Origin of the sequence: Nocardiopsis chromatogenes YIM 90109 (assembly GCF_000341185.1) — a bacterium.
GTDB classification, from domain to species: domain Bacteria; phylum Actinomycetota; class Actinomycetes; order Streptosporangiales; family Streptosporangiaceae; genus Nocardiopsis_A; species Nocardiopsis_A chromatogenes.
In genome coordinates this window covers 1-42,022 of sequence record NZ_ANBH01000267.1, presented here as the reverse complement: position 1 = coordinate 42,022, position 42,022 = coordinate 1, and the positions used below count along the sequence as shown (strand labels likewise).

The 42,022-nt window shown below is 74.7% G+C and carries 43 protein-coding genes and 2 pseudogenes; 26 read left to right on the top strand and 19 right to left on the bottom strand.

The window, feature by feature from the left end; all coding sequences use genetic code 11:
* Positions 1-599, top strand: a 599-nt coding sequence (locus tag D476_RS0124680; protein ID WP_017626596.1) for a molybdopterin cofactor-binding domain-containing protein, incomplete at its 5' end; no start/stop codon positions are given.
* Positions 599-1,564 (top strand): FAD binding domain-containing protein, encoded by a 966-nt coding sequence (locus tag D476_RS0124675; protein ID WP_017626595.1) that lies wholly within the window; start codon positions 599-601, stop codon positions 1,562-1,564. The genes D476_RS0124680 and D476_RS0124675, both read left to right, overlap by 1 nt.
* Positions 1,565-1,867: 303 nt before the next feature.
* Here D476_RS0124675 and D476_RS0124670 read toward each other — a convergent pair whose 3' ends face one another.
* Positions 1,868-2,818, bottom strand: coding sequence for a D-alanine--D-alanine ligase family protein (locus D476_RS0124670; RefSeq protein ID WP_026123827.1), 951 nt, complete (start codon positions 2,816-2,818; stop codon positions 1,868-1,870).
* Positions 2,819-2,853: 35 nt separating this feature from the next.
* Positions 2,854-4,086: an aminotransferase-like domain-containing protein gene (locus D476_RS0124665; RefSeq protein WP_040726977.1), complete on the bottom strand. Its 1,233-nt coding sequence runs from the start codon at positions 4,084-4,086 to the stop codon at positions 2,854-2,856.
* Positions 4,087-4,803: 717 nt separating this feature from the next.
* On the opposite strand from D476_RS0124665, the gene D476_RS0124660 reads away from it, so the two are divergent.
* Genes D476_RS0124660 through D476_RS38060 form a run of 3 tightly spaced genes read left to right on the top strand, consistent with a single transcriptional unit; the run spans position 4,804 to position 6,473 of the window.
* A complete protein-coding gene (locus D476_RS0124660; protein WP_017626592.1) occupies positions 4,804-5,253 on the top strand; it encodes a hypothetical protein in 450 nt (149 codons plus the stop codon).
* Entirely contained in the window at positions 5,250-5,522 is a 273-nt protein-coding gene (locus tag D476_RS0124655) for a hypothetical protein (RefSeq protein WP_017626591.1), read from the top strand. Before D476_RS0124660 ends, D476_RS0124655 begins: the two co-directional genes overlap by 4 nt.
* A gap of 21 nt (positions 5,523-5,543) precedes the next feature.
* Positions 5,544-6,473 carry a hypothetical protein gene (locus D476_RS38060; RefSeq protein ID WP_017626590.1) on the top strand — a complete coding sequence of 310 codons (930 nt, stop codon included), beginning with the start codon at positions 5,544-5,546 and terminating at the stop codon, positions 6,471-6,473.
* A gap of 371 nt (positions 6,474-6,844) precedes the next feature.
* Here D476_RS38060 and D476_RS34410 read toward each other — a convergent pair whose 3' ends face one another.
* A complete protein-coding gene (locus D476_RS34410; RefSeq protein WP_017626589.1) occupies positions 6,845-8,155 on the bottom strand; it encodes a GAF domain-containing protein in 1,311 nt (436 codons plus the stop codon).
* Between the two features lie 370 nt (positions 8,156-8,525).
* On the opposite strand from D476_RS34410, the gene D476_RS34405 reads away from it, so the two are divergent.
* From D476_RS34405 to D476_RS0124620, 5 genes and pseudogenes are all read left to right on the top strand, one after another.
* On the top strand, positions 8,526-9,149 hold the full coding sequence (locus D476_RS34405; RefSeq protein ID WP_051061836.1) for a hypothetical protein: 624 nt from the start codon (positions 8,526-8,528) through the stop codon (positions 9,147-9,149).
* A 241-nt stretch (positions 9,150-9,390) separates the two neighbouring features.
* Positions 9,391-10,080 carry an HAD family hydrolase gene (locus D476_RS0124635; protein WP_017626587.1) on the top strand — a complete coding sequence of 230 codons (690 nt, stop codon included), beginning with the start codon at positions 9,391-9,393 and terminating at the stop codon, positions 10,078-10,080.
* A 98-nt stretch (positions 10,081-10,178) separates the two neighbouring features.
* A pseudogene (locus tag D476_RS34400) lies at positions 10,179-10,370 on the top strand (integrase core domain-containing protein); the annotation flags it as partial.
* Positions 10,371-11,031: 661 nt separating this feature from the next.
* A complete protein-coding gene (locus D476_RS37095) occupies positions 11,032-11,484 on the top strand; it encodes a hypothetical protein (protein WP_017626585.1) in 453 nt (150 codons plus the stop codon).
* The gene (locus D476_RS0124620; RefSeq protein WP_017626584.1) at positions 11,481-11,810 is read left to right on the top strand and encodes a winged helix-turn-helix domain-containing protein; all 330 of its coding nucleotides are present in this window, start codon (positions 11,481-11,483) and stop codon (positions 11,808-11,810) included. The genes D476_RS37095 and D476_RS0124620 overlap by 4 nt, the downstream gene beginning before the upstream one ends.
* 264 nt (positions 11,811-12,074) lie before the next feature.
* Here D476_RS0124620 and ligD read toward each other — a convergent pair whose 3' ends face one another.
* The 4 genes from ligD to D476_RS0124600 all read right to left on the bottom strand — a co-directional run bounded on the left by ligD (position 12,075) and on the right by D476_RS0124600 (position 15,290).
* Positions 12,075-12,983 carry a non-homologous end-joining DNA ligase gene (gene ligD / locus D476_RS0124615; RefSeq protein ID WP_017626583.1) on the bottom strand — a complete coding sequence of 303 codons (909 nt, stop codon included), beginning with the start codon at positions 12,981-12,983 and terminating at the stop codon, positions 12,075-12,077.
* A gap of 30 nt (positions 12,984-13,013) precedes the next feature.
* On the bottom strand, positions 13,014-13,526 hold the full coding sequence (locus D476_RS0124610; RefSeq protein ID WP_017626582.1) for a hypothetical protein: 513 nt from the start codon (positions 13,524-13,526) through the stop codon (positions 13,014-13,016).
* 38 nt (positions 13,527-13,564) lie between these two features.
* Positions 13,565-14,422 carry a hypothetical protein gene (locus D476_RS0124605; protein WP_017626581.1) on the bottom strand — a complete coding sequence of 286 codons (858 nt, stop codon included), beginning with the start codon at positions 14,420-14,422 and terminating at the stop codon, positions 13,565-13,567.
* A 157-nt stretch (positions 14,423-14,579) separates the two neighbouring features.
* Positions 14,580-15,290, bottom strand: a complete 711-nt coding sequence (locus D476_RS0124600; protein ID WP_338036258.1) for a Crp/Fnr family transcriptional regulator — start codon at positions 15,288-15,290, stop codon at positions 14,580-14,582.
* Positions 15,291-15,694: 404 nt separating this feature from the next.
* Between D476_RS0124600 and D476_RS0124595 the strand changes: the two genes are divergently transcribed.
* Positions 15,695-16,210: a lytic polysaccharide monooxygenase auxiliary activity family 9 protein gene (locus tag D476_RS0124595; RefSeq protein WP_017626579.1), complete on the top strand. Its 516-nt coding sequence runs from the start codon at positions 15,695-15,697 to the stop codon at positions 16,208-16,210.
* A 158-nt stretch (positions 16,211-16,368) separates the two neighbouring features.
* Here D476_RS0124595 and D476_RS0124590 read toward each other — a convergent pair whose 3' ends face one another.
* A complete protein-coding gene (locus D476_RS0124590; protein WP_017626578.1) occupies positions 16,369-17,370 on the bottom strand; it encodes an alpha/beta hydrolase in 1,002 nt (333 codons plus the stop codon).
* Positions 17,371-17,598: 228 nt separating this feature from the next.
* On the opposite strand from D476_RS0124590, the gene D476_RS0124585 reads away from it, so the two are divergent.
* The 5 genes from D476_RS0124585 (at position 17,599) to D476_RS0124565 (ending at position 22,586) form a co-directional block, all read left to right on the top strand.
* Positions 17,599-18,132 (top strand): NUDIX hydrolase family protein, encoded by a 534-nt coding sequence (locus D476_RS0124585; RefSeq protein WP_017626577.1) that lies wholly within the window; start codon positions 17,599-17,601, stop codon positions 18,130-18,132.
* Positions 18,133-18,274: 142 nt separating this feature from the next.
* Positions 18,275-19,762, top strand: a complete 1,488-nt coding sequence (locus D476_RS0124580; RefSeq protein ID WP_017626576.1) for a catalase — start codon at positions 18,275-18,277, stop codon at positions 19,760-19,762.
* A gap of 749 nt (positions 19,763-20,511) precedes the next feature.
* Complete coding sequence (locus tag D476_RS0124575; RefSeq protein WP_017626575.1) at positions 20,512-21,279, top strand: hypothetical protein; 768 nt, start codon at positions 20,512-20,514, stop codon at positions 21,277-21,279.
* Positions 21,276-21,956: a DUF4166 domain-containing protein gene (locus D476_RS0124570; RefSeq protein WP_017626574.1), complete on the top strand. Its 681-nt coding sequence runs from the start codon at positions 21,276-21,278 to the stop codon at positions 21,954-21,956. Before D476_RS0124575 ends, D476_RS0124570 begins: the two co-directional genes overlap by 4 nt.
* Before the next feature lie 9 nt (positions 21,957-21,965).
* Complete coding sequence (locus D476_RS0124565) at positions 21,966-22,586, top strand: TetR/AcrR family transcriptional regulator (RefSeq protein WP_017626573.1); 621 nt, start codon at positions 21,966-21,968, stop codon at positions 22,584-22,586.
* A gap of 173 nt (positions 22,587-22,759) precedes the next feature.
* On the opposite strand, the gene D476_RS0124560 is transcribed toward D476_RS0124565, so the two are convergent.
* Both D476_RS0124560 and D476_RS0124555 read right to left on the bottom strand, forming a co-directional pair.
* The gene (locus tag D476_RS0124560; RefSeq protein ID WP_017626572.1) at positions 22,760-23,143 is read right to left on the bottom strand and encodes a VOC family protein; all 384 of its coding nucleotides are present in this window, start codon (positions 23,141-23,143) and stop codon (positions 22,760-22,762) included.
* Positions 23,140-23,430: an ArsR/SmtB family transcription factor gene (locus tag D476_RS0124555; RefSeq protein ID WP_017626571.1), complete on the bottom strand. Its 291-nt coding sequence runs from the start codon at positions 23,428-23,430 to the stop codon at positions 23,140-23,142. The genes D476_RS0124560 and D476_RS0124555 overlap by 4 nt, the downstream gene beginning before the upstream one ends.
* Positions 23,431-23,565: 135 nt before the next feature.
* Between D476_RS0124555 and D476_RS34395 the strand changes: the two genes are divergently transcribed.
* Positions 23,566-24,117, top strand: coding sequence for a DUF2752 domain-containing protein (locus tag D476_RS34395; protein WP_017626570.1), 552 nt, complete (start codon positions 23,566-23,568; stop codon positions 24,115-24,117).
* A gap of 48 nt (positions 24,118-24,165) precedes the next feature.
* Positions 24,166-24,795, top strand: a complete 630-nt coding sequence (locus D476_RS0124545; protein ID WP_017626569.1) for a class I SAM-dependent methyltransferase — start codon at positions 24,166-24,168, stop codon at positions 24,793-24,795.
* A 412-nt stretch (positions 24,796-25,207) separates the two neighbouring features.
* Here the strand turns inward: D476_RS0124545 and D476_RS0124540 are convergent, their stop codons facing one another.
* The 5 genes from D476_RS0124540 to D476_RS34385 all read right to left on the bottom strand — a co-directional run bounded on the left by D476_RS0124540 (position 25,208) and on the right by D476_RS34385 (position 29,840).
* Positions 25,208-25,606 carry a carboxymuconolactone decarboxylase family protein gene (locus D476_RS0124540; RefSeq protein WP_017626568.1) on the bottom strand — a complete coding sequence of 133 codons (399 nt, stop codon included), beginning with the start codon at positions 25,604-25,606 and terminating at the stop codon, positions 25,208-25,210.
* Positions 25,607-25,822: 216 nt separating this feature from the next.
* On the bottom strand, positions 25,823-27,226 hold the full coding sequence (locus D476_RS0124535; RefSeq protein WP_017626567.1) for a dihydrolipoyl dehydrogenase family protein: 1,404 nt from the start codon (positions 27,224-27,226) through the stop codon (positions 25,823-25,825).
* A 6-nt stretch (positions 27,227-27,232) separates the two neighbouring features.
* A complete protein-coding gene (locus tag D476_RS34390) occupies positions 27,233-27,520 on the bottom strand; it encodes a hypothetical protein (protein WP_152529420.1) in 288 nt (95 codons plus the stop codon).
* Between the two features lie 45 nt (positions 27,521-27,565).
* The gene (locus D476_RS0124525) at positions 27,566-28,315 is read right to left on the bottom strand and encodes a Crp/Fnr family transcriptional regulator (RefSeq protein WP_017626565.1); all 750 of its coding nucleotides are present in this window, start codon (positions 28,313-28,315) and stop codon (positions 27,566-27,568) included.
* Positions 28,316-28,451: 136 nt separating this feature from the next.
* On the bottom strand, positions 28,452-29,840 hold the full coding sequence (locus tag D476_RS34385) for a dihydrolipoyl dehydrogenase family protein (RefSeq protein ID WP_040726961.1): 1,389 nt from the start codon (positions 29,838-29,840) through the stop codon (positions 28,452-28,454).
* A gap of 239 nt (positions 29,841-30,079) precedes the next feature.
* On the opposite strand from D476_RS34385, the gene D476_RS0124515 reads away from it, so the two are divergent.
* The 4 genes from D476_RS0124515 (at position 30,080) to D476_RS0124500 (ending at position 32,266) form a co-directional block, all read left to right on the top strand.
* Positions 30,080-30,514, top strand: a complete 435-nt coding sequence (locus D476_RS0124515; RefSeq protein WP_051061834.1) for a hypothetical protein — start codon at positions 30,080-30,082, stop codon at positions 30,512-30,514.
* 120 nt (positions 30,515-30,634) lie between these two features.
* On the top strand, positions 30,635-30,946 hold the full coding sequence (locus tag D476_RS0124510) for a DUF427 domain-containing protein (protein WP_017626563.1): 312 nt from the start codon (positions 30,635-30,637) through the stop codon (positions 30,944-30,946).
* Positions 30,943-31,353, top strand: a complete 411-nt coding sequence (locus D476_RS0124505; RefSeq protein WP_017626562.1) for a hypothetical protein — start codon at positions 30,943-30,945, stop codon at positions 31,351-31,353. The genes D476_RS0124510 and D476_RS0124505 overlap by 4 nt, the downstream gene beginning before the upstream one ends.
* A gap of 202 nt (positions 31,354-31,555) precedes the next feature.
* Positions 31,556-32,266, top strand: a complete 711-nt coding sequence (locus D476_RS0124500; RefSeq protein ID WP_017626561.1) for a Crp/Fnr family transcriptional regulator — start codon at positions 31,556-31,558, stop codon at positions 32,264-32,266.
* Positions 32,267-32,413: 147 nt separating this feature from the next.
* On the opposite strand, the gene D476_RS0124495 is transcribed toward D476_RS0124500, so the two are convergent.
* From D476_RS0124495 to D476_RS0124485, 3 genes are all read right to left on the bottom strand, one after another.
* Complete coding sequence (locus D476_RS0124495; RefSeq protein ID WP_017626560.1) at positions 32,414-33,241, bottom strand: methyltransferase domain-containing protein; 828 nt, start codon at positions 33,239-33,241, stop codon at positions 32,414-32,416.
* The gene (locus D476_RS0124490) at positions 33,234-34,799 is read right to left on the bottom strand and encodes a radical SAM protein (protein WP_026123823.1); all 1,566 of its coding nucleotides are present in this window, start codon (positions 34,797-34,799) and stop codon (positions 33,234-33,236) included. The genes D476_RS0124495 and D476_RS0124490 overlap by 8 nt, the downstream gene beginning before the upstream one ends.
* A 215-nt stretch (positions 34,800-35,014) precedes the next feature.
* Positions 35,015-35,338, bottom strand: coding sequence for a glutaredoxin family protein (locus tag D476_RS0124485; RefSeq protein WP_017626558.1), 324 nt, complete (start codon positions 35,336-35,338; stop codon positions 35,015-35,017).
* Positions 35,339-35,530: 192 nt separating this feature from the next.
* On the opposite strand from D476_RS0124485, the gene D476_RS0124480 reads away from it, so the two are divergent.
* The 3 genes from D476_RS0124480 to D476_RS0124470 all read left to right on the top strand — a co-directional run bounded on the left by D476_RS0124480 (position 35,531) and on the right by D476_RS0124470 (position 38,365).
* Complete coding sequence (locus D476_RS0124480; RefSeq protein ID WP_083939623.1) at positions 35,531-36,772, top strand: DUF3179 domain-containing protein; 1,242 nt, start codon at positions 35,531-35,533, stop codon at positions 36,770-36,772.
* Between the two features lie 82 nt (positions 36,773-36,854).
* Positions 36,855-37,463, top strand: a complete 609-nt coding sequence (locus tag D476_RS0124475) for a redoxin domain-containing protein (protein ID WP_017626556.1) — start codon at positions 36,855-36,857, stop codon at positions 37,461-37,463.
* The gene (locus tag D476_RS0124470) at positions 37,463-38,365 is read left to right on the top strand and encodes a cytochrome c biogenesis CcdA family protein (RefSeq protein ID WP_017626555.1); all 903 of its coding nucleotides are present in this window, start codon (positions 37,463-37,465) and stop codon (positions 38,363-38,365) included. Before D476_RS0124475 ends, D476_RS0124470 begins: the two co-directional genes overlap by 1 nt.
* Here the strand turns inward: D476_RS0124470 and D476_RS0124465 are convergent.
* Complete coding sequence (locus tag D476_RS0124465) at positions 38,340-39,800, bottom strand: alanine/glycine:cation symporter family protein (RefSeq protein ID WP_017626554.1); 1,461 nt, start codon at positions 39,798-39,800, stop codon at positions 38,340-38,342. The two genes, D476_RS0124470 and D476_RS0124465, sit on opposite strands and share 26 nt — an antisense overlap.
* Before the next feature lie 541 nt (positions 39,801-40,341).
* On the opposite strand from D476_RS0124465, the pseudogene nadE reads away from it, so the two are divergent.
* Positions 40,342-42,022, top strand: a pseudogene (nadE, locus tag D476_RS39835) (NAD(+) synthase); the annotation flags it as partial.

Genomic DNA, 42,022 nt, shown 5'->3' with positions numbered 1-42,022 from the left:
GGGGCGAGCGGCTGCGCGCGGCGGCCGACGGCAGGCCCGCCACCTCCAGGGAGAACCTGAAGGCGGCCGAGGGCCTGCGCACCACGGGCACGCGCGCCCGGGACCGGCGGGGGTTCCTGACTCCGCCCTTCAACAACGCGGAGATGGCTCTGGGCCGGGGCCTGGCCGGGGCGGTGCACATGATGGAGGTGGAGGTCGACACCCTGCTGGGCCGGGTGCGGCCGCTGCGCTGCTGGGCGGGGATCGCCGCCGGGCGGATCTATGCCGACCGCCAGGCCCGCAACCAGGCGCACGGCGGGGTGGTCCAGGGCATCGGGTACGCGCTGTACGAGCAGCGGGTGACCGACCCGGCCACCGGCCGCACGCTCAGCGAGAACCTGGAGGACTACCGGCTGCCGGGGATCGGCGACACCCCGGAGATCGAGGTGTACTTCCACGAGGAGGGCTGGGAGCACGTGCCCGGCGGCGGTGTGGGCCTGGGCGAGGTCTCCACCGTCGGGGTGGCCGCCTCGGTGGCCAACGCGGTACGCGACGCCGTGGGCCGCCGCCCCCTCGACCTGCCCGTGCGCCCGGACCGACTGCTGGAGGGACTGCGCTGATGAGCATCGTGAGTACCGACGAGTTCGCCCGCCTCACCGAGGAGCTGCGCTCGGGCGCCGAGGCGCGGGCCGGGGGCACCGACACCATGGCGCGGCTGCGGGCCGGGCTGGACGCCGGGCCGTTCGCCGACCTGGGCGGTCTGGACGAGATGCGCGGGGTGGCCTGGGGGCCGGGCGGGGGCGCCCGCATCGGGGCGCTGACGACGATCGCCGAGATCGCCGCCGACCCGGTGCTGGGGGCGGCGTACCCGGCGCTGACCGCCACGGCGCGGTCGCTGGCCACGCCGCAGATCCGGCACGCGGCCACGCTGGGCGGGAACCTGCTGCAGCGCAACCGGTGCTGGTACTTCCGCAACCCGGCGTTCTCCTGCCACCAGGACGGCGGCGACTCGTGCCCGGCGCGGGCGGGCGACCACCGGGGCGGGGTCGTCTTCGACACCTCGCCGTGCGCGGCGCCGCACGCGTCGTCGCTGGCGGTGGCGCTGCTCGCCTACGGCGCTCGGGCGGAGACGGCCGACGGGCGCTCCGATCCGGTGCAGCGGCCGCTGCGGGAGCTGTACGACGCCGCCGACGGCACCCGCGACCACACGCTGGGGCCGGGCGAGGTGGTGGGAATGGTCGAGTTGCCGCCGCCCGAGCCCGGGGAGACGGCCGCCTACGTCAGGGCGACGGCGCGCTCGCGCGCGGAGTGGCCGCTGGTGGAGGCGGTGGCCCGGGTGGTGCGCGAGGACGGCGGCAGCGGCCGGGTGGCCCGGGTGGCGGTCGCGGCGGGGGCGGTGGCCCGCACCCCGATCCGCCTGGGCGAGGTGGAGGCGGCCCTTGAGGGGGCACCCGCCGACCCGTCCGAGGCGGTGAAGGCGGTGGAGGGGCTGCCGGGCCAGTGCTCGCCGCTTCCGGGCACCCGGTACAAGGCCGCGCTGCTGAGGGACACCGTGCGCGACGCGCTGGAGCGGGCGCTGGCATGAGGCGCGCCCCCGGTCCTTGCCCAGGCGAGGGCCGGGGGCGCTGTTGTCAGAGCCTTCCGCCCCGGACGGCGCCCAGGAACGGCGCCCATTCGGCCCAGCGAAGGAGAGGCGCCCCTAGAGGGGTGTTCTGCGAGTCTGTGACCTGAACGGTCACGGTCTCAGGCTGGGACTCACTCCGCGTTCGCCTCCGCCCGCACCCGCGCCCGGCCGCGTTCCTCGCGCTGTGGCACGAGCATGAGAAGCCCTCGCGGCTCTGGGGCGCCGACGCGCCGAGGCGCGGCCGCGTGAGCTCAGCCGTGAACGTCAGCCCCGCAGCGCGGCCCGGTGCGCCAGTTCCCGGCAGACGATGGCGAAGTCCATCCCCGCGGCCTCCACGGCCATCGGGAACAGGGACGTCTCCATCATCCCGGGGGCGACGTTGGCCTCCAGGAACACCACCCGGCCCGACTCCTCCACGATCATGTCCGTACGGGACAGGTCCCGCAGGCCCAGCGCGCTGTGCGCGGTCAGGGCCGCGTCCTTGGCGGCCTCGGCCACCGCCTCCTCCAGTCGCGCCGGGGCGAAGAACTCGGTGCGCCCGGCGGTGTAGCGGGCGGCGTAGTCGTAGACGCCGCCGTCGGGGACGATCTCCACCGGCGGCAGGGCGGTGGGCCCGTCGCCGGTGTCCACCACCGACACGGCCACCTCGGTACCCGCGACGCGCTCCTCCACCAGGGCGGTGTCGCCGTAGGCGAAGCAGTTCACCAGGGCCGAGGACAGCGCGTCGGCGCTGTCGACCGTGGCGGCGCCGAACGCCGACCCGCCCTGGTCGGGCTTGACGAACAGCGGCAGGCCCAGGGCGGCGGCGATGCGGTCGACCAGCTCGCGCGCGCCCAGGTCGCGGAAGGCCGCCTTGGGCAGCGCCACCCCGCGCGGCACCGCGACCCCGCGCGCCTCCACCAGCGCCTTGGCGACCGGCTTGGCGTAGGCGCGGCGGCAGGCGTCGGGGCGGGCGCCCACGTAGGGCACGCCGCTGACCTCCAGGACCTCGCGCACGACCCCGTCCTCGCCGGGGGCGCCGTGCAGCACCGGGAACACCGTCTGGGGCGGGTCGGAGGACAGGCGCCCCAGCAGGGCGGAGTCCACGTCGGCGGTCTGCACCTCGATGTCCAGGCGGCGCAGTGACTCGGCCACGCGGCGCCCGGAGCGGACGCTCACCTCGTGCTCGGGCGAGAGCCCTCCGGCCAGCACCAGCACCCGGTCCAGGTCGGCCACGGTCGCGTCCTCTTTCTGCTTCTTCTGCTCGTGCACTAGGGAAGGTCGGGGGTCGGGGCCTCGCCGCCGCCGTGCGGGGCCGAGGGGGCGGAGCCGAAGGTGTCGCGCAGCGACATCTCGTTCTCGATGACGCCCACCAGCCGCCGCACCCCTTCGCGGATCTGGCCCGGGGTCGGGTAGCAGAACGACAGCCGCATGTTGCGGTGCCCCTCGTCGGAGGCGAAGAAACCGGTGCCGGGCACGTAGGCGACCCGCTCGGAGACGGCGCGGGGCAGCATCGCCTTGGAGTCCAGCCCCTCGGGCAGGGTGAGCCAGACGAAGAAGCCGCCCTCGGGGCGGGTCCAGGAGGTCCCGGCGGGCATGAGCGCCTCCAGCGCCGCGAGCATGGCGTCGCGGCGCTCCCGGTACATCTCGTTGAACTCCTTGATCTGCTCCCGCCAGGGGTGCTCGGCCAGGTAGCGGCCGACCACCATCTGGTTGAAGGTGGAGTGGCTGAGCATGGCCGACTCGGCGGCCAGCACCAGCTTGGCGCGCACCGCCGAGGGCGCCAGGGCCCAGCCGATGCGGAAGCCCGGCGACAGGGTCTTGGAGAAGGAGCCCAGGTAGATGACGTTGTCGGGGGCGTCGGCGCGCAGGGCGCGCTCGGCCTCGCCCTCGTAGCGCAGCAGGCCGTAGGGGTTGTCCTCCAGGACGAGCAGGCCGTGCCGGTGGCAGATGTCCAGGACGCGGCGGCGGCGCCCGGCGGTCAGCGTCACCCCGGCCGGGTTCTGGAAGTTGGGGACGGTGTAGAAGAACTTGGCGCGGCGCCCTTCGGCGGCCAGCGCCTCCAGGTGCTCCTCCAGGGCCTCGGGGACCACGCCGAGGTCGTCCATGGCCACGTGTCGGATGTCGGCCTGGAAGGCGGCGAAGGTGTTGATGGCGGTGACGTAGGTGGGCGCCTCGGCCAGCACCACGTCGCCGGGGTCGACGAAGACCCGGGTGACCAGGTCCAGGGCCTGCTGGGAGCCGACGGTCACGATGACGTCGTCGGGGGCGGCGTCGATGCCCTCCAGCGCCATGACCTCGCAGATGCGCTCGCGCAGGTCGGGGTCGCCCTGGGCGGAGCCGTACTGCAGGGCGGTGGCGCCCTGCTCGGTGGCGACGCGGCGGACGATGTCGCCGACCTGGTCCAGCGGCAGCGCGCTCACGTTGGGCATGCCGCCGGCGAGGGAGACCACCTCGGGGCGGGAGGCGACGGCGAACAGGGCGCGCACCTCGGAGGCGACCATCCCCTGGGCTCGGGCGGCGTAGGAGCCGACGTAGGGGTCGATGCGCGAGCCCCGCCGGGGGCCCACCTGCCGTTGGGGATCATCCGAGGACACGATCCACCTCCGCGTGAGCGATCTTCGATCGGCCCAGTGTACGTGCGGTGCGCATGTGGACGGCCCGCGGGGGCCGGGGGACGACCCGGCGGGGCCGCCGGGGACCGCGGACGCGAGACCGCACCGGATACCTGATGGACGTGCAGGTCGCCGCGGCTCCGGAAGGCACCCCGCTGTGGCTCTCCGGAAGCCCTCCCTCTCCGCTGCACGGCCTGAGAGCCGCTCGGGTGTGCGCTGCGCTGCTCCGTCCGCAGGGGGGCAGGACGACCGCTCTCACCGACAAGGGGGACGTCGGCGCAGGCGGAGGCGTGGTCGCGCCGTTCAGGGGGCGCGCGGATGCGCGGCCCCGGCGAGCGGGCCGACACCGCGCCGAGGAACCGGCACGTCGAACCGGCACGTCCTGCGGAGGCTCCGAGACCGCCCTGGACGGCGGGCCCCGCAGAGGCCGCGCCCCGGCGCTTCCCGCGCCTGAGCCGCGCGCGACGAACCCGCCCGTCCGGGGCGGGACGCCGTCTCCGCCTGGTGCCCGGCCCTGGCCCGAGCGCGGCGGCGTGTCCCTGGACACCTCGGCTGCGCGGCAGTCTAATCGGAGGTCAGAGGGCTTTTCGACTGTGGAGGTGCGCCGTGGCCACCGACCGACCGGCGACGACGTTCGCCGATGACCCGCTCCTCGCGGCCGCCACCGCGCCGTGGCGGATCGCCGCCCCGGGTGACCGTGACCTGAACGCCGTCTTCGAGAGGGTCGGCCGGTGTCTGGGCCCATGGCCCCGCTCCTCCGAGATCCTGTTCCGGATCACCGGAGGCGACCGCGAGGACCGTTGGGCGGTCCACTGCGGGCCGGAGGGCAGCCGATCCTACGACGCGGCGCGGACGGACGTGGCAGCCGACCTGGAGCTGATCGTCGACGCGACCACCTGGTGGGAGATCGCCTGTGGCGGCCTCTCCCCGCTCGACGCCTTCGGGCGCGGCCGGATGCGCGTGATCGGCAGCCTCACCCTCGGACGCCACCTGGCCGAACGCCTCGGAGGAGCCGCCTCCGGCGAGGACCTGACCAGCCCTGACGAGAGGTCGTGACCGCGATGCCGAGCAAGGTCGGTGACGTTCAGTGCGTCAACGTCGGCGACGACTACGCCTTTACCCGGATCCGCCCCGCGGGCGAGCGCCCGGAGGCCCTCATCCTGTGGCTCAACCCCCAGGTGACCTCCACCGCCACGCGGATGCAGCACAGTATGTGGATCTCACTGCTGCGCACGGCGATGGCCCATGGCATGCAGGTCAGGGTGACCCACGGCGAGAACAGTGCTTTCGTGCAGTTGGTCGAACTGCGCGGACCCAGCTTCTGACACCCCGGCCGGGAGGCCGTCATGATCTCGATCCCCGACCGAGCGCAGTGGGACCGTGCGCGTGCCGCCCACCGCGCCGCCTCCGCCGACCTGTGGTCCTATCCCGGGGTGACGGGTGTCGCCGTGGGCGTGGAGCGCACCGGGGGCGAGCCGACCGGCCGGGCGGCGGTGGTCGTCTACGTCGCCCGCAAGCTCACGGCCCAGGACCTGGCCCCCGGCGACCTCCTTCCGGACGTCGTCGGTGATGTCCCGGTCGACGTCGTGGAGGCGGTCTTCGAGGCGCAGTCCGACGAGCACCGCGAGCGCCGCGCACCGATGCCGGGCGGCGTCAGCATCGGCCACCTCGACCCTCCGATCACCGGAACCCTGGGGTCACGCGTGTTCGATGACACGGCGGGCGCGGACATGATCCTGAGCAACTGGCATGTGCTCTGCGGCTCCGGCGACTGCGGCGGCGACATCGTGGTCCAGCCGGGCCCCGCCGATGACGGTGATGCCGACGACGCGGTGGCCCGGGTGCACCGGGCCCTGATCACCGACCGGGTGGATGCGGCGCTCGCCCGGCCCACGGGGGCCCGCGACCTCGTGCCCGAATTCTTCAACCTGGGGGTCTTCGGCGGGTTCGCGACCGCCGAGTTCGGCGCACCGGTGCGCAAGTCCGGCCGCACGACCGGGGTCACCGCCGGCACGGTCACCGGCGCCGGTGACTTTCTGGTGAACTACCACCCGTTCGTCCTCCTCTTCCGCGACCAGATCGTCATCGAGGGGGACGGTGCCCCCTTCTCCGCGGGAGGGGACTCGGGCAGTCTGGTCGTCGACTCCGCCGATCGCCTCGTGGGCCTCCTCTTCGCCGGTTCACCGGCCCATACCCTGGCCAACCCGATCGATGAGGTCCTCACCGCGTTCGGGATCACCGCCGACGCCGAGCTCCTCGCCGACCAGCTCCTGTGACTCCGCCCCGAATCCGGGAACGGCCGCGCACACCCCTGGGCCACCGCCCCCGGGCGGGCCCTGAACGCAGCGCCCGGTCGGCCCGCCAGGGGCCCACCGAACGGCACCGGCACACGAAGAACGGCGGCGGCCCGGGGGCTCCCCCAAGCCCCGGACCGCCGCCGCTTTTGGGAGGTCCACCCACGTGCACACTCCCGAAACCCCCCTCAAGGCACGGGCGCGGGCGGACATGGTCCTCGTCGGCGGGCGGAGGCCGCCTTCCCGGTGCTCGCCGGTACTCCCCCTCCGGGCGCTCCGCGCGCCGACGGGTGACAGTCCATCAATCACCGCACCCACCTCGCAAACGTTGCAGCGGGTTGCAGTGATGTGACTCATTGTCGCGATGGGGCCGCGTCCCGCACCGCCTCCGCCCGGGCCGCTCGGATCGCCGGCGCCTGCGAGGCCGGCAGCGCGCACGGGTCGTCCGCCCCCCGCACCCGCACGTCCACACGCTCGCTGAACCGGTACGGACGGCTCTCCAACAGACCGCCGAGGTGGCGGCGCAGCCGGGACATCTCCGCCCGCACCGTCACCAACCGGTCCGGCGCCCCGAACAGGGCCTGCGACAGCTCCGCCGCGCTGCATCCCTGCCTGCGCCGCGCCAGGACGAACAGCACCTCGGCATGGCGCACGGTCAGCCGGTGCGACCAGCTCCCGCTGGGCCCGCTCACCGACAGCTCCGGCCCCCGCAGGTCGAGCACGGCCTGCGACGCCGGGGCCCCCTCGCCCCCGCGCGGGCGCACCAGCCACCCGCCCGGCAGCGGCTCCAGCCCGCACTCCCCCAGGCTCGGAATCCACGCCGAGGTCCCGTCCACCCGGCGGGGCAGCAGCACCCGGCGCACCGGCTCGGTCCCGGCGGCGGCCGCCGTCCACCCGTTCTCGTCGACCACCAGCGCCGGACCGGACATGCCCGCCAGCAGCGGCGCCGCCACCGCCCGCAGCCGCTCCAGGTTGGCGTCGTGGCGGCCGCGCAGGTGCGATTCGGCCAGCCGGGCCACCGCGTTGACCAGGGCGAGCGTGGAGGCGTGCGCGGTCGCGGCGGGCCCGGTGACGTCGATCGCGCCGATCACGCGCCCGTCGCGCGGGTCCCGCACCGGCGCGCACGCGCAGGTGAGCCGGTGCAGGCCGCGCACGTAGTGCTCGGCCGAGTACACCTGCACCGGGCGCCCCACCACCAGCGCGGTACCGATGGCGTTGGTACCGGTGGAGCCCTCGTCCCAGGCGGCGCCCTCCACCAGCCCGGCGCTGTCGGCCAGGCGGCGCATGTCCCGGGCCCCGTCCCGCCACAGGATGAAGCCGCGCGGGTCGGTGACGAGCATGACGTGCCCGGCCTCCTCCCGGGCGCCCAGCAGCACCGAGCTGATCAGCGGGAGCACCTCCTCCAGCGCGTTGTCGCCGCGCTCCCGGTCGACCTCTTCGCTGCGCAGGCTGGGCACGGGCCGACCGCTGTCGGGGTCGACCCCGTACCGGCGCACCCGCTCCCAGGAATCCTCGATGACCGGCCGGGGCGGCACCGGCGGCCGCCCCCCGGTCAGCGCCGCCTCGTGCACGCGCCGCAGCAGGCGGGCATGGCGCTGCGGGTCCGCGCCGGCGGGCAGTGCGATATCGAGCCGTTCCTCCCCCACGGTGGTGTCCCTCCCCATCGTTGCGGCCGCCTCCCCTGCGCCCGCTCCGGAGGACACATCCTTATCAGGCGGAAGGCGCGCGGCAACCCTGGCACCGGGCCGGAATGCGGGTCGGTACGTGAGTCGGCCCGGCGCCGCCGTTCCCGCACCTCGCGGACGCTCGCGGGGGACGGGAACGGCGGCGCCGCCGCGCCCGGGGACGGAGGCCGCTCCGAGGTGGGCCCCTGCCCCACCGACGCGGCCACGACCAGGGGCTTTGCCGGACCTTTCCGTACTTGTTGCCCTCTCTTGCGGCGGGTCGTCCGTGGCGGAAAGTGAGCACGCGTGCGGCGTACGTGATAGTGGCTGCACGCCCAGTCGCCGGAGGTAGGGAGTGGACCCTGTGCAGATGCGGCCCCGCCGACCCCGTCCCCTCACGGCCGTCTTCGCCGCCACCGTCGCCGTCCTCGGGGCGGCGGCCGGGTGCGGCGCCGATGAGGAGCTCGCCACCGCCCGCGCGGCCGCGGGCGACCTGTCGGCGTCGATGCTGCGCCCGCAGGCCGAGGACGCGTTCTCCCGCAAGGGCCACCCCATCGCCGGACGCCTGGAGTGCTCGGCCGACACCGGCTCGGACGACGCCGACACGGTACGCCTGGCCTGCACCGGCATGACGCGCGACGAGGAGCAGGCCGAGGTCTCCGGCCGGATCGGGTACGCCGCGGTGACCGGCAGGGAGGAGGGCGACGACGGCCTGCCCGGACGCTTCGTGGGGCGCGTCGGCGGCGACGAGGTCTTCGTGGTGACCTGCTTCGACTGCAAGCCCAGCCCGGTCGTCGGCAAGGACGGCGGTGAGGGCGGCGGCAAGGGCGGCGACAAGGGCGGGGACGGCGCCGCCGGGGACCGTGCGGACGAGGGGGACGGAGCGGGCGCCGACAAGGCAGGGGACTCCGGTTCCGGCAAGGGATCGAAAAAGGACGCGGGCGAGGACGCCGATTCGGGCAGCGGTCCGAACGAGTCGGGCGACGACGGATAAGGCCCCGGGGGAGGACGAGCGCGCGGCCGAGCGCCCCGGCTCGGCCCCAGGCGGTTCCGAAAGGGAGCCGACTCGGAGAGCGGCCGATAGGACCCCGGAGGGGCGACCACACGGCCGAACCCCCTGGCGCGGGCACGGTATCCGGCTCCCGCAAGGGCCCGACTCGGGCGGCGGCGGGTAGGCACTCGGGGAGGGCCGCGCCGGGGGCGGTGCGGCCGACGACCGACCCCCGAGGAGCGCCATGCCCGTCCCCCGGCCGCCCGCGTTCGTCTTCGACCTCTTCGACACCCTGGTCCCCCTGGAACCGCTGGAATGGCGCCTGCGCGAGGCGGGTGTGCCGCGCGTGCTGATGCGGCGCTGGTGGGACCACCTCCTCCGGGACGGCTTCGCGCTCGCGGCGGTGGGCCGCTCCGCGCCGTTCCGGCAGGTGGCCCGGAACGCGCTCGCCGACATCACCGGCCACCAGGTGGCCGGGGCGGCGGCCGACGCGGTGGTCGACGCCCTGGCCGAGCTGGAGCCCCGGCCGGACGCGGCCGAGGCCCTCCGCGCGGCGCGCACGGGCCGGGCGCGGGTGGTGGTGCTGGACAACGCCGACGCCGCGACGGTGCGGGCGCTGCTGGAGCGCGGCGGGTGCGCCGGGCTCGTGGACGAAGTGGTGGAGGCCGGGTCGGCCGGCGCCTGGAAACCGGCCCCGGCGCCCTACCTCGCGGCGGTGGAGGCGGGCAGGTCCCCTGCCGCCCGGACGGCGCTGGTGACCGCCCACGCCTGGGACGTCCACGGCGCCAAAGCGGCCGGACTGGTCACCTCCTGGACGTCCCACCTGGAGCGGCGGTACCCGGAGGTGTTCTCCTCCCCCGACGCGTCGGGGGCGTCCCCGCCGGAGGCGGTCGAGGCCGTGTGGCCGGGACAGGCGAACCTGTCCGCGACGTGAGGCCGCACGAGATGTACTGACCACGGAGGTTAGTGACAGCACCCCGGCCATCTCACGAAAGAGGGCCTCCGGTACCGGTGCGGATGTCTGACGTCCCAACCAACGGCAAGGTCGAACGCCTCCACCGCACCCTGGCCGACGAATGGGCCTACGCCCGGGCCCACGCCTCAGAGACCGAGCGGCGCGGGGCGTTCGACGACTGGCTGCACCACGACAATCACCACCGCTTCCACACCGCGATCGGCGGTCCTCCCGCCTCCCGCTTCACCAACCTCACGGGACAGCACACCTGGAGCGGGCCCCACGTCGGGCGGTCCGGGGGATGGCATCCGCGGAACCTCCGGCGGCCGTGATCGCCGTCGGCGGGCGGCCGGAGGGGCAACGGGGTGGTGCGGCCGCCGTCGGGCCGGGCGGGCGCGGTGGTCATGGCGTTAGGCCGCGCTCCGGCCGCCTCGGGACTCGTGATCGGCGTCCCGTGCATTGGCGGGCGACCGCAGTCGCTCCTCAAGGACGGCCATCGGCCGCTCTCAGACGGCGGGGGCACCCGGCCGACCGGGGGTTTCGCGGGTGCGTCCCCCGCGGCCCGCCGTACGACGCCCCTGAACAGGCCTCGCCGTGTGGCCACGATGGCGTTCGCGGAACTCTCGGCCGCCGTGGGCGGCCGAAGGCCGACCGCCGTTCAGGGCACCGACGCAGTGGCAGGGCCGCCCGGGGGGCCGTGGCGCCCGCCCTCCAGCCGACGGGCCCCTTCGTCACGGGTCGCCCCCTGGGGCGGCTCCCCCTGCCTGCACCGGCCACGGTGCGCCGAACCCGGCCCTGGCCCGCGCGCCGCATCCCACGGACCCCGAGGTCATACTTTCCTCTCCGGAAAGTACTTGCCAATTTGGAAAGTAGTTGCCATGGTGGAAACATCACCCCCGATGACGAGGAGGCTCCGCCATGGAAGGAGCGATGGACGGAACACCGGAGGGCGCGGACATCGGCCGGGAGCAGGCCGCCGCCTCGCTCGCCGCCGCCGAGGGCACGGCCGCCCGGATGCGCCGGAAGGCGTCCGCGTACGTGGTCTACTGCGCGGTGTTCGGCACCGCGTTCCCGCTGGGCACGGCCACCATCGGTCTGGCGTCCTCACAACCGCCGAGGGTCGCCGCCATGACCGTCATGGGCCTGACGCTGGTCTTCCTGCTCGCCTTCCTGTTCACCCGCCCGGTGACCGGCACCTGGTTCGCCCCCGTGCACACGGGCGCCATGCTGGGGTGGGGGCTGCTGTACAGCGTGACGATGCTCGTCGGCGTGCCCGTCTTCCCCGGCGAACCCGCCTGGTGGATCCCGATGTCGATCGCGACCGCGCTCCCGTTCGCGGCCGCCATCGCGTGGATCCTGCGTACTACGAGGAGGGACCGGTGACCGGGCACCCGCGCGGCCGCCTGGACGACGTGATCCACGCTCCGGTGCGGTTCTCCATCGTCGCCGCCCTGGCCGCCGTGCACCAGGCGGACTTCAAGGCGGTGCGCGACGCGGTGGAGATCACCGATTCGGCTCTGTCCAAGCAGGTCGCCACCCTGGAGAAGGCCGGGTACGTGGACGTCGGCAAGACGTGGGCCGGGCGGCGCCCCCGGACCGTGCTCCGCCTGACCTCGGGCGGGCGGACGGCCTTCGAGCAGCACGTCGCCGCACTCCGCGAAATCGCCGAGGGCGCGGTCCCGGCGGTGGGCGACGCCCCGGACGCCTGACGGCGCGTACGACGGGACGGACGGCCGCACGACCTTCAGCGGCCGCCCGTCCACCGTCGGGCGGGTTTCGGCGCCGGGGCGGGCCGGGCCCGCCCCGGCGCCGAAGCCGCCCCACCGGCCCGACCGGAGGGAAACCGCACCACTCCAGCGGACATGACCGACGGCGGAAGCCGCCGCCCCTGTCGGCCTCGGAGCGGTCAGCGAACCCGGTCGCCCCGCCCCCTCCGAGCCGACACGGCCGGGGCCCGCCCCGGCGTCCCCGGGTCAGCGCGGAGCCCCGCCCTGTTCCGCCTTCCCCAGACGGGAGATGGCCGCCTCCGGCGACCGCGCGTAGCGCCGGAAGCCCTGCCAGGGGTCCACGCCGTCCCGCTCGGCGAAGTCGCGCACCGTCCACCGGCCCGCCGACCCCAGGCCGTCCAGCTCGTCCCACCCCACCGGGGCGGCGACCGGCGCCCCCGGTCGGGCCCGGACCGAGTACGGCGCCACCGCCAGCTGCGCGTACCCGTTGCGCAGGTAGTCGATGAACACCCGCCCGCGCCGCTTCTCCTTGCGCACCGCGGTGGTCAGCTCCTTGGGCCTGCGGGCGGCCACCCGCTCGGCCACCGTGCGCGCGAACGCCTTGACCTCATCGCAGTCGGCCCGCCTGCGGATCGGGCACACCACGTGCAGCCCCCGCGACCCCGTCGTCATCACGAACGCCGCCAGCCCGAGCGCCTCCACCTCCTCGCGCACGTCCCGCGCGGCCGCGCACACCCCGGCGAAGTCCTCGGCCCGCGAGGGGTCCAGGTCGAACACGATCCGGTCGGGCGTGCGCGGCAGGTCGGCCCGGCTCATCCAGGTGTGCAGCGGGAACGCGTCCTGCCCGCACAGCCAGACCAGGGTGGCCCGGTCCTGGCAGAGGAGCATGTCGGCCCGGCCGCCGCTCTCCCGGGGCACGCTCGCCGACGGCACCCAGTCCGGGGTGCCCGCCCACCGGTTCTTGACGAAGAAGCCGCCGTCGCCCTCGATGCCCTCCGGCCACCGCTGCACCGCCAGCGGCCGGTCGCGCAGGTGCGGCAGCATCCGCGCGGCCACCCGCAGGCAGTGGTCGGCCAGTTCGCCCTTGGTGGGCCCACCGGGCCCGAACAGCTCCTTGTCGGCGTGGTGGACCTCCGGCAGCGTTCGTGTGCCCATGTCCCCACCCCTTCCCGCGCGGGGACGCGGTCAGTCACCCCGGGGGCCCTCACGCCCCGACCACGGGCGCACCAGGCGTTCGGCCAGGTCGGGGCGGTCCAGGCGGCGCATCAGCGCGGCCAGGTCCTCCAGCACGGCCGAGCGCTGCGCGGGCGCCAGGCCGTGCAGGAACTCCTCCACCGCCCCGCCGCCCGCACGGCACGGCGCCTCGCCGTCGGCGCCCACCAGCCGCACCTCGGCGGTGAAGTCGCGCACCCGCGGGTGGTCGAACAGGTCGTGGTCGAGCAGCAGGCAGGTCAGCTCCGCCTCGGCCACACCGCGCTCGGCCAGGGCGAAGGCGCGGCCCGCCTCGGCGGCGGCGCGCAGCACGTCCCGGCGGATGCGGGCGCCGATGCGGACCCGTTCGAGCGCGTCGACGCCGACGATGTCCAGCTCCACCCGGAAATAGGCGTGGAAGCACAGGTCCGCGTCGGCGCTGGGGATGCGCGCCTGGAACTCGTCGACGACGGGCCCGCCGCGGCCCAGGAACCGTCTTCGGCGCATGCGGCCCCCTTCCGGTGCGGGCGGAAGCGCCGGGGCCGTCACGGGTGCTCCCAGACGTTCACCCCGCCGCCCACGTCGCCCATCTGGTAGACGCTCCCCGAGTTGCCGTGGGCGTTGTTGGTGACCACGGTGCCGCCGGAGGCGGGGGTGGGGCCCGAGGGCTCCGCGGGCGCGGGCGCCTGCCCGCCGTCCTCGGGCCCGCCCTGCTCCACGGCCCCGCCGTCCCACCGGGAGGCGCCGGTCCCGGCGGTGGACGGGACGGGCACGTACAGGTAGCCCTCGGCCCGGTACCCCTTCCCGGCGACCTCGGCGTCGACCGGTGCCCAGCGGCTCGCGTCGACGCCGGTGAACCCGCCCAGCACCACGTCCTCGTAGACGCGGCGGCCGATGATGGCGGCCACCAGCGTGGTGTCGGGGTGGGAGCGGGCCAGGGCCCGGCGCACCGCGTCGGCGTCCAGCAGCCGGTGGGTGTCGATCATCGCGTCGCCCATCGCGTCGATGCCCGACCCGTCCCCGGTGTCGGGCAGCGGCCCCACGCCGAGGCTGACGCGCATGCGCAGGCGCAGGTCCCGGTCGACCGCGGCCAGCCAGGGCCGCTTCTCCTCCAGCACCTCCTGCAGGGTGTCCAGGAACGGGTCGATGAGCCGGGGCAGGTGGACGGGGTCGGTGCCCAGCACGTACCCGTCGCCGTCGTGGCGGGGGAAGCTGGGGGCCTTCCACACCTCGCCCAGGCCCGAGCGGGTCAGGGCCAGTTCGAGGACTTCGGGGATGAGCCGCCCCACGAGCTGCTGGTGGACGGCGCTGGTGCGGCTGAACCGCTCCATGTCCACCGCCAGCACCGCGCGGTAAGGGGGCAGGGGGACGCTGGTCCGGGGCCGGGGGGTGTCGAGTTCCATGGGCGCTCCGCTCCGGTGGGCCTCGGCGGCCGGACGGTCCGAACGCCTGCCCCCACCCTGGCGTACCCGGACGGCGCGCTGTGTCCGATCATGAACACAGCGGGAGAACCTCCCGTGCCGTCCGTGCCGTCCGCGCCCGCCGGTCCCCGCGCGGCGGTCAGTCTCCCCCCTCGGCGAGCGCCTCCAGCGCGGCCATGTCCAGGACGGCGACGTAGCTGCGCCCGGTGCGGATCAGGCCGCGCTGGCGCATGCGGGTGTAGGCGGCGGCCACCGAGGTGCGCGAGAGCCCGGCGAATTCGGCGATCTCCCGCTGGGGCAGCGGGATGCGCACCAGCACCGCGCGGCGCCCGGGGCCGGGCCCGTCGGTGATGGGCGCGGCGGTGGGCACCCCCAGGGCGCGGGCCAGGTACAGCAGGGCAACGGGGAGCCGCTGCTCGGCCGGGAGGGCGGCCTGCTCGGCGCGCAGGGCGTCGCTCTCCATCTGCCGGGCCAGGGTGCTCTCCCACAGTGCGGACTCCAGGCCGCGCTCGCCGACGATCCGGCGGAAGCGCTCGGCCGGGAAGACGGCGGTGGCGCAGGGGCCCACGGCGGTCACCGTGGCCGAGCGCTCGCCCCCGCCGGGCACCAGCATCGGCTCGCCGAGGACGTCGCCGGCGGCGCGGAAGGCCAGGGGGACGGTGGTGCCGTCGGCGCGCACCCGCACCACCCGGGCGTGCCCCTCGGCGAGCAGGTGCACGGTGCTGCCCGGGTCGCCCTGGCGCATGAGGGCCTCGCCGGGGGAGAAGCGGGCCCTGGCCCCTTCGGCCAGCAGCCGCGCCCACTGCCGGTCGTCGAGCAGCCCGCCCAAGCCGCGTCTGGGCAATCGCACGTCCCCTTCTCAGCGCCGCGTCCGGTAGGGATCTCCTTACCGTCTTGCCCACCGATTCCGGTGTCACCGCGGCGCCATATCCGTGTAACCCATTGTGCGCTGCACAAAGACCGCCGGAGGCGGGGTCCCCGCGGTCCGTGCAGACCGGTGCGCGAGCGCCGGGGCGAACGGGCCGTTCATCCGCGCCCGGCCGCGCGGGGGAGGGGGATACCGGTTCCGCATTCTCCGCGGTGCGGGCGCCGAACGCCGTAGCCACCCATTAACGCAGCGTTTTTCACCCCCTTGACCTGCGATACCCCCCTTCTTACGGTCTAGACCACTCGGCGCATTCGCCCCCACGGAACAGGAATGCCCCGATACCGCGGCGGAATTGCCTTCCGCCGCTCCCGCACGAAAGGCCGAGCATGAAACTGAGAAGAAAGGCCCTCGCCGTCGCCGCGGCGACCCCGCTGCTGTTCGCCCTGCTGCCCGCCGGGGTGGCCAGCGCCCACGGGTACGTCTCCTCCCCCGCCAGCCGCCAGGCCCAGTGCGCCGCCGGAACCGTCGAGTGCGGCCAGATCAAGTGGGAGCCGCAGTCCGTCGAGGGCCCCAAGGGTCTGATGAGCTGCAGCGGCGGCAACGGCCGCTTCGCCGAGCTGGACGACGACTCCAAGGGCTGGCAGGTGCACCCCGTCGGCACCTCGGTCGACTTCACCTGGACCCTGACGGCCCGCCACGCCACCTCCACCTGGGAGTACTTCGCCGACGGGCAGAGGGTGGCCTCCTTCGACGACGGCGGGGCCCGGCCGCCGTCCAGCGTCACCCACCGGGTGGACCTGAGCGGGCACAGCGGCCCGACCAAGCTGCTGGCCCGGTGGAACATCGCCGACACCGCCAACGCGTTCTACGCCTGCATCGACCTCGACGTCGGCGCGGCCTGACCGTCCGCCTCCCCCTTCCGCCCCCGTGCCGCGCGGGGTCCGGCCGCGCGGCACGGGCGGGCGGCCCCCACATCAGCCAGACGCCGCGCAGCAGCGTCGCCCACCCCGACGGGCGCACCCCGCCCCCGCTCCGCCCCGCAGCGGCGCGGGGGCGCCGCTCACGCCGCATTCCCGCCACCCGCCTCGGCACGGCCCAGGGCGATGCGCGCGATGGCCGACAGGGAGCGCGAGCCCGGGGCGAAGTAGTCGCTGTGCCCGCCCGGCCCGGCGTCGAACACCTCGGCGCCGAAGCCCCGCCCGACCGGGTCGGGGCCGAACCCCACCGTGGTGCCGGGCAGGTGCAGCGCCCCGTGCGGGACTCCGGCGATCCAGTCCGAGCCCCCGCGCCCGGCCCACACCCGCCGGGCGCCGATGTCGGCGGCCCCGGCCACCCCCGCCCCGGGGCTGCCGACCAGCACCGCGTCGGCCGCCCGCGACGACGCCACGTGCGCCCGCCCGCACACCACCGTCCCGTAGGAGTGGCAGACCAGCGTCAGGCGGGCGCCCGGCGCGGCCCGCAGCAGCCGCGGCACGAACGCGTCCAGCGCCCGCGCGCCCGTGTCGGCGCGCCCGGTGGTCGCCACCGCCGGGCTCACCGTCGCGGGGGCGGGGTAGCCCATCCAGGCGACGACGGCCGTGCGCGCCCCGGGGTCCACCTCGGCCATGCGCGCCCGCAGTTCGCGGGCGGCGTCGCCGACGCGCATGTACGGCTTGGCGCCGTGCCCGTCGAAGGTGTCCAGGGTCGTGTCGGCGCCGGGGACCAGGACGACCACCCGGTCGGCCTCCTCCAGGTCGCCGACCACCTCGACGGCGCGCCCCTGGCCGTGCGGGTCGAACTCCAGCAGGTCGCGGCCGGGGGCGGCGAGCGCGCCGAGGGCCTCGGCCCGGTCGGTGCCGCCCGCCCGCTCCGCCGCCTGCGACGCGCGCGCGGCGGCGCCACGGTTGGCGTCGTAGGCCTCCTGCGGCCGGTCCGGCGACCACTCGGCGGCCCGCACGCCCCGGACCCCGGAGAGGTCCGGGGCCCCGGGCGGGGCCGGGGGCGCCGTGGATGTGGCGGTGAGCGCGACCGCCGCCGCCAGTGCCGTGGCCGCGCGCACCGCGCGCACCGCCCTCCCGTACATCCGCGCCTCCCCCGACGTCCTGTGTCCGGCACAGGACGCTACGGAGCGCACGGTGTACGGCGCGTCCCCCTGTCGGGCCCACCCCCGCCTCCCTCTCAGGTGGCACCCGGGAGGCGCCCGCCCCCGCGTCGTCCGCCACACGGCCGCCGCGGACGCGTACCCTCTCCCCCGTAGCCGACCGAGGGCGCCGGGGGCGTCCGCGACGAGATTGAAGAGGCCGGTCCATTGGTGACGTCGATCGACACGGTTCCCGGGTGGTTCTCCGACGACGAGCTGGCGTGGGTGCGCTCGCGCATGCCCGTCCTCTACGTCAACGCGGTCCCGGTGCGCGTGGACAACACCGGGTCGGTGACGCGGGTGGGCCTGCTGCTGCAGGCCACCCCCGAGCAGACCATCAGCCGGGCGGTGGTCTCCGGACGGGTGCTCTACCACGAGCGGGTCCGCGACGCGCTCCTGCGCCACCTGGAGAAGGACCTGGGCCCGATGGCGCTGCCGAGCATCCCGGCCACGCCGCAGCCGTTCACGGTGGCCGAGTACTTTCCCACCCCGGGTGTGACCGCCTACCACGACCCGCGCCAGCACGCGGTCGCGCTGGCCTACGTGGTTCCGGTGACCGGCGACTGCCGCCCCCGGCAGGACGCCCTGGACCTGGTGTGGTTCACCCCTGAGGAGGCCGCCGGGCCGGAAGTGCAGTCGGAGATGGCCGACGGGCAGGGCGTGCTGGTGCGCCAGGCGCTGGCGCATGCGGGCTGCCTGCCCTAGGGCGCGGGCCCTCCGGGCGGCACGCCCTCGACACCTCCGCACAGGCCCCTAGGGTGGATGTTGGGCTGCGGGGCACCGTGGCTTGACCGAGCGACGGGTACGACCGCAGCCGACCTGTACCCGTTCTGCTTAGGGATCTGCCATGAGCGAGGGCTACACCGTGCCCAACGAAGGCAACCCGATCACCACCACCGGGGCCGGCGCGCCCGCCCCCAGCGATGAGCAGTCGCTCAGTGTCGGGCGCGACGGCCCGCTCCTTCTCCACGACGTATACCTCGTGGAGAAGATGGCGCACTTCAACCGCGAGCGCGTCCCCGAGCGCGTGGTCCACGCCAAGGGGGCGGGCGCGTACGGCACCTTCCGGGTCACCCAGGACGTGTCCGAGTACACCTGCGCCGACGTGTTCCAGCCGGGCCGCGAGACGCCGATGCTGGCCCGCTTCTCCACGGTCGCCGGGGAGCAGGGCAGCCCCGACACCTGGCGGGACCCGCGCGGCTTCGCGCTGAAGTTCTACACCCGCCAGGGCAACTACGACATGGTCGGCAACAACACGCCGGTCTTCTTCATGCGCGACCCGCAGAAGTTCCAGGACTTCATCCGTTCGCAGAAGCGCGACCCGCGCACCGGGCTGCGCGACAACACCATGCAGTGGGACTACTGGTCGCTGTCGCCCGAATCGGCCCACCAGGTGACCTGGCTGATGGGCGACCGGGGCGTGCCCCGGTCCTACCGGCACATGGACGGCTTCAGCTCGCACACCTACATGTGGGTGAACGCCGAGGGTCGGAAGGTGTGGGTGAAGTACCACTTCCTCACCGACCAGGGCAACGACTTCCTGCCGCAGGAGGAGGCCGACCGCATGGCGGGGGCCGACGCCGACCTGCACCGCCGCGACCTGTACGGGGCCATCGCCCGCGGGGAGTACCCGTCGTGGACCCTGAAGGTGCAGATCATGCCCTTCGAGGACGCGGCGGACTACCGGTTCAACCCCTTCGACCTGACCAAGGTGTGGCCGCACGGCGACTACCCGCTCATCGAGGTGGGGCGGATGGTGCTGGACCGGGTGCCCGAGGACTACTTCATCCACGTGGAGCAGGCCGCGTTCGAGCCGTCCAACCTGGTGCCGGGCATCGGCCCGTCGCCGGACAAGATGCTGCTGGCGCGGCTGTTCTCCTATTCGGACACGCACCGCTACCGCATCGGGGTGAACTACAACGAGCTGCCGCCCAACCGCCCGGAGGTGCCGGTGCGCGCCTACCAGAAGGACGGGCGGATGAGGTTCACGCCGCCGAACACCGGGGCGGTCTACCACCCGAACTCCTTCGGCGGCCCCGACGCCGTCCGGCAGGAGGGGACCGAGGAGTCGTCCTGGCCGGTCGAGGGGGCCGAGCTGGTGCGCGAGGCCTACACCCGGCACCGGGACGACGACGACTTCGTCCAGCCGAGGGCGCTGATCCGCGAGGTGATGGACGACGCGGCGCGGGACCGCCTGGTGGCCAACGTGTCGGGGCACATGGGGCAGGTGCACGACGACGGGGTGCTGGGGCGCGCCATCGACTACTGGATGAACATCGACCCGGACATCGGCCAGCGCGTGGCCGCCCGGGTGAAGGGCAACCACACCGCCTGAGGGCACGGGGCGCCGGACCGGGGACGGGCTCTTCGGACCGGCGTGTGCTCCCGTCCGACCAGGCGGGCACGGCCGCCGCGGCTCCGGTCCGGGTCCGGCCCGCCTTCGGGGCCCGACCGGCGCCCCACCCCGTCGGCGGAGACCGCGATCCCCTGGCCCCGCGCCCGGCGGGCGCGGGGCCAGGGGCGCATTCCGCCGAGCCGCGTCGCTTCGTTCGGCTCGGCGGCGGCAGGAAGACTGACCGGCCGACCGGATGGATGCGCCTACTCGAACGGTGGCGTCCGCTGGATGAGCGGCTTTCGGCGGACTCGGGCCGCCATGGCCAGGCGGCCAGTGCGGTCGCCGCGGCGCTTGGGCGGCCCCGCCCTGCGTCGGTGGCTCGACCGGCGTCCTGCCTGGAGGCGGGTCTCATTCACCCGCCCGCCCACAGCGGCCGTGGCCGCCGAGAGTCGCGCGGCTCCAGCGGAGGCCATCCCTTCTGACCAGGTCAGCGCCGTCGTCACGGCTTCAGGTCGGGCCCCTCCCGCCTTCGGCGGATCCTGACCGGCGCGGAGGCCGCCGTCGGCGGCCTCGGCCGCATCCGGCCACGATGGGGCGCCGGGGTCCGGCCGAGTCGGACGCGATGCCCTGGGCCGACCCGGATCGCCGGGGCCCGCGCCGCCCCCGGCGTGATCCGCACCCTCTTGAGCGAGTGCTCAAATCCGCCTACGCTACTTTTTGAGCGACCGCTCAAATAAGGGGAGGCGGAGTTGGGGTCCGACGGTCTGTACATCGAGGCACGCATCCGCACCGGCATCGACCTGCTGTGGGAACGCACCCGGAACCCGGGCCCGCACGCGCGCTGGGACCTGCGCTTCACCGAGATCCGCCCGCTCCCCCGGCTCATCGGCGAGCCGGAGCGCTTCACCTACCGCACCCGCCTGGTCGGCCCCCTGGAGGTCTCCGGCACCGGTGTCAGCGCCGGGGAGCGCGACCGCCCCGACGGCACCCGCACCTCGGCGCTGCGCTTCGCCTCGGACCACCCGCTGTCCCCCATCGCCGAGGGGCGCGGCTACTGGCGCTACATCCCCGACGGGGACGGCGTGCGCTTCCTCACCGGCTACGACTACCGCCCGCACCGGGGCCGCATCGGCCGCGCGGCCGACCGGCTGCTGTTCCGCCCACTCATGGGGTGGGCCACCGCCTGGTCGTTCGACCGGCTGCGGCTGTGGTGCGAGCGCGGCCTCACCCCGGAGTCCGCCCTCCGCCGCGCGGCCGCAGAGGCGGCCCTGCGGTGCGCGGCCGCCCTGGGCGCCCTGCTGGCGGCGCCCCTCCCGGCGGCGGCCGCCGTCTGCGCCGCCGCCCTCCTCCTGCCCCCGCTTCCCACGACCCCGGCGGCCCGGAGGTGCCTGCGGCGCCCGCCGAACGGGCGGACCGGCGCGCCGCCCGCCCTCCTCGACCGGCTCGGCCGACCCCACCGGGACGGCCGCGACGGCCCGCCCGCCCCGAACCGGACCGAACGATTGGACACCACGTGAAATCCGTCTTCCAGCGCGCGATGGGCGACGACTTCGACAGGCTCCACCCGCAGATGCGCCGCCGCCTCTCCCCGGGGATCGCCTCCGACGAGGCGCTCTTCGGCCGCGGCACCATGGACCGCATCTGGCACGGCGCCCGGTTCGTCAAGCCCTTCCTGGCCGTGGGGGCCGCGCGCAACATCCTGGTCCCGCGCACCGGCCGGGACATCCCCTTCACCATCGTGAACATGCCCTACACCGACGCCGCGGGGCGCGAGGCCCTGACCTTCGTGCGCACCTTCGCCTTCCCCGGGCGCTCGCACCGCTTCGACGCGGCCATGGTCTACTCCGAGGAGCGCGGCCGCCTGGTCGACTACCTGGGCACGCACCAGCACCTGGCGTGCGACCTGCACGTGGAGGCCGACGGCGAGGGCGGGGTGGTGATCCGCTCGGACCGGCTGCGCTTCCGCGAGGGGCCGGTGGACGTGGCGGTGCCGTCCCTGATCGCGGGCGAGGCGGTGGTGCGCGAGCGCTATGACCCCGAGGCCGACCGCTTCCGGGTGAGCGTGCAGGTGTCCAACCGGCGCTTCGGCCCGCTGTTCGGCTACGAGGGGTCGTTCGCGGCCGAGTACCGGCCCGCCGGGGGCGGCCCGCTGCCCGCCCGGCTGCGGCCGCGGCGCCAGGAGTCACGCGTATAGTGGCGCCCCATGGCGAGCGATGACACCCGCACCAAGCTGCTCGACGGAGCCCTCGAAACCGTGGTGCGCAACGGCATCGCCAAGACCTCGGCCCGCAGCATCGCCGCCGCCGCCGGGGTGAACCAGGGGCTGATCTTCTACCACTTCGNCCCCCCCTGCCGGCACGGCGCCGAGCAGAGCGTCCTGCGCTACCGGGACCGCTTCGCCGCCGTCCACTCCTTCGACGACCTGGCGCGCCTGGGCCGGGAGCTGCACGAGGCCGAGCGCGGCTCCGGGCACCCCGCCACCCTGGGCCAACTGCTGACCGCCGCCCCCTCGCGGGAGTGGCTGGCCGAGGCCACCACCGCCGGGCTGCGGCTGTGGACCCGGGAGCTGGAGGCGGTGCTGGCACGGCTGCTGCCCCGCACCCCGCTGGACGGGCTGGTGGACGCCCGGGGCCTGGCCACGGCGCTGGCCGCCGGATTCGTGGGGCTGGAGCTGTACGAGGGGGCGGACCGCGAGGGCGCCGAGCGGGCGTTCGCCTCGCTGGAGGAGTTGGGGCGCCTGGCCGCCGTCCTGGACGACCTGGGCCCGGTCACCCGCACCGCCGTTCGCGCGCGGCTGCGCGCGGCCGCCCGGGACCGGGGCTGAGGCGGAATCCGCGTCGGCCCCGGTCCCGGGCGGGACCGGTGGCGATGCCAGGGGCCCTGGCCACACGGGCACCGGCAGAGAACCGGGTTCCCGAGGCCGACACACCCCGGGCTCGGGCTCCCCGTGCGCGCACCCGGCCGGGGCCCGGTCGGGCCCAGGCCGGGTGCGCCGCCTCAGAGCTGGACGATCTGGATGAGGTTGCCGCAGGTGTCGTCGAACACGGCGGTGGTCACCCCGCCCATCTCGGTCGGGGGCTGAGTGAAGCGCACGCCCAGCCCGGTGAGGCGCTCGTGCTCGGCGGCGATGTCGTCGACGGCGAACGTCGTCGCCGGGATGCCGTCGTCGACGATCGCCTTCTTGTAGGGGCCGACCGCCGGGTGGTCGTCCGGCTCCAGGAACAGCTCGGTGCCGTCGGGCTCCTCGGAGGAGACCACCGTCAGCCACCGCGCTTCCCCCATGGGGATGTCGTGCTTGTTCTCAAAGCCCAGCACACGCGTGTAGAAGTCCAGGGCCTTGTCCTGGTCGTCCACGAACACGCTGGTCACGTAGATCCTCATGTCTGCCCGTCCTTTCGCCCCCGAGCGGGCCACCGCTCGGCGATCTCGCGCAGCGGCGCGGTGTCTATGGTGTGGAAGCGGTAGCGGCCCTCGCGCTCCGCCCGGACCAGCCCGGCCTCCTCCAGCACGGCGATGTGCTGGGAGACGGCCTGCCGGGAGGAGGCGACCCCGTGCTTCATGGCGAGCCGCCCGCAGAGCTCGAAGAGGGTCTGCCGGTCCCGCTCGTAGAGCTCGTCGAGCACGGCCCGCCTCGTCGGATCCGCGAGGGCACGGTAGATGTCCGCCATGCACGCGACAATACGCAAGCTTCCACTTGCATGTCAATTCCTGAACAGCAGAGACGTTCCCTCTCGCGCGAGCCGGTAAGCTCCCCGGGCGGCCCCCGGCGGCCGGGGTCAGGACGGACACGGAAGGTTCAGACGATGGGCATGCGGCTTCCGGCGGTACTGGCGCCGATCGGGTTCACCGTCGGCGACACCGACGGGATGCGGCTCCTCACCGTCGCCGCCGTGGCCGGGCTGCTACTCGGCGCCGCCATGGCGGCCTTCGGGCTCCCCCCGGTCGACCTGCACGGCCCCAACCACTACATCGGCATCATGAGCCCCACCTGCGGCGCGACCCGTTCGGTGTGGACCGCGATGAGCGGCGACTGGGCCATGTCCTGGCGCTACAACCCGCTCGGCATCGTCCTCGTACTGGGCGCCGCGGCGACGCTGGTCCGCGCGGCCGTGGGAGCCGTGACGGGGCGCTGGGTCAACGCGACGGTCCGCGCCCCGCGGACCCTGCTGGTGCTCACCGCCGTCGGCGTCGTCGCGCTGTGGATCCGCCAGCAGCTCAACGCCGACCTGGTCGGGCCGCAGCCGGGCGAGACCTTCTCCCCCGCCGGTCTCATCGTCACGCTCGCGGTCATCGGCGCCTACACGGCCTACCGCTTCGGCGCCCCGGCCGTGCAGCGCCGCTTTCGCCGCGCCTGACGAGCGCGTAGAAAGGGGCGGGACGCCACCGCGGAGAAGGGGACCGGCATGGACGACGCACGCGAGGCCGCACGCGGCTACTGGAACCAGCGGGCCGGGGGCTACGACGCCGCGATGGACAGGATCGAAGGCGTCCTCTTCGGCGACGCCCGGCGGCGGGTGTGCGAGCAGGTGCACGGGAGGACCCTGGAGGTGGGGGTGGGCACCGGGCGCGGCCTGGAGCTGTACCCGGAGGGCACCGACCTGACCGGCGTCGACCTGAGCGCGGGCATGCTGGAGCTGGCCCGCGCGCGGGCCGAGCGCCTTGGCGTCCAGGCCGACCTCCGCGAGGGCGACGCCCAGGACCTGCCCTTCCCCGACGCCTCCTTCGACACCGTGGTGTGCGCACTGTCCTTGTGCTCGGTGCAGGACGTGGAGCGCGCGGTCTCCGAGATGCGCCGCGTGCTGCGCCCCGGCGGGCGGCTGCTGCTCCTCGACCACGTGCGCCCCACCTTCCCGCCGCTGCTGTGGCTGATGATGGGGGTGCAGGCCCTGATGGACCGCTTCGAGCCGGACGCGGGCGAGCGGATGCTCGGCCGCCCGCTGCCGGTGGTCGAAGAGCAGGGGTTCGCCATCGAGCACACGTCCCGTTTCCGGGGCGGGATGGTGGAGATGGTCGCGGCACACCGACCCGGGTGAGGCGCTGAGGGGCGGGCGCCGTCCCCGACGGGCCGGGGCCACCGCCTCCGGAACGGTCACCGATGTGACACTCCGCCCTTCCCCCCACGTGTCCAGGACAGACCGGCCCCATCGGGTTCCAGGACCCGCCCTCACTGAACAAGGTCCTCAAGGAACTGGAGCGAGAGGGGGCGATCGCCCTGCGGTACTCGGCGATCGACATCCTCGACCGGCGCGCGCTGGAGCGCCGGGCCGGGGGCCGCGTCCCCGCCCCGCCGAGCGGCCCGCCCCGGCACAGGGCGAACCCGGGAACGGCGGGGGCGCCCGGCCGGACACCCGACTGACCGCACGCGGTGGCATTCCCTCCGCGCCGCAGCGCAGGCCACCGGCACGAGAAGGGCGGGCGGCCGCCCCCTGCCCCGGCTTCGGGGGCTCAGCCCAGGCCGGGCGCGGCCGGGACGTCCAGTTCGGTGTGCGTGTAGTGGTTGAAAAAGTTGGTGTACATGTTCACCAGCACGTGCGTGAACAGCTCGCCCAGCTCCTCCTCGGTCCACCCGGCCGCGCGCGCCGACAGGGTGTGGGCGGACTGGCAGTACGCGCAGTCGTTGGCCGCGCCCACCGCCAGCGCGATGGCCTCGCGGACACGCGCGTCGAAGGTGCCGTGTTCGGCGATGGCGGCCTGGATGCCCTGGTAGGCGGCCAGGACGACGGGGGCGTGCGCCATCTCCCCGTGGATGTTGAGCACCTTGCCCATCTTGGCCTGCAGGGCCTTGAGCCCGTCGCGGGCCGCCTCGGGCGCGTCGTCGACGGTGTGCACCGGAATCCTCGGCATGGCGTCCTCTTCCTCGGGTCGTTCTCCTCGGGTCGCGGCCGACCGTGCGACCGCCGCTNCCCGCCCGTGCCCCCGCCGCTGCGGCGGGTCGCGGGCCGCCCCCGTGCCAACCGGCACGGGGGCACCGCGATTTCCGGGAGTGTCGCCGTCCTGACACTCCTGCGGGCGCCGGTACAGGCGCCGGTACGGGTGCTTGGGCGGGCGCCCGCCCGGGCGTCAGTCCCCCCTGTCCCCGCTGACCAGGTCGTTCAAAGCGTCCTCGATCCCCCGGTGGAAGGTGGGGTAGGCGTAGATCATCGACCGGAGCACCTCGACCGGGGTGCGGGCGTGCACCGCGACCGACAGCGCCCCCAGGACCTCTCCCCCGTTGGGCCCGGCGGAGGTCGCGCCGACCGGCACCCCCGCGTCCCGGTCCTCGACCAGCTTGATGAACCCGTCGTTGCCCGCCTTGTGGATCCACCCGCGGGCGGTGGAGGGGATCTGCGCGGTGCCGGTGCGCACCCGGAGCCCCCGGTCGCGCGCCTGGGCCTCGGTCAGGCCGACCGCGCCCACCTCGGGGTCGGTGAAAGTGACCCGGGGCAGCGCCCGGTAGTCGGCCACGGGGCCGTCCCCGCCGGTGAGGATGTCCTGGGCGGCGATGCGCGCCTGATAGACCGACACGTGCGTGAACTCCCCCTTGCCGACGATGTCGCCCAGGGCCCAGACCCCCGGCGCCACCCGCATCCGCTCGTCCACGGGGACCGCGCGGGCGGAGGTGTCCAGCCCGATCGAGCCCAGCCCCAGCCCTTCCAGGTCCGGACGGCGCCCGGCGGCCACGAGCAGCCGCTCGGCGCCGACCTGCCCGCCGTCGGTGTCCACGGTGAAGCCGTCGGGGCCGTGCGCCACCCCGGTGATGCGCACGCCGGTGCGCACGTCCAGCCCTTCGCGGGCCAGCACGTCGGCGACCAGCGCCCCCGACTCGGGCTCCTCGGGGCCGAGCAGCCGCTCGAAGGCCTCCAGCACGGTCACGCGGGTGCCGAAGCGCGCGAAGGCCTGCGCGAACTCCAGTCCGATCGGCCCGCCGCCGATCACGCACAGCGACCCGGGGGCCTTCTCCGCGCGGACCGCGTCCCGGTTGGTCCAGTAGGGCACCCGGTCCAGGCCGGGGATCGGCGGCGCGAAGGGCACGGTCCCGGCGGCCACCACGACCCCGGTCCGGGCCCGGAGCAGCCGCTCGCCGCCGCCCTCCTCACGCACCCGCACCGTGTCGGCGCCCTGCAGCCGCCCGGTGCCGCGCACGAAGCGCCCGCCCTGGCCCAGGAAGCGGTCCACCGCGATGGTGTCGTCCCAGTCGGTGGTGGCCTCGTCGCGGATGCGGCGGGCCACGGGCGTGAAGTCGGGGAAGGCCTCGGCTCCCCCCGCCAGCTCGGGCACCCTGCGGGTCTCGGCCAGGGCGTCGGAGGCGCGCACCATCATCTTGGTGGGGATGCACCCCCAGTAGGGGCACTCACCGCCCACCAGGGCGGGCTCCACGCCCACCACCTCCAGCCCGGCCTCGGCCAGGGTCCCGGCCAGGGCCTCGCCTCCGGGACCCATGCCGACCACGACCACGTCAACGGTGTCCACTTCGGTGTCGGCCATGCCGTATCACCTTCCCATCCCCGTCGTATCGGGACGCCGCTCCCCGGCGGCGTCGAGTTCGGCGAGCAGGGCGAGCAGCCCGGCCTCCCCTCGGGCCAGGACCCGCCCGCCCCTCACGAAGCCGGGCGCGGCGACGACGCCGTCGGGCACGTCGGCGTCCGGGCGGGCCATGTCGACCACCTCCACCCGGATCTGCGGGCGCATCCAGCGCAGCCGGCGCACCAGCGCGAGTGCATGGCGGCAGTCCGGGCACCCGTCGGTGACGAACACCCGCAGCACTCGGGAACCGGACACGGCTCCTCCTCGCGGCCCCGCCGGGCACCCTCGCCCGGCCTGTGCTCACCGCAACACCGGCGCGCGACGGCGGCCTCCCCGCCTGTCGGGTCGCTGACAGTCCTCCTCCCCCGAACGCAGGCGCCGCAAGCCCTCGGGGTCCAGGACCGCGATGCGGCCGCGCCCCAGGCGCACCAGGCCCAGGTCGGCCAGCTCGCCGAGCGCGCGCGTGGTGTGCTCGCGGGTGATGCCGGTCAGGCGGGCGAGCTGCTCGTGGGTGAGGCGGATGCGTTCCGGGGAGGGGCCGCCCCCCGTCAGGCCGAGGAGGGTGGCGGCGACCCGCTGGGCGGCGGAGGCGAACGAGGCGCCGGCCAGCCGCTGCTCGCACTCGGCCAGGCGGTCGCCGAGCAGGGCGATGATGCGGGCGGAGACCCGGGCATCCGACAGCAGCAGGCGGCGCACCTCGGCCTCGCCCATCCGGCACAGTTCGGCCTCGTCGACCGCCTCGGCCCAGGTGCCGTCCATCCGCAGTCCGGCCGCGCGCATGGCGCCGAAGACCGTGCCGGGTCCGGCGGTGCCCACGGTGGCGGTGCGCCCCTCCTCGGACACGCGGAACAGCCGCACCCGGCCCTGTTTGACGATGAACAGCGCCTCCTCCGGGTCGCCGGGCGCACGGACGATGCCGCCCGCGGGCACCCGCACCGACGGCGCCTGCCTGCCGATCTCCTCCTTCTCCCAGATCGCCAGGTCCCGCAGGACCTCCGCCTCGGTGAGGCAGCCCGTCACCGGCGCCGGGGGCCGCATGGACGTGCTCACCCGATCCCCTCCCGTGTCCGTCCGAGGGATGAGCCCACCGCACACGCGGGCGGCCGGACGGGCGAGTGTCCGCGGGATGACACTCCTCGTCAGCGGGGAGATGGTGGCGCCGCAGGGCAGGAGGGACCGACCCTGCTCAGCCCCGTGCCCCCTCCTCCGTCTCCACGAAGCGGGCCGTCCGTCCGCCGTAGCCGCCGAAGAACTGGGCCACGGCCTGCTGCACCGCCATGGCGTGGGTCGGGTACGCGTGCACCGTCTGGGCCAGGCGGCCCGTGAACATCCCCGTGCGCATCGCCAGCGCGAACTCGTGGACCAGCTCGCCCGCGCGCTCCCCCGCCACCGTCGCGCCGAGGATCCGTCCCCCGCCCAGGCCGCCGAGCCACCTGCGGCGGCCCGCGACCACCTTCACGAAGCCCTCCGTGCGCCCCGCCGTGATCGCCCGGTCCACCTCCGACATCGGCAGGTACGCCACCCGGGCCCCGGGGTCCTCGCGCGCCGCCTGGCGCTCGGTCATGCCGACCCGCGCCACCTCCGGGGCGGTGAACACGGCCAGCGGCACCTGCGCGTCGTCGTACCGGCTCCGGCCCCTGCCCCGGGACAGCGCGTTGGCGGCGGCCACCCGGCCCATCGCGTAGGCCGCGTGGGTCAGCAGGGTCCGCCCGGTGACGTCCCCGGCCGCGTACAGGCCGGGCGGCGACGTCGTGGCCATCCTGTCGTCGGTGACCACCGCCCCGCGCGCGTCCACGGCCGCACCGGCGGCGCGCAGCCCCAGGCCCGCCGTGGCCGGGGTGCGCCCCACCGCGACCAGCACCCGGTCGGCCACGACCGGCCCGCCCGCGGCCAGGTCGATGCGGTCCCCCTCGGAGGTGGCGCACGCCCGGACCGCCTCGGCGCCCGTGCGCACGTCGATCCCCTCGGCCGTGAACCGGTCCTCCACGACTCGGGAGGCCTCGGGCTCCTCCCCGGGCAGCAGGCACTCGCGCGCCTCCAGCACCGTCACCCGCGCTCCCAGGCGGGCGAAGGCCTGGGCCAGCTCGCACCCGATCGCCCCGCCGCCGAGCACCGTGATGCGCTCGGGCAGGCGCTCCAGGCCGAACACGGTGTCGCTGGTCAGGTAGTCGATACCGTCCAGGCCCCGCACGGGCGGGATCGTCGGCTCGCTGCCGGTGGCCACCACCGCCCGGGCGGCCGCCAGTTCCTTCCCGGCGACGCGCACCGTGCGCGGGGAGTCGAACTCCGCGCGCCCCCGCAGGACGTCGATGCCCTCCCCGCGCAGCGCCTCCGCGTCCTCGGTGGCGGCGATGCGCGCCACGGTCCCGTGCACCCGCCCGATGGCCGCGCCGAATCCCTCGCCCTGCGCGGCGGCCTCGATCAGGGTCTTGGAGGGGACGCACCCGGTGAAGGTGCAGTCCCCGCCGGGCGGCCCGTCGGCCACCATCAGCGGGCGCGCGCCCTTGGCGGCGGCCGTCCGCGCCGCCGCCAGCCCTGCGGACCCGCCGCCGATCACCAGGAGGTCGTGCGTCACCCATGCGTCCTTTCCGAGGAACCCTTTCGGCCGATAGGGCGAGTAACCCGCATCCGGCTCGTGAAGGCGGGACACATGTCAGCCAGACGACAGGTTTTCCCGCCCCCGTCCCGTCTCCCTCGGCACTTCGTGCGTTGTGTGACCACGGGCACCGAAATCCGGAAGCACCCCCGCCAGGGTCGGACCGTCAACCCCGCCGGGGACCCCTTGTGTCCCCGCCCGATCCTGGAGGTACACCCATGTCTAATTCCGTCGAGGCGACCGCCACCCCCGACCTGGTGACACGCGTCTGGAAGGGGGCAGTGGCCGGAATCGCCGGAGGCCTGGTCTTCGGCATGATGATGGCGATGACGGGGATGCTCACCATGATCGCGTCCATGATGGGCAGCGACAGCGCCCTGGTCGGCATGCTGATCCACCTGATGATCGGCGCCGGGTTCGGCGCCGGGTTCGGCCTGGTCGCGGGCGGGATCGCGAACCGGATCGGCCCCGTGCTGGGCGCCGGGGCCGCCTACGGCGTGGCGTGGTGGATCATCGGCCCGCTGGCCGCCATGCCGATGATGATGGGCATGCCGATGTTCTCCATCGACCAGACCGCGATGATGAGCCTGGTGGGGCACGTCGTCTACGGCCTGGTGACCGCGGTCGCACTGTTCTTCCTGTCGCGTCGCTGACACTCCCCCGGCCGCCGACCCGGACCCGCGGTCCACTGGAGGCCCGGCGCCCGCCCCGGGTACCTGGGCCGGGCGGGCGCCGCCCACCCGTGCAGGAGCGACGAGAAGGCAGGAACCACCATGATCCGCGCCGTGTGGAACGGCACCGTGCTCGCCGAGGCCGAGCGCACCGTCGTGGTCGAGGGCAACCACTACTTCCCGCCCGACTCGGTGGCCCGCGAGCACTTCTCCGACTCCCGGCTGCGCACGGTGTGCCCGTGGAAGGGGATCGCCCGCTACTACGACCTCACTGTCGACGGCCAGACCTACCCGAACGCGGCCTGGTACTACCCGCGCCCGTTCATCTTCGCCCGCAGCATCAAGGGGCGCCTGGCGTTCTGGCCCGGAGTGGAGATTCAGGCCACCGAGGAGACCGCCGGGGGCCGCCGGTGAGCCTGCAGCGCCCCGGAAGGGACTTCATCGGCCCGGGAGCCCCCGGGGGCGGGGGCGGCGCATCCGGCGGCCCCCGCCTTCCCATGTGGCGGATCGGCCTGGCAGGCGGGCTCGCGGGCATGCTGTGCTGCGTGGGCCCCACCGTGCTGGCGCTGCTGGGTGTGGTCGGCGCCGGGACCGCGTTCGCGTGGGCGACCGCGCTCTACGACGGGTACGCCTGGTGGTTCCGGCTGGGCGGCCTGGCCGTGATCGCCCTGCTGGTGTGGGTCTCGCTGCGCAGGAAGAACGCCTGCACCCGCGAGGGGGTGCGCGCGGTGCGGGGGCGCCTGCTCGGGGTCGCGGCCGTGGTGGTGGCCACCTACGCGGTGCTCTACGCGGCCACCACCTGGCTGGGCACCTTCGCCTGACCCTCCTCGCCTTCCCGCCCCGCCTGGGCCGTCCGCCCCGCCCGCCCGGCCGACCCGCTCGGCCCGGCCCGTCCGGGCGGGTCCGCGGGCGCCGCCGTACACCCGCCCGCTCCCCCGGTCTCCGCGATGCGCACCCCACGCCGCCCGCGTCCCCGGTAGTTTTCGGGGTGCGGACGCGTGCGGCGGAGGCGGGAGCGGTGCGATGACCGGCATGGAGCGGGCCATGAGCCTGCTGGGCGGGCAGGCCGACCCGCGCCTCCAGCAGGCCGCCTGGGTGGCCCGCTGTGTGGGACGCGGCGCCTCGGCCCCACTGACCTCGCAGGACGTCGCAGCGCTGGCGGCGACCCTGCAGCGGCACAGCGTGCCGCGCGGCGGCGCCGCCTACGGGCAGCGCGACGACCGGCCCGGGGTGTGGATCGTGCGCTCGGGACGGCTGGAACTGACGGCCGGCTCGGGGACGGGCCGGGTGGTCGTGCAGATCCTGCGCGGCGGGGACGTGGACGGCGACATCCAGCTCCTGCTGGACATGCCCTTCCCCTACACCGCCCGCGCGCTGGAGGACGCCGAGCTGCTGCACCTGCGCCCGGAGGACTTCGAGAAGCTGGTGGCCACCCACCCGGGGATCGCCCGGCGGTGGCTGTCGAGCGTCGCCGAGCGGCTGAACACCAGCCACATGCGCATTCTGGGCCTGCTGGGCAAGTCGCTCGTATGGCAGACGTCGCGGCTGCTGCTGGACGAGGCCGAGGAGGGGGCGGTGCACCTGCCCCAGCGCACCATCGCGGCCATGCTGGGCGTGCGGCGCCCCTCCCTCAACAAGGTCCTCAAGGACCTGGAGAGGGAAGGGCTGGTCGCGCTGCGCTACTCGGCGATCGACATCCTCGACGAGCAGGCGCTCGCCAAACGCGGGGCCTGACCGGTCCGCCGACGCACCCCGGGGGAGCATGGGCCCCGGACTGCCACGGACTGCCACGCCGGGCGCGACGAACACGCCGGACACGACGAAGGGGCGCGGCCGCCTCCAGGGTCCCCTGGAAGCGGCCGCGCCCCTCTTCCCTCCTCCTTAAGCGGGCTTCTCCGCGGTGAACAGTGCGTACCCCACCCGGCCCTCCTGCACCGCGCGGCGGGCGGCCTCCAGGTAGGGGGCGACCGCCTCGCCGTCCACGCCCGCCTCCGCCAGCCGCTCGGGCGCGGCCATGGCCAGCACCCGGAGCCGCGCCTCGATCCGGTCGACCATCCGCTCCAGCGCCGCATCGTGCCGCTCCACCAGGCCGACCCGCAGCCCCGCCCCCTCCAGCAGCTCCAGGTACCCCGACGTGGGCAGGGCGTCGGCGATGCACGCGATCCACCCGGCGATCCCGGCCAGCTCGCGCGGCAGGCCGCCCTCCACCACCACGTCGGTCACCCCCACGCGGCCCCCGGGCCGCAGCACGCGCGCGAACTCGGCCGCGGCGGCCCGCTTGCCGGGGAAGGTGCACAGGGCGCACTCGCACACCAGGGCGTCGTAGGCGCCGTCGGGTACCGGCAGGTGTTCGGCGTCGCCGTGCAGGAACGCCACGCGGTCCTCCAGCTCCGCCTCTCTGGTGAGCGCCCGCGCCCGCTCCAGCGTGGGAGCGCCCAGGTCGACGCCGTCCACGCGGGCGCCGCGTTCGGCCGCCAGCAGCCGGGCGGTGGCGCCCGGCCCGCAGGCCGCGTCGAGCACGCGGTCCCCGGTCCCCACGCGCAGCGCCTGGGCCATCTCCCTGGTGAGGGCGCGCCCGCCGGGGTGGTAGGCCTCGCCCAGGAGCAGCGCCACCGCGTCGGTGCCGTAGGCGGCCGCGCAGCAGGACTTGACCTCGTCGGCGGGCGAGGAGGCGGGCGGGACCGAAGAGAACGACGAGAGGTCAGGCATCGGCGCCGCCCTCCTCCGGCCCGGCGGAGCGTGCGATCCGCGACCCGTAGGGCGACTGGACGGTGGTCGCGGACAGCTCCCGGGCGTTGGGCACGACCGGAGCGACGTCGACCCCCGACATCTGCGCCCGCACCTCCTCCCTATAGCCGACCGAGTTGTAGGCGCAGAAGGGGATGATGCGCCCGTCGGGGGTGATCTCCTCGACGCAGCACTTCATGAGCTGGCGCACGTTGAGCGTGTAGGGGTCCTGGAAGTCCTGCAGGACGATCATGAACACCTTGTCGCCCAGGTCCTTGGCGGCTTCGGGCAGGTCGATGCCGCAGGCCTCGCACTCGGCGGCCGCGGTGGCGGTGGCCGCCTGCAGGCTGTCCATGGTGCCGGGGGTGCCCATGAACGCCGACGCGCTCCACAGCCGCTCCAGGCTGGCGCGCAGCTCGGGGTCGGGCAGCACCCGGTTGCTGACGTAGTCCAAGTGCTCCTCGATGTCGACGAGGCGCGGGATGGGCACCACGTCGGTGGTGCCGTCCGGTTTGCGGTCCACCAGCAGGTAGGTGATGGACCGGCAGGTGGGGAAGCAGCACGGCACGGGGAAGAAGTCGCCGGGCTTGAACCACTCCGGGCACTGCTCGTTGATGAGCTCCATGACGTCGGAGTTGGTCAGCCGGGTGAGGGGGTCGAACTCCACGTGCCGTCCGGAGTGGGTGACCGGCTGGAAGGAGACCGACCGCACCGCCGGGTGGTCGATGCCGTACCGGATGATGTCGCCGACCTCGTGCTCGTTGAGGCCGCGCTCGACCGCGGCGACCAGGGTGACGGTCAGCCCCGCCTCGGCGCAGGCGTCCAGGGCGCGGCGCTTGCGCTCGCGCAGGTCCTTGCCACGGATGGCCTTGTGGGTGGCCTCGTCGAACCCGTCGAACTGCAGGTAGATGTTGACCGAGGTGCCGTTGCGTCCGTTGCGCTCGCCCAGGGCGGCGGCGAACCGCCGGTCGGTGGCCAGCCGGATGCCGTTGGTGTTGATGTTGACGACCTGGATCGGCCGTTCCTGGGCCATGTCGACGAAGTCCAGGATGTTCTTGTGGATGGTGGGCTCGCCGCCGGAGAACATCACCACCTCGGGCTCGCCCTCGGCTTCGACGAAGGTGTCCAGCATGAGCGCGCACTGCTCGCGGGTGATCGAGTAGCCATCGGGCTGGTGACCGGAGTCGGCGAAGCAGATCGGGCAGTCCAGGTTGCACGCAGTGTTGACCTCGATGATGCCCAGGCAGGCGTGCTGCTTGTGCTCGGGGCACAGCCCGCAGTCCTTCGGGCACCCGTCCTTGACCTCGGTCTGGAAGGTGAGCGGCAGGGTGCCGGGTTTGTTGAACCGGGCCGACTCGGTGTAGGCCTGCGCGTCCCCGTACACCAGGGCCTCGAAGGTCCCGTGCCCGGCGCAGCGCTTGCGCAGATACACCTTGCCGTCCCGGATGTTGACCTGGGCGTCCACCACCTCCTTGCAGACCGGGCAGATGCTCCTGGTGAACTCGACGAACACTTCGTCGCGGTCTCGTCTGTCCGCCACGGGCGGCCCCCGTCCTCTCCGTCGGCGGCCCCGAACGCGCGGAGGGAGCGGCGCGGGCCCGCCGCCGGGGCACGGTGGCGGCGGGACCGCCCGCTCCCTGCGGCCCGTCGGCGGGGCCTGCTCCGGGCGGGCCGCGCATCGAAGCCCACCCCACGCCGGTCCGCGCGGGCGGCCGATTGTCGCCTGGGCGACAGTATCGGTGCGCCGGTGGCGCCTCAGGTGCCCAACACGCGGGAGAGGAACCCCCGCACCCCGCCCGGGCGGTCGGCTTCCAAGTGCGGCGCGTGCTCGCGGACCGCCCGCACCACCGCGCCCACCGAGGGGTTCACCATCCTCTCGCCGCCGACCACCACCGTGGGCACGGTCTCGTCCCCGCCGGTGATGGCGCGCACGCGCGCCGCCGCATCGTCGTCGGACCAGATGTTCACCTCATGCAGCCGTACACCCGCCGCGCGCAGCCCGCCGCGCAGCGCATAGCAGAAGGGGCACCCCGGCCTCCAGTACATGACCGCCTCGGCGCCGCCCCCGTGCTCGGTCATCGCAGCTCTCCCACCTGTCTCTCACCGGTCGTCGTGTCCGGCCATGGTGGCCCCGCGCGGCCGGTGTGCCCGCATGTCTGTTCGGGCGCTGACACATCGCCGCTGCGGAACCGGTTCCGAATACCAGTCTGGAGGCCCGGCGGTCGCAAGGCCGGACGGCCGGACCGGGACGCGGCGAGGGAGGCGGGCCAGATGCGGATCGTTCGGAGCGTACGAGCCCTCGCCGCGTCCGCTGCGGTGCTCGCCCTGGCGGCGACGGCGTGCGCCGCCCCGGGCGGGGACGGCGCGCAGGGGGGATCCGCCTCCGGTTCGGGCAGGCCCGTCCTGGAGCGGGGACCACTGGAGGAGGGGGTGGTCTCCGCCCTGGACGACCCGGACGCCGAAGGACTGCCCGAGCCGCTCATCGACACCGGCCTGCTGGTCAGGGGCGGGCCGCCCGCCGACGGCATCCCCGCGCTGAGCACCCCCGGTTTCGAGGACGCTTCCGAGGTGGACTGGCTGGAGGACGCCGAGGGGGTGCTGGCGGTCGAGGTGGACGGCGACGACCGCGCCTACCCGGTGCGCATCATGGTCTGGCACGAGATCGTCGACGACGTCGTCGGCGGCGAGCCGGTGTCGGTCACCTACTGCCCGCTGTGCGACTCGGCGCTGGGCTTCCACCGCCAGGTGGGCGACCGGGTGCTCGACTTCGGCGTCTCGGGGCTGCTGTACAACTCCGACCTGGTGATGTTCGACCGGCAGACGCACTCGCTGTGGCCGCAGATCGAGGGCCGTGCGGTCGCCGGGGAGCTGGCCGGCACCGAGTTGGAACGGATCTCGGTGCAGGTCCTGCCCTGGGAGCGGTGGCGCGAGGAGCACCCCGACGGGCTGGTGCTCAGCCAGGACACCGGCTATGAGCGGTCGTACGGCTCCACCCCCTACCCCGGCTACGACGACCCCGACAGCTCGCCGCACTTCCTGGAGGGCGACGCCGACGGCCGCCTGCCCGCCAAGACCCGGGTGGTGGGCCTGGGGGCGGGCGGCGACGCGGTGGCCGTCCCCGTGGAGGGGGACGGCGCGGAGGACGGCGAGGGGCTGGAGGGCCCCGCCGCCTTCCGGCTGGAGGTCGGCGGCGAACCCGTCGTCGTCCTGGCCGAGCCCGGGGCGGCGTCCGCGCTCGACGCCGGGCGGGTGGCCGAGGGGCGGACCACGGCGCGCACCGGCGCCTTCCGGCCCGAGGCCGACGGGCGGGGGCTCACCTTCGCCGGCGGCGGGGACGGCTTCACCGACGCCGAGACCGGCAGCGAGTGGAACATCCGAGGCGAGGCCGTCGGCGGCCCGCTGGAGGGCGAGCGGCTGGAGCCGGTGGACAAGGTCGACACGTTCTGGTTCGCCTGGGCCGCTTTCGAGCCGGACACCACCGTGCACACCGACGGCCCGGCCGGACCCGGGTGAGCGAGGCGACCCCGGCCGTCGCGGGGAGCGGTCCCGCGCGGCCAGCAGACTGGATGCACGACCCGACGAAGACGAGGTGACCATGGAACGCACACCCCTCCGCCCCCTTCACGGCATCACCGCAGCGGCGGCGGCCGCCGTGCTGGCGCTGGCCGGATGCGGCGCCCCGGACGGAGGCGACGGGGGCGGCCGGGACACGGCGGGCCCCTCCTCCGGTGACGGCGGCGCGGGCGGTTCGAGCGGCGGCGACGGCGGTTCCAGCGGTTCCGGCGGCGGCACGCCCGCCGCGCTGGACTTCTCGGCGCCGCTGGTCGGCGGGGGCGAGATCGACGGCGCGGAGCTGGAGGGCGAACCGGTCGTGCTGTGGTTCTGGGCGCCCTGGTGCACCATCTGCCGGGGCGAGGCGCCCAGCGTGACCGAGGCGGCCGAGCGCTACGACGGCGAGGTGGAGTTCATCGGCGTCGCGGGCCAGGGCGAGGTCCCCGAGATGGAGGAGTTCGTCGAGTCCACCGGCACCGAGGGGCTGCGGCACATCGTCGACGAGGACGGGTCCATCTGGTCCGGCTTCGAGGTGACGATCCAGCCCTCCTTCTCCTTCCTGCGCGACTCGGGCACCTTCCTGACCTACTCGGGGACGATGACCGAGAAGGACCTGGACGAGCGGGTCACCTCCGAGGTGCTGGGCGAGTAATGGACCAGCTCCCGATCGCGATCGCACTGGCCGCCGGGATGCTGGCGGTGCTCAACCCGTGCGGGTTCGCGCTGCTGCCGGGATACGTGGCGCTGCTGGTGGCCGATGCCCCTGACGCCCCCGGCGCGCGCGGACGGCGCGGTGCGGCGCTGGGGCGCGCGCTGGCCACGACGGCCGCCATGACCTCCGGCTTCGTCGCCGTGTTCGGCCTGTTCGCGCTGGTCGCCGTGCCCTTGGCGCTGTCGCTGGAGCGCTACCTGCCGTGGGTGACGGTGGTCATCGGGGTGCTGCTGGTGGCGCTGGGGGTGTGGCTGGTCAGCGGCCGGTCGCTGGCGGTGCCCGGGGTGCGTGCGCCGTCCCCGGGCAGGCCCACCCGGTCGCTGCGCTGGGCGGCGGCCTACGGGACCGCCTACGCCACCGCGTCGCTGTCCTGCACCATCGGCCCGTTCCTGGCGGTGACGGCGAGCGCGGCGGCCGCCGGGGGCACTGCGGCGGCGGTCGGGGTTTTCGGCGCCTACGCCGCCGGGATGGCGCTGGTGGTGGCGGTGCTGACGGTGGCCGCGGCCCTGGCCCGCGAAGGGCTGGCGGCCCGGATGAAGCGCGCGCTGCCGTATGTGAACCGGGCGAGCGGGGCGCTGCTGGTGGCGGCGGGCACCTACGTGGCCTACTACGGCTGGTTCGAGGTGCGGGTGCTGTCCGGGGCGTCCGCGCAGGACCCCGTGGTCGGCGCGGCGACCGCGGTGCAGGCGGCGCTGGCACGGGCCCTGCAGGAGGCGGGTCCCGTGGTGCTGCTGGCGGCCCTGGTCGTGCTGGCCGTGGCCGCGGGCACCGTGGGCCTGGTGCGTTCGCGGGCCAGGGCCGCCGCAGAGCGCGGGGTCAGCCCGCGTGAGCACGGTCCCTGAAGGCGGCCACGTCGCTCTCCTCCCAGCATTCGACCCCGGCCAGTCCGGCCATCCGGTCCTTGGTGAACACCGGGTCGCGGCCCTCCCTGCGCTGCTGGACGTAGTCGGCGAGCAGGCGGCAGGCGGTCCCGGCCAAGGGGGCGAGGGCGGCCAGGTTGACCAGGGCCATGACCCCCATGGTGAGGTCGCCCAGGGTCCACACCAGCCCGCCCGAGCCGATCGCGCCCAGGAAGACCGCGGCCACCACCGCGATCCGGAAACCGGTCGCGGCGTGGGGATTGGGGCTGATGTAGGCGACGTTGGAGGATCCGTAGAAGGTGTTGCCCAGCACCGAGGTGAAGGCCACCAGGAGGATGACCACGGTGAGGACGTGCAGGGCCCAGGGCCCCAGGTTGGCCTCCATGGCGTTCTGGGTGAGCGTGGGCCCGGCCTCCTCGGTGTAGGTCGGGTCGCCCAGCAGGATGATGAAGGCCGTGGTGGAACAGACGAGGAGGGTGTCGAAGTAGACGCCGAGCGTCTGCACCAGCCCCTGTTTGACCGGGTGGCTGACGGTGGCGCTGGCCCCGGCGTTGGGGGCCGACCCCAGTCCCGCCTCGTTGGAGAACATGCCTCGGCGCATGCCCTGCACGATGGCGGTTCCCACGCCCCCGGCGGCGATCTCACGGAACCCGAAGGCGTGCGCGATGATCTCGGCGACCACCGCGGGCACCTGGGCGGCGTTCATCGCGATGATCACCAGTCCCATGGCGATGTAGACCGTCGCCATGACGGGCACGAGCAGGGTGGCGGCGCGGGCGATGCGGCGGGCGCCGCCGAAGACGACCACCCCGGTCAGGGCGGCGACGACGGCGCCGACGGCGTAGGGCAGCCAGGACGCCTCCGGCATGCCCGCGGTCCGGGCCGTGTTCACCAGTGCGCCGGCGATGGTGTTGCTCTGGATGCTGGTGAAGACCAGGCCGAAGGTGATGGTGATGACGGCCGCGAAGAGGACGCCCATCCACCGGGCGTTGAGTCCGGCCTGCATGTAGTAGGCGGGGCCGCCGCGATAGCCGGTGGTGTCGCGCACCTTGTAAAGCTGGGCGAGGGTGGATTCGACGAAGCTCGCGGCGCCGACCACCAGCGCCATGGCCCACATCCAGAAGACGGCCCCGGGGCCGCCGAGGGCGATGGCGGTGGCCACCCCGGCGATGTTGCCGGTGCCGATGCGGGCGGCGGCCGAGACCGCGAAGGCCTGCAGGGCCGAGATCGGCCGCCCTCCGTCGGGGGCGCGGCCGGGGGCCGACCGCATGGCGCGGAACATCTCGGGCAGCATGCGGAACTGCACGCCGCCGGAGCGGACCGTGAAATAGATGCTGAGGACCAGGAGGACCGGGATCAGCAGGTAGGCCCAGAACGCGTCGCTGAGCGCGACGACCTCGGCATCCAAGGCGTCCACTGGGGGGCTCCCTTCATCGGTGGAGACGTCGTTGTCCTTCCGTGGCGGGCGTGCGCGACGCACGCCCGCCACGCCCACCGCAAAGCCCGTGCACGGGGCCGCGGGGTCGTTCATCGCATCCGGACGCGCAGGACCGGCCTCCGGCCGGAGGCTCGGAGGGGTCCTGGGAGGCGCATGTGACGTGCGCCGCAGGACAGGTAACGCCAAATTCGGTGTTCCCGCAAGATCGGCGATGAAGGCGGACGTTCCCCCCACACGGTGCGACGGCGGCACGGACCCCATCGAACGGACCAGTCGGCAACCCCCGGGAAAGCGCCTCTCGGCGGCGCTGCCGTGCATTAACTCCACGTAAACCCGAGGGCAACGGAACACCCCGAAAAAAGGAAACAGAATTAACGGAAACCTTCACTGGTGACGAGCATCACACGATGCTCCCCTCATCGACCTGCGACGATCGTCAATCGCAGACGACCGGATCATCCCATGTAATACATATGTAACATGTTTCGCCAGTGTTAACCCATTCGCTACGATCGCCGCCGTGGTACAACTTCGGATAGCACTCGCCCAGATCAATCCCACCGTGGGAGATCTGGAAGGAAATTGCGGCGCCATCGCCGATTACGCGCGCAGGGCCGCCGACGACGGCGCGCATCTCGCGGTGTTCCCGGAAATGGCGGTGACCGGCTACTCGGTCGAGGACCTGGCCCTGCGCAACGGCTTCGTCGCCGCCTCCATCGAGGCCGTGCACCGGCTGGCCGAACNGTCGTCGGCTTCCTCGACCGCCGGGTCGGCGGGTCCGCGCCCTTCGGCCAGCCCGCGGGCGCACCGCAGAACGCGCTGGCGCTGCTGCACGGCGGCGCGGTCCGGCTCGTCTCGGCCAAGCACCACCTGCCCAACTACGGGGTCTTCGACGAGTTCCGCTACTTCGTCCCCGGCGACACGCTCCCCGTGGTCCGCCTGCACGGCGCCGACATCGCCTTCGCCGTCTGCGAGGACCTGTGGCAGGAGGGCGGCCCGGTCGCGGCGGTCCGCGCCGCGCGGGCGGGCATGCTCATCACCCTCAACGGCTCCCCCTACGAGCGGGGCAAGGGAGGCGTGCGGCTGGACCTGTGCCGGCGCCGCGCCCGCGAGACCGGCGCGGCCATCGGATACGTCAACATGACGGGCGGTCAGGACGACCTGGTCTTCGAGGGCGACTCCCTGGTGGTGGACGCGCACGGCGAACTGGTGTCCCGCGCGCCGCGGTTCGAGGAGACGCTGCACACGACCGACATCGAACTGCCCGAAGGCCCCGATGAGGCGGACCTGCCCGGGGAGGCCGGGGGCTTCCGCATCGTCCGCCACACGGTCGGCGGGCGGCCGGGCGCACCGGCGCCCGCGCGGGCGCCGGTGCTGACCCCGTGCCCGGACCCGCTGGACGACACCGGCGAGGTCTACCGGGCACTGGTCGCGGCCGTGCGCGACCACGTACACAAGAACGGCTTCGCCTCGGTGGCGGTGGGCGCGGACGGCGGCGCGGGGGCGGCGCTCACCGCCGCGATCGCCGCGGACGCGGTGGGGGCCGACCGCGTGCACGCCCTGGTGATGCCCGGTCCCGGAGCCCGGGAGGACGCGCTGAACGCCGCCGAGAAGGCCGCCGCCGCACAGGGCATGGCCGTCCGGGTGCGTTCGGTGCAAGGGCTGGTGGACGCCTACGGCGCCGCCGTCGGGACCTCCTCGGACGCGGCGGCGCTGGGGGCACAGGCCCGGGGCGGGCTGGTGGCCGCGCTGTCCCGGCAGGAGGGGCACCTGGTGCTGGCCACGGGCGACAAGACGGCCCTGGCCATCGGCGCCGCCGCGCTCCACGGCGACCACGCGGGCGCATTCGCCCCCCTCCGCGACTGCTGGCGGACCCTCGTGGAGGACCTGGCACGGTGGCGCAACGCCCGGGCGGCCTCCGAAAGCGCGCCCGACCCGGTACCCGCCGAATGCCTCACCCGGGACGGGGTGCCCGACGCCGCGGCGGACGCGGACCCCCGGGTGCTCGACGCGCTCCTGGAGGCCTACATCGGCACGGACAAGAGCGTCCAAGACCTGGTCGCCGACGGGTTCGCCCCCGGCCTCGTCCGCCGGGCCGTCCGGCTCGTCGACCGCGCCGAGCACCGGCGCCGCGCCTATCCCCCGGGGCCCAAAATCACCAAGCGCGCCCTGGGCCGGGACCGCCGCCTGCCGATCACCAG

Excerpts from the sequence above, each read along its gene's own strand:
- D476_RS0124500 (WP_017626561.1), top strand. The coding sequence starts at position 31,556 with ATGACCGGCATGGAGCGGGCCATGAGCCTGCTGGGCGGGCAGGCCGAC.
- D476_RS0124675 (WP_017626595.1), top strand. The coding sequence starts at position 599 with ATGAGCATCGTGAGTACCGACGAGTTCGCCCGCCTCACCGAGGAGCTG.
- D476_RS0124480 (WP_083939623.1), top strand. The coding sequence starts at position 35,531 with ATGCGGATCGTTCGGAGCGTACGAGCCCTCGCCGCGTCCGCTGCGGTG.
- D476_RS0124580 (WP_017626576.1), top strand. The coding sequence starts at position 18,275 with ATGAGCGAGGGCTACACCGTGCCCAACGAAGGCAACCCGATCACCACC.
- D476_RS34410 (WP_017626589.1), bottom strand. The coding sequence starts at position 8,155 with ATGGGGAGGGACACCACCGTGGGGGAGGAACGGCTCGATATCGCACTG.
- D476_RS0124540 (WP_017626568.1), bottom strand. The coding sequence starts at position 25,606 with ATGCCGAGGATTCCGGTGCACACCGTCGACGACGCGCCCGAGGCGGCC.
- D476_RS0124605 (WP_017626581.1), bottom strand. The coding sequence starts at position 14,422 with ATGGAACTCGACACCCCCCGGCCCCGGACCAGCGTCCCCCTGCCCCCT.
- D476_RS38060 (WP_017626590.1), top strand. The coding sequence starts at position 5,544 with ATGATCTCGATCCCCGACCGAGCGCAGTGGGACCGTGCGCGTGCCGCC.
- D476_RS0124475 (WP_017626556.1), top strand. The coding sequence starts at position 36,855 with ATGGAACGCACACCCCTCCGCCCCCTTCACGGCATCACCGCAGCGGCG.
- D476_RS34395 (WP_017626570.1), top strand. The coding sequence starts at position 23,566 with ATGGGCATGCGGCTTCCGGCGGTACTGGCGCCGATCGGGTTCACCGTC.
- D476_RS0124590 (WP_017626578.1), bottom strand. The coding sequence starts at position 17,370 with ATGTACGGGAGGGCGGTGCGCGCGGTGCGCGCGGCCACGGCACTGGCG.
- D476_RS0124610 (WP_017626582.1), bottom strand. The coding sequence starts at position 13,526 with ATGCGCCGAAGACGGTTCCTGGGCCGCGGCGGGCCCGTCGTCGACGAG.
- D476_RS0124665 (WP_040726977.1), bottom strand. The coding sequence starts at position 4,086 with ATGGTCGCCTCCGAGGTGCGCGCCCTGTTCGCCGTCGCCTCCCGCCCC.
- D476_RS0124595 (WP_017626579.1), top strand. The coding sequence starts at position 15,695 with ATGAAACTGAGAAGAAAGGCCCTCGCCGTCGCCGCGGCGACCCCGCTG.
- D476_RS0124515 (WP_051061834.1), top strand. The coding sequence starts at position 30,080 with ATGTCTAATTCCGTCGAGGCGACCGCCACCCCCGACCTGGTGACACGC.
- D476_RS0124635 (WP_017626587.1), top strand. The coding sequence starts at position 9,391 with ATGCCCGTCCCCCGGCCGCCCGCGTTCGTCTTCGACCTCTTCGACACC.
- D476_RS0124535 (WP_017626567.1), bottom strand. The coding sequence starts at position 27,226 with ATGGCCGACACCGAAGTGGACACCGTTGACGTGGTCGTGGTCGGCATG.
- D476_RS37095 (WP_017626585.1), top strand. The coding sequence starts at position 11,032 with ATGGACGGAACACCGGAGGGCGCGGACATCGGCCGGGAGCAGGCCGCC.
- D476_RS34405 (WP_051061836.1), top strand. The coding sequence starts at position 8,526 with ATGCGGCCCCGCCGACCCCGTCCCCTCACGGCCGTCTTCGCCGCCACC.
- D476_RS0124495 (WP_017626560.1), bottom strand. The coding sequence starts at position 33,241 with ATGCCTGACCTCTCGTCGTTCTCTTCGGTCCCGCCCGCCTCCTCGCCC.
- D476_RS0124560 (WP_017626572.1), bottom strand. The coding sequence starts at position 23,143 with ATGAGGATCTACGTGACCAGCGTGTTCGTGGACGACCAGGACAAGGCC.
- D476_RS0124485 (WP_017626558.1), bottom strand. The coding sequence starts at position 35,338 with ATGACCGAGCACGGGGGCGGCGCCGAGGCGGTCATGTACTGGAGGCCG.
- D476_RS0124545 (WP_017626569.1), top strand. The coding sequence starts at position 24,166 with ATGGACGACGCACGCGAGGCCGCACGCGGCTACTGGAACCAGCGGGCC.
- ligD (WP_017626583.1), bottom strand. The coding sequence starts at position 12,983 with ATGGGCACACGAACGCTGCCGGAGGTCCACCACGCCGACAAGGAGCTG.
- D476_RS0124510 (WP_017626563.1), top strand. The coding sequence starts at position 30,635 with ATGATCCGCGCCGTGTGGAACGGCACCGTGCTCGCCGAGGCCGAGCGC.
- D476_RS0124470 (WP_017626555.1), top strand. The coding sequence starts at position 37,463 with ATGGACCAGCTCCCGATCGCGATCGCACTGGCCGCCGGGATGCTGGCG.
- D476_RS0124555 (WP_017626571.1), bottom strand. The coding sequence starts at position 23,430 with ATGGCGGACATCTACCGTGCCCTCGCGGATCCGACGAGGCGGGCCGTG.